Genomic DNA, 57671 nt, shown 5'->3' on the forward strand with positions numbered 1-57671 from the left:
TATTTAGTACTGCTAATTGAAATTACATATTCATTTTTAAGTGAATCGCCTACTTTATTAAATTAACGATATCTATTCTCATAGAATTTGTCCAATTAAGTGTAGACGATTTAGTTTAAATGAGCAACAAGAATTAATTGTGAGACATTTATATAATCAAGGCGAACTAAAGCATCTAAAATTGCTAATATTATTCAAAGGTCTGTTCCTACTGCTAGAAAAAGATTGAAAGAATTAGAAGAAATGAATATAATATCGACACATGGATCAAGTAAGAATGATCCAAAGAGAACATATTATTTACTCGGATTCGAGTAAAGAGACAAATTTTCGAGTAACTTAAAAGAAAAATACTAAAAAATCATGGGAAACCAATGATATCAAGGGTTTTGTGAGTTTTCGAGCAAAGAGACAAATTTTCGAGTAATATTATTTAATAAGGATTACAAGTTAAATAAAATACCTACTAATCAGAAGTTGACAGAGATTATAAGATTTCTATCATATGTGGTTAGAATTTAAAATAACTTTGTTGTAAGATTGTGGTATAGAATATCTATGAATCTATACGTCAATAATGGAGTGTACCGTCTATGAAGCATCAACAAAGATTTTACATCAATTTTTTGGCAGGTCCTACGTCTTTAAGTTTTTTAAACATCGCATGGATTAACTTTGCATTGTGTCTTATTTTCTACTGGATTATAGCGTCGTATTTTGATAATCCATTGCTAGTGAATATCTTTATAGTAGCGATAATATTCAGCATGGGTACAATGATTTATCACCGAATTAAAGCAATCAGTCATCGCTATCTAAAGTTGTCGATGATTATTGTATGTTTGCAAATCATACTCATGTTGTGCCTTATCGACTTTATGTCTTTATTAATGTTTCTTTCTAGTTATGGAAGAGAAACGGAGATAACTTTAAATAATAAACCATTAATCTATTTTATATTAATAATCGGTTCCATATGGGTTTTATCTATGATTTATTTCGTCCATCTTTATCGTATTGAACGTCAACCGTTTGTCTTGTTAAAGCGCTGTTTACCGAAGGCATCCAATCATATGACAAAGTATATTTGGTATTTGGTTTGTATTTTTATTTTTGTAAGTATGTTATTTCAGCAGACTATTTTCATCGCTGCGCTTGCCTTAGCAATGCTCTGTACTTTCATATTTTCAGCATTAATTATAGATGCTTTTTGTGCTTTTCTTAATATTTAAATCATGAGTATCTCTCAAATAGAGTTAAATTGCATATTAATTGATATACAATTCTATTAATACTATAATGTGGATGTACTAAAAATTGAATTTAAGGAGTGATATTTATGTCAGAAGGTAAATTCGAGCAATTAAAAGGTAACGTACAAGAAAGCGTTGGGAATGCAATTGGTGATGAAAAGTTAGAAGCTGAAGGTAAAGAAAACAAAGCGACAGGTAAAGTTAAAGAAACTGTAGAAAACGTTTCTGATAGTATTAAAGGCGCAATTGACGACTTAAAAAAATAAATAGTTAATGGAACATATGTCATTATAAGACATGCGTTTTGTATTAAACAGGAATATAAAATAAACTGTGTAAGTAGGGTACGAACGACTCTAATTCACAGTTTATTTTTTTGTTCTTTCATAGCACGCTAAAGTTTACTTTGTTCATAATATGAGTTGAATAAAAATACTTGTAACGTAAATTGTAAATGTTGGATTTGAAATGACGAAAGTAGAAAATTAAATTAAGATAATGGTGTAGATATATATTTCATAATGGAAATTTTAGTGAAATATATATGTATATCATTTTAATTTACATAAAAAGGTGAAGTATATGAAAACATTTCAAAAAGTATTGAGTATATTGGGGGTATCATTTTTAATGTTAAATTCAGGATGTTCAAATTTGCCATTCTCTAAAGATCAAAAGGTTGAAAATGCTTTTGAAAAACATTTATCGATATATCCAGTTAAACAATTAGGAGATTTCTATGACATGGAAGGGTATAGGGATAAGAATTTTGATAAAGATGATAAAGGAACTTGGGTGCTGAGTTCTTATTTTGCGGAACAAGATGGTAAAGACGAACCTTTGAAATCTAAAGGTATAGTATTGTTCATGAATCGTAATAATAAAAGTACGAAAGGGAATTACTACATAAGAAACATTTATGATGACATTGAGAAAAATAAAACAATAGAGTATCCAATTACGGTAAAAGGGAATAAAATCGTTCCAATAAAAGCAGTACCAAAAGAAGTGGAAGAAGAAATTGAAAATTATAGATTAATTGTTCAAGATGAATCATTTGGCGATTTAGGAAAACTAAAAAAGATTGAATCCAGACATAATGAAAATATGCCACTGTATTCAATAACTTACGAATTAGATAATCAAAATAAAATCAATGAATGGATACAGAAGCACTATCAAATAGAATCGCGAACATCTGAATTATATATTTAGAGAACAGGGAATTTAGAAGGTGGAAGCGTCGGAGATTTTAAATATGAAGTTAGATACAATACAGAGCGAAAAGATAAATATAAGTATTATTATGAGTCTGTAATCCATCAACCAACAAAGGAGGATTAACTGATGCTTGAAATTGATGATAAAATTAATAGTGAAAGTGAAGAGACCAGTGTAGTTTCCAGTGTGTCGTATGGCATTGAAAACGAATTGTATAGTGGGATTGAAAAAAAGAAAATAAATACAAATATTTATACTTTAAAACAAAAAGGAAAATTCCCCAAAAACCTCACATTTATCGATGCGCATTTGGATGAGGTAAATGGTATAAGTGCTAGTGTATTTTTGGATAAGAATACTGATAAGGTGATGGTTGGATTTGAAATGACGAAAGTAGAAAATTAAATTAAGATAATGGTGTAGATATATATTTCATAATGGAAATTTTAGTGAAATATATATGTATATCATTTTAATTTACATAAAAAGGTGAAGTATATGAAAACATTTCAAAAAGTATTGAGTATATTGGGGGTATCATTTTTAATGTTAAATTCAGGATGTTCAAATTTGCCATTCTCTAAAGATCAAAAGGTTGAAAATGCTTTTGAAAAACATTTATCGATATATCCAGTTAAACAATTAGGAGATTTCTATGACATGGAAGGGTATAGGGATAAAAATTTTGATAAAGATGATAAAGGAACGTGGGTGTTGAGTTCATATTTTGCGGAACAAGATGGCAAGAATGAGCCATTAAAATCTAAAGGTATAGTCTTGTTCTTAAACCGAAATAATAAAACTGCCAAAGGGAATTACTATATAGAAACCATTAATGATGATATAGAAAAAAATGAGACAATTGAATACCCTATTACAGTTAAAAACAATAAACTAGTCCCTAAAGAAGAAGTATCAAATGAAGTTAAAAAAGAAATAGAAAATTATAGACTGATAGTACAAGATGAGTCGTTTGGTGATCTCGGAAAATTGAAAAAACTTAATTCAAGTTATAGTGAACAAGTACCGTTGTATACAGTTGATTATGAGTTGCCAAAAGGAAATAAAATAAACAAATGGGTACGAAATAAATTTTCAATAAGTGATGAAAAAGCAAATTTATTTATAGAACTGACAGGAGATTTAAGAGGTAGTAGCTCAGGAGATTTTAAATTTAAAATTTTGTATGGTACAAAAGGAAAAAATCGTAAATATTATAGAGAGAAAGTAATTTTCCAACCGACAAAGGAGGAAGAATATGGTTCTTGATATAGATAGTAAGATTAATTTACATAGTGAAAAAACAAGTTCGATATCAAGTTTGTCATATAGCATTGAAAATGTTTTATATAAAGGAAGCGATAAATATGATATTAGCAATGAAATAGAAGCATTAAAAAAAGAAGGCAAATTCCCCAAAAACCTCACATTTATCGATGCGCATCTAGATGAGGTAAATGGTATAAGTGCTAGTGCATTTTTGGATAAGAATACTGGTAAGGTGATTGTTGGATTTGCTGGGACGAATTTAAGCACGTCTAAATTACATGCTGCCAAAGATGTTATAGCAGATTTAAAGATTGGATTTTCTGTCAGAACGGCAGAAGATTACTACTATCAATCAACACAACAATTTATTAATAAAATAAATAAAAAATATAAAATTAGTACTTTTACTGGTCACTCTAAAGGTGGACATGATGCTGTTATTTTAGGTCTCCATAATAATGCTGATAATATAGTTGTGTATAATTCAGCGCCAGTGTATCATAACCTCGCTCCTCAAGCAGCATTTATGATGGATACAGAGAGGCAATGGGATTTATTTTGGAAGAAAGGTATTTATTTGAACGATAAGGATGCTGGCGAATATTATATCGATTTATTCAAGGAAAACCCATTTATTAGTAGGAAATTAGAGAGTTATTATCTCATGAAATTAAAAAATCAAATAAAAAACTATAAAGGTAAAATTACTTGGTTTATATCTGATAATGACTTATTAAATAAAGTGAATAATTTTACTAAAAGTACAATTATCGGTGAAAAGATCATCATTGATAATGAGACGGGACATAGTATGGCGAATTTTTTAGATAGAGATGTTCAAGCTATTATTACAGAAAAATTAATGAATTTTGATGATATTTCTTTCGCTTATCCATCTACACACAAATACATAATGAACACGAAAAATAATTTGAAATCGTTGGATCAATTAGCGATAAAATATTCGCAAAGTGGAGGAGCTACTACTAATCAGAAAATAATGTTAGATAAAGTGGCATCTTCAATTTTAGTTGCAGGCTATCGACAGATTATTGATGAAAGAATTACAAAAATAAAATCAACATATAAAGAATGCATTGAAAAGTACAGTATAATCTGGCAAGGTACATATGAAAATGCACACTTAATTGGAGATTATATTAGTGATTATGAAATTTTAGAAGCACTTGAACGTGGAGGAGCTACGAAGGAAAGTATTGCAATGTTACCTAGTCGTAAGATTGAAGAAAAGATTTTGAAATTAAATAAATATAAAAAAGAATGTGAAGAAGTAATGGATAAAATAAACGAAAGTATTCAAGAAATGTTGAAAAAAGATGAGACTTTAGCTCAAGATTTTGGAGTGTTTTTATGAGTAATAAATATTATCGATTACAGATTCTTGAGGAAACCTATCATGATGAAATCAGGTCTTGTAATAGAGAAATAGATGAATTGTTTGAGTTAAAGCAGAATGCCATAAAGTTCAGAGAGCGTGTTTATGATAAATTACTGTATTTAAACTCGAAACATGATTTGTATGACGGTTTTCATCTTCGCATGGATGACATTTTGATGAGATTTTACGATGATATTAATAAATATATTAATGATGAAATAATGATTTTAGAAGATAAAAAATCTTCTTTAAAAAAATCATATAATAATTCTTATGATTTAATTTTGGAGGAAAAAGATGAATGATTTTATGTTGGATGAACATGTAATGAATATTAAATCTTTTGAAATAAAAGCTGAAAAAGAAATCATCACGTTAATTGTTGCACCATCAGGCACTAAAAAAAGAGATGAGTTAGATAGGTATGTAAAAAAATCTGAACAAGATATAAAAAATAGTTTTGAATCAGATGTGAGACAATTTATAAATGCATTTATGTTTGATAATAAAGGCCAATGGGTAGATAAAGCAATGAATGAAATGGAAAATAAAATTAAATTATTTGGAGATATATTCATTTAGCAACCTTACTTCCGAGTAACGTTGCTATTTTTAGCGCTTATTATCACTTTGTTGTATGATGAAATTAATCGTTGTCTATTTTTGAATCACTGTGTAAACAACGGAGTGCAGTTATATCGGTTATAATAAATTTTAAAGGAGACAAATGATGACACAAAAAATAGTGCCATGTTTATGGTTTGATACTGAGGCGAAAGAAGCGGCGGAATTATATACATCGTTATTTCCAAAATCTAAAATAATGTTAGATTCAAAGTTAGAAGGGACGCCTTCAGGAGAAGTAAGTCAACTTACATTTGAAATTATGGGGTTTAAATTTTATGCAATGAGCGCAGGTCCATACTTTAAGAAAAATCCATCAATTTCATTTATGGTTAGTTTCAAGTCTTCTGAAATAGATACATTAAAACATATATTTGATGTATTAAAGCAAGGTGGCAATGTCGTTATGGATCTTAAAGCATATCCTTTCAGCCCGTTATATGCTTGGGTAGAAGATAAGTATGGGGTAAGCTGGCAGTTAATTGTTAACGATAATGAAGATGCACAGCGCGTTAAACCTACGTTATTATTCAATAATGATAATACAGGCAAATGTGAAGCAGCAGTTGATTATTATTTGAGTGTCTTTAAAGATGCACAAAAGAACGCATTTCATTATTACCCGGAAAATATGACACCAAATTTACCAACACATGTGATGCATGGTGAGTTCGTATTAGAAGGTATCACATTCTGTACAATGGATAGTGCGTATGAATATGATTATCAATTTAACGAAGGTGTATCGTTAATTATATATGCTGATAATCAGGCAGAAATTGATTATTACTGGGAACAGTTAAGTCATGATTCGAAGGCAGAACAATGTGGTTGGTTGAAAGATAAATATGGCGTGAGCTGGCAAGTGACACCATCAATCATGGATGACATGATGAACGGAACAGAAGAACAAATTAAACGTGTGACAGAAGCATTTCTACAAATGAAGAAGTTTGATATCGCAGCATTAGAAGCGGCATACAAAGGAGAGAACTAAAATAAACCCTCAAGATTCACATCATGTGAATCTTGAGGGTTTATCTATTTATCTTCTACTTAACAATGCACTGACACCAAGTGCAGCTGCACCTGCAACAATACCGTAAAACTTAGCGTTTGATGGCTTATGGTGTTGCGTGAAGTATTGTTGCTTCGCTTCATCGCGTGCAACTTTGCTCGGTAATTCAACATGGTGTGCTTCATCTACGTTACCACTATTTGTGTGTACTGGGTCAACAACACCTTGTTCTTTCTTTAATTGGTCAAACGACGTACCGAATCCTTTAACAAATTTCGTTAATACGATAGACCCTTCAACGAAATCTTTGTTTGTTAATACATTCAGTAATCCAATCCATCCTAAAGGTTTGCTTTGATTATATTCCGTTGAAAGCTTTAACCCTTTATTGAACTTTAAGATCATCGGCTCGATATCACTGAAGTTGAATTTACCTAAACCTTGAACAAGTAACAATGCATTTCGAATCGCCTGGTCTGTTTCAGTTTCATTCACTGCCTTCAACACACGCGTTAATATAGGGTCACTTTGCGCTAATGCAGCATTCGCTGCATTTAACGCTTCGTGATGATCTAACTGCTCAAGTAGGCGGAATAATTTCAACAACGTATCTTTATGCTGAATTAACTGATCTTCTATTTCTCGTAATTCTTTCGCACGGACTGCTTCAACATCCACTTCCATCGGTTTAATTACTCTAGTAGGTTGCGCCATTATTTATCACCTCTTCTTGATTTCACGATATCTCCAGGGAATACATAATCTTTTCTATTCCATTTACCTTGAACGTTAACACCCATTTGTGGTGTACGATTACCAAATCGGAAGTTATTCTCCGGTAATGGTGATTTCGTACCTTTATCTAAGATGATAAGTTTCGCTTTTGTTTCTTTGTAAGCAGGTGTATGTGTATCTTTATCAGCAATTGAACTTGATAATAAGTTAATCGCAGCATCGCCATTGTCGTTCATTGGTAAGTAAACTTCTTTACCGAATACGCGATTTGTAATGAGCGCTCTTACTTCGACTTGACCATAAGGTGATTGTAAACGTAATAGATTACCTGTTTCAATACCACGTTCAGTAGCAAGTTCTTGTGAAATTTCTAAGAATGCTTCAGGTGTTTCAGCAGCAAGTCCTGCTACTTGATATGTCATATTACCTTCATGGAAATGTTCAAGTAATCGACCATTGTTCACATGAATATCGTATTGTGCTTCGTATTCTGTCGGCTCTGTCCAGTCTACTGGATAGAAGTTTGCTTTCTTATCTTCAAATGGGAAGCCATCTGTAAATAATAATGGTGAATCGGTACCATCTTCATGGACTGGCCATTGTAAGCTGTTGAATCCTTCTAATCGATCATATGATACACCAGAATAAATTGGTGTTAATGATGCGATTTCATCCATGATTTCGCTTGGGTGACTGTAATGCCAATCTGCTCCTAAATGCTGTGCGATTTCCTGAATAATTCTCCAGTCAGGTTTCGTACCTTCTAAAGGTTCCATGACTTGATATAAACGTTGAATACGACGTTCTGTATTTGAGAACGTTCCTTCTTTTTCAAAGCTTGGTGCTGCAGGTAAAATTACGTCTGCATATTCAGCTGTTTTAGAGAAGAAGATATCTTGAACAACGAAGAATTTTAACTTTTCAAATCCTTCACGTACATAGTTTATGTTTGAGTCAACGATACCCATATCTTCACCTTTTAAGTAAAGAACATCTAATTCGCCAGCGTGCATTGCATCAACCATTTGGTGGTTATTCTGGCCGACTTTAGGATTCATCTTCACGCCCCATGCTTTGCCGAATTTATCAAGTGCTGCCTGATCAGAAATCTTTTGATAACCTGGTAAGTGTGTTGGCATACTACCCATGTCAGAAGCACCTTGTACGTTGTTGTGTCCGCGTAATGGGTAAGAACCCGCACCTGGTTTCATGTAGTTACCAGTCACTAATAACATGTTAGAAATAGCTGTTGATGTATCACTACCACCACGTTGTTGTGTCACACCCATTGCCCACATGACAACAGTTGATTTTGCTTCATGAATCATTTCAGCAATCTTGATGATTTCTTCTTGAGACATTCCTGTATGTTCTGCTGCATATTCAATAGTGTATTTTTCTAGACTCTTAACAAGTGCATCATAGTTATTAACGTGTTTATCAATAAATTCCTGGTCTTGCCAGTTGTTATCGATGATATATTTTGTTACGGCATTTAACCATACTAAATCTGAACCTGGGTTAGGGCGAACGAACATATCAGCACGTTCCGCTAATTCATGTTTACGAATATCAACCACTAATAATTTTGCACCACGTAATTTTTGGGCACTTTTCACACGTGTTGCGATAACTGGATGTGCTTCGGCAGTGTTTGTTCCTAAACCGATGATTAATCCAGCTGAACCGATGTCTGTAATTGAACCAGAGTCACCACCGTATCCGACAGTTCTCCATAATCCCATCGTTGCAGGGGATTGACAGTAACGTGAACAGTTATCAACGTTATTTGTTCCTACAACTTGACGTGCTAACTTCTGCATTAAGTATGATTCTTCGTTTGTACATTTAGATGATGTGATGAATGCTAAGCGTTCTGGATCTTTCGTCATAGTTTCTTTAAATTTACTTGCAATTAAAGTCAATGCTTCTTCCCAAGTTGCTTCTCTAAAGCCATCTGCTTCACGGATTAACGGTTTCGTTAAGCGCTCACCAGAGTTAACGAAATCCCAGCCGAATTTACCTTTCACACACGTTGAAATTTGGTTCGCTGGACTTTCTGGAGATGGTTCAACCTTTAAGATTTCACGGTCTTTCGTCCAAACTTCAAATGAACAGCCGACACCACAATAAGTACATACTGTCTTTGTCTTCTTGATTCTATCTTTACGCATTTCAGCTTCAACGTCTGAAATCGCCATTAATGGTGTGTAACCTGTTTCTACTGCTTTAGTTACTTCTACTGCTGGACGGAATGCATCTCTTAACATACCTGTTAAGAAGCCAGCTTCACCGACCATACCAACTTCCATCATTGCATTACATGGACATACTGTTGAACAGTGTCCGCAGTTAACACATGAAGAATCATCGATATTCATATCTTTATTACCGTCCCAAATAACACGAGGACGTTCTAATTCCCAGTCAATCATTAATGTTTCATTAACTTGGACATTTTGACAAGCTTGAACACAACGTCCACAAAGGATACATTGATCTGGATCGTAGCGGTAGAATTTACCGACATTTTTCTCATAACCTTTTGGTGTTTGTGCTGTTGCTTGATGATCAATTTTTAAGTTTTTAACGGTGTTGTGAATTGTACAGTTCCCATTGTTGAAATCACATACCGTACAGTATAGCTCGTGATTAGCAAGTACTCTGTCCATAGCAATCATTTGTGCCTCAAATGCTTCGCTAGAACCTGTTCTTACAACGTCTCCATCTTTTAGTTCCGTGCTACACGCACGAACTAATTCCCCGTTAACTTCAACGATACAAGCATCACACGTTTCAATCGCACCTAAATCAGGATGGTAACATAACGCCGGAACATCGATTCCTTTGTATCTTAAGTAATCAAGAATACTCACTTGCGTTGGTACATCCATAGGTTTGCCATTCAATGTGATACTGACCATTTGCTTTGTTGCTTCTGTCATACAAAAACCCCATTTCTTATTTTGAATTAATAAAACAATATTTGTGCCCAATTTAATTATACGACTAATAAAAATATATTCAAAAGATTGTATAGAAAATCAATCATTAAAATAAAAAAAGCCTTCCGTCCTAAAAATAGGATGAAGGCATGATGATTATTGGATGAGTTGACGTACTTGTTCTTGTAATAATTTGCCGTCTGGATCTGCTTGTGTCTTCAGTTGAGTGAAAGTTTCAGCGAAATCAGATGTTCTTATACGAATCGGAGGTTCATTCATTTCAGAGACAGCAACAACGACCTCTGCTACTTCTGCAGGTGTTTGAGCTTTGTTAGTTTTAGAACGTTCCTGGAAGCCATTAATGTATGACTCTAATAAAGGTTTATATTCATCTTCAAGAATACCACCCGTCGAAGTGATTTGCGCAAATGCACTATTACTAAATTCAGAGCTAATACCTGCAGGTTCAATAGCAGTAAACTTTACATTAAAGTGCGGTTGTACATAGCTTGCCAATGCTTCAGTATAGCCTTCAACACCAAACTTTGTTGCGCAATAAATCTCGTTAAACGGTTGACCAACAAGTCCACCAACAGATGAAATATTGATGATGTGTCCACTACGTTGTTCGCGCATTGTCGGAAGAACAGCTTTAGTCATACGCATTACACCCATTAAATTTAAGTTAAGCTGCCACATCATTTCTTCTTCAGTCGCTTGTTCAGTTGAACGGACAAATCCTGCACCTGCATTATTAATTAATATATCGATTGTACCTGCTTCCAATAATATTTCATTGACTGTATGCGTCACACTATTAGAATCTGTTACATCAAGCTGTTTAATCTGCAAAGCTACTTTTGCAGATTTTGCAGCATTTAATAATATATTTTGTTTATCTAGATTTCTCATTGTGGCGTACACGTTATAGCCTTTTTTCGCCATTAAGATTGCAGTTTCTAAACCTAATCCAGTCGATGTACCTGTAATGAGTACTGTTTTGTTTGTCATTGTATAAAACCCCTTATATTTAATATATGTATTATACAACTTAATATTAATTAATGGTTAGTAATACGAGTAGTCAATGCTTATATTATTTAAAAGATAACGTGTGCAAAAAACGATAAACTTTGCACACGTCGAAATATACATCATAATAAATGTAGAGTTGTAATATGTAATAATGACTAGTATACTTTGATAAAAAAAAATCGCCCCTCAGTAGAGGTGAGCGATTATTATTATTGTTGTTCTCCGAAACCGAATTTTTCACTAGCGATTTCTTTACCTTTTTCGATATATTCATCTTTATGTTCTTCGATAAATGCTTTACCTTGTTCGATTACTTCGTCTTTGTGATCTGCGATAAGTTGTTCGCCTTGTGCTTTTAAGTCGTCAAAATTCATGATGATCTCTCCTTTGATATATAAATACAAACATAGTGTAACACGTTTGTGTAAAATAGGAAAATTTAATATACTACTTATATCAAAGTGGTAAAAATACAATAGGTCGCACGCGATATAAAAAGCTTGTATTAATTTGTATTGTCGCGTATACTTGAGTAATTAGAAAGACTTGTAAGTACAACTTATAAGTTTAAAGGAGAAAATTATGAAAAAAACAAACAGTAAATACGGGATTCAAAAATTCGCTTTAGGAACAGCTACATTATTCATGGGATTATCAATGGCGTTAAGCCATGATGCACAAGCTGAAACAGCACCTTCTTATGTTCCTAAAATTACAAATACAGCCACAAATACATTAGCTTACGGTTCAACATTTAATCCGTTAACTGGCATTACAGCAACAGACACTGAAGATGGTAACATCACTTCTAAAGTAGTTGTCGTATCAAATAATGTGAATACGAAAGTTGCTGGAACTTATACAGTTGTATATCAAGTAACCGATTCAAATAATAATACATTTAAATTAACAAGAACGATTGTTGTATCTGCACCAGTTGTAGCAAATACAGCACCAGTATTTAAATCTACTGCAACTAGTGCGTTAACAGTTGGTAATGCCTTTAACCCATTAACAGGCGTGACTGCAACAGATGCTGAAGATGGCGATTTAACATCTAAAATTGTTATCGTATCTAACAATGTGAATACACAAGTTGCAGGTGCTTACCAAGTTGTATATGAAGTAAAAGATAGCAAAGGCACTACTGCAAGATATATTCGCAACGTATCTGTATCAGCAGTGAATAACCCACCTAAAATTGTGAGCACCGGTTCAAATAACTTATTAGTAGGTGCAGCCTTTAATCCGTTAACAGGCGTAACTGCAACAGATACAGAAGATGGGGTAATTACACCAAAGATCGTTATCGTATCAAATAATGTGAACACACAAGTTGCAGGCACATACCAAGTTGTGTATTCAGTAACAGACTCTAAAGGAAATAAAGCAAACTTTACGCGTAACATCTTAGTGAGCGCTGTGAATACAGCACCTAAATTTGCAAGTTCAGCATCAAACAATTTAACAGTTGGTGCTACATTTAATCCATTAACAGGTGTAACAGCAACGGATGCAGAAGATGGTAATATCACTGCTAAAATTGTTGTTGTGTCAAATAACGTAAATACAAAAGTTGCAGGCACATATCAAGTTGTATATAAAGTGACGGATTCTAAAGGGGTTTCATCAACATTAACAAGAAACGTATTAGTAAGTGCACCAGTTGCAGCGAATAATGCGCCAAAAATCACGAATACTTCATCTAATACATTAGCGTTAAACAGTGTATTTAATCCATTAGCAGGTATTACAGCAGCAGATACAGAAGATGGAAACATTACTGCTAAAGTTGTTGTTGTATCTAATAATGTGAATACTAAAGTTGCAGGCACATATCAAGTTGTATATAAAGTAACGGATACTAAAGGTAGTTCTTATACTTTAAACAGATCAGTGACGGTAATTCCACAAACAACTTTAGCAAATACACCACCTAAAATTACAAACACAGCATCAAACAATTTAAAATTAGGTGCTACATTTAATCCATTAACAGGTGTAACAGCAACAGATGCAGAAGATGGCAATATCACTGCTAAAATCGTTGTTGTATCAAATACTGTAAATACAAAAATTGCAGGCACATACCAAGTAGTATATAAAGTAACAGATGCGATGGGTAATAGTTATACACTTACAAGAAACGTATTAGTAAGTGCATAATGATAATAGATAACATGAACCTTAACGTTTAGATTCTGTCTAAATGTTAAGGTTTTTTCTTATTTATATTATGACTAAATAGTTGTATATTAATGATAATAATAAAGAAAGAAGGATAAATATGAAGATAATATATATATGGGATGCTTATTGTGGATGGTGTTACGGCTTTAATAGTGTATTTAAACAATTTCATGACAGACATCCTGAGTTAAATATTGAAGTGATTTCAGGCGGTTTGTTTATTGGAGAGAATAGTAAGCCGATTGGGACTTATGGTTATTTTGAATCAGGAAATCAACAAATTGCTGCGATGTTTCCCGTAACATTTGGAGAGAAGAATTTGCAATTAATCCATGAAGGGACGACGGTTTTAGATTCAGACGGTCCTGCAAATGCATTTGCAGTAATGCGTGAACAAATTCCACAAGCGCAATGGTCTGAGTTAGCATTTGAAATTCAGCAGCAATATTTTGTAGAAGGTAAAAGTTTAAGTGAAGTGAGTACTTATACAGATTTAGCATCTAAATTTCAATTAGATGCAACACTGTTAGCACAGCAATTAACGAAAGCGTTAAAAGAAAATACATTATCTCAAACGGATTACAATCATGCGAGAACGATGGGTGTGACAAGTTATCCTACAGTGATTGCAGAAGTAAATGGTCAGTACTATGACTTTAGAGGACAAGCAACGACAGTTGAAGATTTAGAGCAGCATTATCAAATATTATTAAAAGAGGGATAACATGAAATCAGAACAATATCAAAGTATTATTGAGACAACATATCGTTTAGTAGGTGAAGGGAAGTTAGATGCTTTCTTTGAATATTTGGCAGATGATATCACTTGGACTGAGTGTGAAGGTTTTCCATATGGCGGTACGTATGTTGGAAAAGAAGACATCCTACAAAATGTTCATATGCGTTTAGGAACAGAATGGGATCAATATACTGCAAAAGATATTGATTATACGTTTAATGAAGAAAAAGTAATGGTATTCGGAAAATATAGCGGAACATATAAACAGACAAATAAATATTTCGAAGCAGATTTTGTTCATTATTATACTTTCAATGATGCAGGGAAAATCCAATCATTTAGACAAGTAACGGATAGCGTAAAAGTATTAGAGGCAATGACGGAATAAATTTAAGTATAAGTGCAGCTCAATGCTAGCGCTTATATTTTATACTCCAAATAAGTTTTTTGAAATGAGGTGTTGAATATTGAATCAAATTAAAGACTACGAAACTTTAACAAAAGCAATGCAACAAGATAAATTTGTGTTATATGTTATGTCAGAGGGGTGTTCGGTATGTCATGCAGATTTACCGAAAGTTGAGTCAATGCTTGAGAATTATGATTTACCGAGTGCACAGATATTAGTGAATGAAATACCAGAAGCGGCAGGTCAATTATCGCTATTCACATCACCGGTCATTATTCTATTTGCTGAAGGTAGAGAATTTCACCGACAAGCACGTATTATTGATTTTGAGGCACTTGATTATCGTATGGGACAGTTAAATGAATTTAGGGAAATATGATATGTATTAAAACGGCAACTTCGGTTGTCGTTTTTTATATATTTTTATAACGACGTATATACGTATTAATGTATATATGTATTTACGTTAATGTAATAATAGTGTATAATGTAAACAAATGAAAAGATTAATAAAATATTATGAGGTGATGAACATGTCAAAATTTGAATATGAACCGAAAAATAATGGACACAGCTTTATTAAAGAGCAAAAGTTATGGAAATCTGGAAACTCAGTTGTAATTACAGTTCCAAAAGAAGTACTGAATCATTTTAATGTAACGACAGGTGATGCATTAATGTTTGATGTAAATGAAGATCGTGTGGAGTTAGTGAAGAAAGCTTATGATGATTTGGATATACTTAAACTTGTAGACAGAACATTAGATAGACATGGAGAAATTATAGAGGGATTAATTGAACGATGATAAACTACTTAACTGAAAAACAAATTATTTCGATTAATTATAAACTTATTCTCGAAACTTCACCTGGTGAACAAATAGGTGTAAAGGAGCCGAGTGCTTTAAATATGACTGTTGAAAGCCCTAAACAAGAAGTATTCGCTGTAGAAGTATATCCTACTTTGTTGTTAAAAGCCGCTAATTTATATCGCAATGTTGTTATGAAGCATATTTTCTTTAATGCAAATAAACGTACAGCATTTACGTGTCTAGAAATATTTCTCTATATTAATGGTGTAGAAATTAGAGTACCTACTGAAGAGGGTATTGAATTCACTGTCAGAATAGCAACTGAGAAATTAGAGGAAGAAGAGATTGCTGAATGGATTGCATGTTTTATAGGGTGGTGTAAACTTTAGTTATAATAATTAATCTTGAAGGAGGTTAGTTGATATGACAGAGTTTACATCATCTTTTTTATATTCTGAAAAAATGAATAAACTAGATTATCACAATTATGTCATTTTAAGATTTCATAAATTTTCAAAACGTAAAATTTGCAAGATGTATAAAATTGCATATTTCTGTATATTGGATATTTGTGAAAAAGCTCGAAAAGATGATTATATTTTTACCTTCAAAGATTATTTATTTTTAAAAGAAATGGGAGTTAGTAATGATTTTATTTGTAAAATGTATCAGATCGAAAAACAAGATTTAGAATTTTTTGAGGTGATGAACAAGTAAAAGCATTAAAAAAATTTAATAGATCAGGAGAAGCATAGAAACTCCATTATCAAAAATGCAGTGGTTTGGATTGGCGACTATTCGTATTCAGACGACCAAATAAAGAAACTGGAGGATTTAGAGTGAAAGTATTGAATATTAAAATCATGCAAACTCTTGATAATCCCATAATATTTGAATGTGTTGGTTATTATGACATATCAAATAAAGTCACAGTTTTAGTAAATTATAATCCACAAACAGAGACTGCTTATGAAGTTGATAAGTCTTATAAAAAAATTAGTGGTTTATATCATAATTTTGATGTTTGTGTATCTTCAGTTATTGAAAAAAAATTAAAATTAAACAATCAAAAATTAAAGGAGAGAATAATATGAAACCAGTTTTAGACATTGAAAAAACATTAGGTGAGTTAAATTTTATGGGTGTAGATGAGAAATATAAGTATGAAAATGGTGAAAGAACTAATGAAGTTCAATATGCTTATAAATTATCAAGTCGTGAACAAGGTGAACAGATTACTGTAAAAACACCAAATAAAGTTGAATTAGATTATTTACAAAGATGTGAATTAGTAAATGCAGATTGTAATATTTATATTCAATCAAATGGTAATTTTAGTACAGTTGCTTATTCGTTTTCTGCTGAAGATATTAAGCCGATTGGGGCAAAAACAGAGCCTAAGCAACCTATGAAATAATTATGGTTTATTCGAGTATATTGCTGATTAGAATTGCTAATGAATTGAGGTTGAGATTATCTGATCAGATGATTGATTATATTGTTTCTCGTATCAATTATGGTCATGCAATATCTTTACTTGATTTATCATACGAAATATCAGAAAGAGACAGGTCTATTAAGTTTTATTCAACTGGCAGACCTTTTATCTATGCTGATATTTGTTTGTTATGTGATGAATTAGCTAAACGTAATCATGGTAGAATGCTCAAAAAAAGTGTTACAGACTGTATTTATATTGGTGATATTGATTAACAAAGGCACACCATTATAAATATGTCATGTAACTTTTAGGCTTTTGCACGCGCAAAAATGCAAGGGCGGAGCCCGTTAAGCATTTGGGCAGCGCTTGCGCGTGCAAAAGCCGTTAAGAAAGTGAAATGACATATTTATCAAATCGCTTGCGATTTGTAGGGAGGATAAATGTATGACAAATATAAATGAGCCCCCGACTAGTAACACGGGGGCTGAGCGTACAAATAAAAGTGAGTTGAGTGCTTGTGTAGACTGGGTTCAAGTCACTTTCCACCACCCCCCCATTTCAGCAATAATAAATGAGGTGTTAAAGTTGCCAATAACACACTTTAAAGATGAGCCTGGAGGCGCTTATGGATATAATCGTAAGATTAGATATTCAAAGTTAAAAATTTATTATTCTGACACTCGAAATGATATGGGTAAACATTTTGAATTAACTGGTTCTGCTTGTAGAGAGTTTGAACATCATTTACAAAATTTAAATATGACTTGGCAAGATTTTTTTAAACTTTGTTTAGAGTATGGTGGTAAATTCACAAGGATAGATATAGCGATTGATGATTATGTAACTTATCTCTCTATTCCTGCATTAATTAAAAAAATTGATTCTGGTGAATGTGTATCAAAGTTTAAACTTGCGAAGATCATTCAAGGTAAAAATATTGCGAATGGTGGTAATAGAGGTTCAACTTTGTATATTGGTTCTGAAAAAAGTAATTTATTTTGTAGATTTTATGAGAAGAATTATGAACAGTCATATAAAAGAAATATACCAGTTGAAGATATAGGACCCTGGAACAGATATGAATTACAAGTAAGAAATAAAAAAGCTGTAGTATTAGTTGATGTGTTGACGAAAGAAACAAATATTGCATATGTAATACGACAGATATTAAACGAGTCAGTTCGTTTTGTTAGTAAACCGGCATCAAATGATAGTAATAGAAAAAGATGGCCAGTATATCGCCCGTGGGCAATCTTTATTGGTAAAGCTTCTAAAATTAAATTGACAATGAAGCCGGAGATTAAATCAATTCAAGATAATATTAACTGGTTAATTAAACAAGTATCGACTACATTAGAAACGGTTTTGACTGCTGAGAAAGTTGCTGAAAATTTGGGGTTAACTAATGATACTGATTATTTATCATTAGTTTTAGAAAATGCGAATTTAAAAGAAGAACATGAGCAACGTATTACGAATTATATTTTAGATTTGGAACAAAAAAAATCAGATACTTTTGAGCAAGTATCTGAAAAGTAGAAAACAATTAACAAAAGGAGTTGATTCCCATTATTAATAATTTTCGCAATCACTTATTAAAACTAATCAACGTATATATTTTATCACGTTTCAATAAAAATGGAAAGACTTATAATGTGAATGAAGATGAGCGTAAGCCTATTCCTAAAGTTAATAAATTAGCTAAATACGTTGTTTATTTCTTTTGGCTCGCAGTGTTGTTATTAATATTGAGTGGTTTTTTTGCTTTTAGAAATTCTAATCTTGCAGTAAAGACATCGAAAACAAATGCTGATGAGTTTAAAGTATTTAAAAATGATTATATTGATAATGCGTCAGAACTTCAATATAGTCCTAAGTTACGTCTATATACTGATGAATTTGTAGATAAATATATAAATTTATCTAAGGATAATACAGAACGTGATAAACGATCTATTGCGTTATCTAAATTTTTTTTAGAAGGTTATAAAGAAAATTCCAATGATATGAAGTCTGAAAGAAAATTAAAATCTAAAGAATTTTATAATATTGTAAAATCAGACGGTCAAATTATTGTTCAGTATATAGTAAATTATGATGTTGTTACAACGGTTGAAAAAGAAGTGAAAGAAAAATCAGATAAGAAGAAAGAAGAAAAAACAGTTACTAAAGATGTTGAAGAAAATATTAATCAGAATATGATGTTAAATATTCCTTTAGTAGTAGATAAAGATAACTATGGTGTTAATGATTTACCCTACTTTACTTTGATCCCTAAAGATAAAAAAGTTAAGGGTAAAATGGTTGAAAATCAAATTGATGATAAATATCGTACTTCTTCAGATACTGAAATAAATGATTTTGTTAAAGAATTTTTTAAAAAGTATGTAACCTCTACAGCGAAAGATATGCGTTATTTAATGGATAAGCCGGAGGGCTTAGAAGATAAACGTGAGATTAAAGAAATAAAAAATATGACTGTTTATAAGAAAGATAAGAAAGTCATTGTTAAAGCTATTATTGATATGACAGATAAAAAGTCAAAATTAATTAATATGGAGCATTATACATTAAAATTAGAGAAAAAAGATGGTAAATATTCTGTTAAAGAACTAAAACATACTATTGGGGGTAATGAATAATGAATAATTTATTTTTATTAGGTGATATTAATATTGGTGGTCTTTCTAATAATATTAGTAGTCAGGCTGCTGACGCGATTGGAATTATTGTAATTGTATTAGTGTTAATTTTATTTGCTAAAAAACAGATTGGTGCGATGATTGGAACAATTATTATTGGTGGTTTCGTTTATATTGTTATTAAAGGTCCAGATCAAATTTTAAACGCTATCGGTAATTTCTTTAAACCTATTTTTGGATTATAAAAATGAGTACTAAAAAAGCGTATAATCTGAAAAAGGCATTTAATCAGCAAGTTGTAATATATGACTGGGGAAATGGGTTTAAAACGCCTTTTGGTGTAAATCTTGAATTTGGACTGACATTATTATTTGTAGAACTAATATTTTTTATGATGTATAAATTATTTTTACATGGCATTGTTAATAATATTAGTGGTTTATTGATTGTATATTTTACCTGGTTTCCATGGTTAGTAGCAAAAAAAATTGTAAAGTTAAAACAAGACGGTAAACCTTTATGGTTCTTTATCTATGAATATTTGATTTATGTTTATAATATACAGATTAAGAATATTGTTTATTCATATGATGAACCAGTGCGTTATAAAGATAAAGTTAATTTTAAGTAGCCCTACGGGGCTATTTTTTTATTGGAGGGATAGTATGGACTTAAAAACACCTTATCATAAAGTGAAAGGAAATTTATTATTAAATCGTTTTGGTGAAGTATGGGCGTATTATCGTATTAATAGTGAAGCAATATCAACGGCGAATTATGAAGCTAAAGAAGATGTAAAAAAGAAAATGCGTTACTTTATGGAAAGTTTACAACACTATGAAGATTTTCATCTTGAAATGTATGAACATGATTTAGATCTTCGAAATAAATTTAATGAAATTAGTAAAGATTTTGATGATGATTGTTTTGATGTTGCCCGTTATTACGCTGATGAAACGATAAATATTCTTGAACAAGATTTAAATATGATTACACATTATTCTTTTGTTATGGGTGTGAAATTAAGAGAATTAAGCCAGGAGTCAGTAACGTTTAAAGAAGTATTAAAAACGACATTTAATGATACTACTGAAAAAATTATTAGTTCTTTTGGTTATGATGTTGATATTGATTTTAAGTTATTAGAACGTTATCAGTTATTTGAAAAAGAATTAGCTGAAAAAATGTTAGTGATTAATGGTATACGTTTATCTGAAGAAGATTTACGTTATATTTGTCGAAAGCCTTATATCAGTAATGAAACACATGATGTTAAAGAACAATCGAGTAAAATGACTAGAAGTCAAATTAGTAATGTTATTATTGACCCTTCAAAACATGGAATATTAAAGATTGAAAATGAAGATGAAGCATTTTATTCATTGACTGTTGTAGTTGATGAATTTCCGGCAGATATGGAATACACACATATTTTTGAAAAGGCTCAAAATTTATCGTTTCCTGTTGAATGTCATATCAAAGGTAGATTTTTAGATAATGATAATCTTAATAAACGATTTAATCGAAAACGTACATTACAAAAATCGCAGTTTAAAGAGCGTTTATCAGTTGAAGATAATGTTACAGATGACGCTTTAGAAAATAAATTTGTTTTTGATGAAATTGAAAGCGAAATAAAAGGTAAAGGCGTATTTTTAGAATGGTCTTATTGTTTTGTAATTAAAGGTAGTTCATATAAAGATGTTAAGCGTAAGGCTAAACGACTAATTGAACGATTTGAACAAGTTGAAATATATTGTGTGTCTCCCCTAGCTGATCAATTACAATTATTCTATTTAAATTTGCATGGTAATAAGTTAAATATTAATCGTTACTGGATGCAAATATCTAATACTGTGGCATTTGGTGAAAATTTATTTGGTGTATCACAGAACTTAGGAACGAAAACAGGGTTTTATATCGGTCGAATTGATAAGTATATGCGTTCATTATCTTTAGAGGATTCAATAGCTTCATCAAGAGATATTGTATTATTTAGTTTGTTACTCGCGTCAAAAGGTATTTCGGGTGCTGCTTCGGATAGTCCTCATGTTATGATTTCGGGTGAAACTGGTAAAGGTAAATCATTCTTAGCTAAATTATTATGGATATATACATCATTTTTTAATGGTCAACAAATTTATTGGGACCCAAAAAGTGAATTCGCAGAATGGTTTAATAAAGTATCTGAAAATGAAGAAATTGCGAAAAAATATCCTCTGTTTGTTAAACATATCAAAACATTTAAATATGTAACTTTAGATTATCAAGATGAAACGAATTATGGTTGCCTGGATCCAATTGTTTTTTTAAATGGAGTTGAAGCAAAAGAGATGTTGAAGTCAGTATTTGATGAAATTAAATCATTTGAAAATTATCATCATATTGAAACGGCTTTATATCAAGCGATTACAGATGTTGTTGAAATGCGTGAAAATGGTGAAATTGTTGGTAGTTTAGATGTAATAAAGATATTACAACAAAGTGAAGATAAAGGAATAAAGGACGCCGGTGATTTGTTGTTTGAAAAGACACAAAATAATATTTTGCAGTTAGTATTTTCAGACGGTAAAAACGAAGCATTAAGCATTGAAACTAAATCAACTATATTACAGGTACGTGGTTTAGATTTACCTCGTTCTGATGACGCAGTAGAAAGTTATACAACAAGTGAAAGAAATGGTATTACATTAGTTTTACTGGTTGGTAAATTCTTAGAAAAGTTCGGTAGTCGTAATGATGTTACTACTACTACATTTGTTGATGAAGGTTGGGCTTTCGGTTCATCAAAGCAAGGTAAAAAAGTATTTAAAAATATGAAACGTACTGGGCGATCATTTAATAATTCATTAGTGTTTATCACTCAATCGGTTAATGATAAAGCTGATGATGATAATTCTAACTTTGGTTGTCATTTTGCTTTTGATGACCCCAGAGAACGATTAGAAATATTAGAAGCTTTAAGCTTAGAATATTCCGAAGAAAGTCCGGAAAACTTAGAAATGTTAAAGGATATGAAAAAAGGTCAATGTATGTTCCGCGATTTTTATGGACGAGTTGGAAAAATGGCAGTACATTGCCCGTTTGAAGAAATGACAATGGCATTTAAGACTACAGAAGATAATGCGAGTTCGATTGCTGAAAATAAATTTGCGATTTAATCATAGTATTATTTGTATATTTTGTAAAAAACATATAAGATAATATTAAAATAATGCTTAAGGAAGTGTTAATATGAAGTTACATTATACTGAATTATATTATTATAGTTTAGATGAGTCATATTATAATATAACGCTTGGTTTAGTTCCAGAACCTTTTAATAGTTTAGAGTGTGTAAAAATTTATAATGAAAATTGGGCTAAAGTAATTTCTAATTTGTTGAAAGATTTTAAAAGTGATTATTTTCAAAGAAGAAGTGTTTATGAAGGTTATGATAATAAAAGTTCATTGAATGAAGTTTTTACAATAAATAGGTTAGATGCAGATAGAAACATGATTTATGATTTTGGATTTGATATTGATAAAACATTGAAATATATTAAAAGTATAAATAAAGAGCCTATTAAATTTTCATTATCTCAATTTGGAGAGGCTAAAGATGATTTACCAATTATTTATCAACATTATGTAGATGATACGCCTTTAAAATTAGAACCTATTATTTTAGCTTCTGATTTTGTTACTGGTCGTTCATTTTTTTATGAAAGAAATGAAAATATGTTAGATTTACCTTTAGTAATAGATGGTAATAAAAGAGTAAGTTACACAAAATTGCATGGTTTTGATACTATATTAGGTTATTATATTAATTTGAAAGAAATTATAGAAAATAAATTGATGTTGTCTAGATTAGATGAAGCTATTTTATCACAGACTGATGATTCTATTAGAATTGCAAAACTTGTTAAAGGTAATATGAATGAAAATGAATTTGTTAAAGCATATGAAGAAATTCAACATGATTTATTTTTGAATTTATATTTCAATGATTTATTTTAAATATTAAGAAGATAATTTTATATTATCTTCTTTTTTTGAGGAGTGAAATTATGACGTTAAAGGAAATTCCTATTTTTAAAGGAACGAAGATACAACCTTATTATAAAAATTTAAATCAGTATATTTTATTATTCGTGTTGGGAATGACAAGTTTATTTTTATTATTTAAGATTTACCAGGAACAAAAACTAAATAAAAATGAATTTACGATTGTTACAGTGATAGATATTTTGAAAGAAAAATATTTATCACTTTTTATTATTTTAGGCGTTGTAACTATAGTGACATTAGTTATTTTGAAGTTATTTCGTCTAAGGGTGATTGATCTAGCTAATATGATTGAAAACCAGGGGTTTATTCAGCGAGTAACAACAACAAAGCAAACTGAATATTTAAAGATTGAAATGAAACATGATGATTATAGATATTACCCTACTTTTTATTATCGAAAAAAAGGTAAAGATATTGTTATTCACGTTAAAAAAGATGGCTCAAGGTATCAACAACATTATTTAGAACTTGAAACAATTATTGAACCGATGTTTAATTGTGAATTGCTTGAAAAACGTCATATAGGGCGATATGTGAAATATGTGTTCAGACCATTAAAGTATAAAAAACGTTTGGTTATGGATGCTAAAAATCAAAATAAACGTACTATTGATGATTTATATACAATTAAGTTATCTAATGATTTAATTTGGAACTTTGTAAAATCTCCACATGCTTTAGTAAGTGGTATTACAGGTGGTGGTAAAACATATTTTCTTTTTTATATGATTAGAGAATTATTGAAGCGTAAAGCTGATGTACGTTTATTGGACCCCAAAAATTCAGATTTAGCATTTATGGAAAAAGTACTAGGTTCTGATAAAGTAGCAGATACTAAAGGTAAAATATTAGGTCAGTTACGTAAAGCTGAAGAAGAAATGGAAAGACGTTATGAATTAATGAAATCGAGTGAAAAATATAAAATTGGTACTGATTTTAGAAATTTTGATTTAGTGCCCTATTTTGTTATTTTTGATGAAATAACTGCATTTACAAGTATTTTAGACAAAAAAGAATTTCAAGAAATGAATGATAGATTGACTAATATTATTATGAAAGGTCGTCAATCGGGTGTGTTTATGTTTTTAACTGCTCAAAGACCAGACGCAGATGTAATAAAAGGTTCTGTACGTGATCAATTAGGTTTAAGGGTATCACTTGGTAATTTATCTAGTGAGGGTTATAGAATGGTTTACGGACAAACTGATAAAGAATTTCAGCCTATTTCTAAAAATGATATTGGTCGAGGTTATATTTTAATTCAAGGGCAACATTTTGACCCTGTTTTATTTGAAGCGCCTTTAATGGAACAATATGATTTCGAAAAAGATGTTGAACAGATATTAATTCAAAATAAATTAGAAGATCCAGAGTGTAGAACCATAATTATATAGTTAGGAGTGATGAAATGAAGCGTAAATATTATTTAATATTATGCTTTTTTCTTTTGTTTCTTTTTGTTAATTGTCATGTGGCTAATGCAAATAATGGTTTAAATAGTAATTCTAATGGTGCTTATGAAATTCAGACAATGAAGGACGCTTTAAATAGTACTAACCCTTTAGTTCCTAATGTTGAAATAGTTGAAGCTAAAATAGAAAGCAAAGATAAACCATTAGATAATTATCGTCCAAATTTTAAAAAAGATGAAGATTGGAACCCGTGGGGAAATGATGAAATTGCTGGAACTATGAACGCATTTACTACATTTATATTTGATATTAATAAAATTATTGTGCAAGTAACAGATTATAGTTTAGAACATTTATATAGTTTAGATGTTATAGATGACTTTGCTGCAAAAATATCAGATATGGTAAATATTTTGTATATGTCACTAAGTCAAAATATTTTAGCAATATTTTTTGTGATTGCTATGGTAAATATTTATTTTCTAATGGCAGTAAAAGGCGATATTGGTGAGTTTTTTAAACGATTTGCATTATTGTGTTTAGTGATTGGTATTGGTTCTGGAGTGCTTTCTAATGTGGAGCCGATTGTAAAAGGTATTAATTCTTTTGGTAAAAGTGTGAATACAGTACTTTTAAATGGGACGCAGTTTTCACAGACTGGCTCAATTTTTAGTGAAGATAATGGTATTAATAATGTGCGTAACCGTTATTTTGATACGACTGTACTACGTCCCTATTTATTGATGAATTATAATTCTGTTGATGAAAAAGCTTTAAAAAAAGAAGGTAAAGATCGTGTAGATAATTTATTAGAGTTAAAAAATACTGAAAAAAATTCAAAAAAAATTGAGAAAATATTAGATGTTGAGGAGACTGATTATAAAAATACTGCAATATTACAATCAAATGTGATGAAACAGTTAGGTATTGCGATAATAACGTTAATTACGACAATAATATTTTCATTAATATTTTTAGGTGTGAGTTTATTAAAATTAATATTAAGTGCTTTTAGTTTGTTACTTGTGATTTTCTGTGTATTTAGTTTTGTGATTAGTTTCTTGCCTAAGATGGAATATAGCATGTTTAAGGCGTTTAAAACAACGTTTGGATATATTATATTGTCGACATGTGTAACGTTCGTATTTGTTTTATTTACGCTTGTACAACAGATTATTGATATGTTTATACCGCCTAATACAATGTCTGGTTATTTATTGAATGTGATAAGTGTATTTATTACGTTGTATGTGTTATTTATTAAACGTAATGAAATTTTAAGTTTTGTGACAAATGGTAATGTTACTTTTAGTCCTAAACGTATTGGTGATAATGCTTCAGCACTTGCATTTAATAATTATAAACAAAGACGTGAATTAAATAAGATACTTCAAGAAAGAAAACGTATAAAACAAGAGCCTAAGCCGATAAAAAGTGGTGAAAAACAAAATGTTATACGATCAAATCAAAGAAAGAAAGATGATGTACAAGCCGTTAAACAATCTCCTGGTAATTCTTCTGTAAGAACGCAACAGAGTGATGTTAATAGTAAGAATATGAATGATATTAAGAAAAATCAAGAAGATAATCAATCATATGCAGTATATGATAATAATCAAATTGAAAGACAAGAACAAAATCAAGGTAATTATTCTAGTACTGGTCAAACAGATTTTAAAGAAAATGAACGTCAAGTTAGTCGTCAATCTATTGAACGTTCTGAACAAATTGTAGAAAATAATGAACCTAAAAAGTCAGATGTAAGTAATGAAAATTATAATCAGAATGAAAAAAGAGTGATTACAAGAACTGAACAAACTTCTGATATGAATTATTCTAATCAAGATGTATCGAATAATCTTGATAAAAAAGACGAAGTAAAAAGTAGAAATTATCAAGATGTAAAGTATAGTAATAATTTTTCTCAAAAATCTATTGATAATGGTGATTATTCAAGAACAAAAGTTAATGATGAAATAAAATCAACGGGCAATAATGATAATAGTCAAAGAAATGAAATGAATGATACGGGACGATTAAATAAAGTTAATCGAATGAATGAAGAACAAAAAGAGAGAAACAAGTCATATGAATAAAAAAATTAAATTTGCGATCTTTCTAAAATTATTACCGTTGATACTTCCATTATCAATTTTATTTTTATTTATACTGATTGTATTAGGTGTGTCGATGTCTTCACTTCAACAAAAAGAAAATATGAATGAAAATGATTGTACTGGTGGTGATATTTCTAAAAATAAAATGGAAGACATATTTGAAAAGAATGCGAAAGGTGGCGCACTTGAGGGTAAAGGAAAATTTATTGTTGATACTTCTAAGAAATTTAAAGTACCACCTAAAATAGCGATTGCTATTGTGGCTATGGAGTCCGGTTGGGGGCATGGTGCGAATGCTACTAATCAGAATAACCCTTATAGTGTTATGGGTAATAAATCTATTCATGATAGTAAATTTCCTACAATAGAAAATGGGATTGAAGTTGGTATAAAAAATCTGTATGAACTATATATTTCTGAGGGTTTAAATACTCCGGAAAAAATTGGACCGAAATACGCACCGGTTGGTGCTTCTAATGATCCAACTAATTTAAATGCAAACTGGATACCGGCAGTAAAAGAAACTGTAGAACAATTAAGTTCTAAAGGGGATAAAGATATAAAATGTACTGCGAGTGGATCTATAAAGAATATAGGCTCTCCTGTAGCTAAAGAATTGTTATCTAGGGTTACATGTAAGATTGGTGATTATCCAGGTCATCCAGGTATTGATTTGGCGTTGTCAGAGGGTACGCCTATATATTCTATCGGTAATGGTAAGGTTACAGAAACGATTGATGTTTTTACCTCTGGTGGTGCTTCGCCTTTTTATATGGGCAAAGATAATCATATTACAATTATGAGTGATGAAAATAATTCTATTTATATGACATATCGACATTTAAAATTTAATGGTATTAAAGTTAAAAAAGGCGATAAAGTAAAAGCCGGTGAATTGATTGGTTATAGTGGGAATACTGGTTTTACGACTGGTGCACATTTGCATTTAGAAGTTCTTAGAGATAATAAATATAGTGTATCTAATGCGATTGACTGGTATAGTCCATTAGTTAAAAAATTTAAGGTGAAATCTGACGGGTTGGGATGTGGTTTGTAGTGAAAAATAAAAATGTAATTTATTTAGCACTAATATTTATTGTATTAGGCGGTATATTTTATTTTGTGAGTGAAAATAAAAGTCATGTAATGAAAGAAAAGTATGAAAAAATTATATCTAACCTGGTAAATGAGAATAAAAAAATGGTTGATGAAATTCATGAGTTGAAATCTAAAGAAAGTGATAAATTTGTTGTAAATATGTCTGATGATGAAAAAGAAATACGAGAGAAGTCTAATAAATTTATTAAAGTAATGTTTGAAATGGAGAAAAACGAGTCATTTAATAGTAAAAAAGATAAAGTATCAGATTATATTACTGATGAATTGTCTGAAAAACTATTCTCTGGTAAAGATAAGTTTAATATTGCGACTGAAATGACAATTGATAATGTACATATTTATTTTGACCAGTATAAAAAAGGTCAAAGTAAATATAATGTACTCGTGAGATTTGATCAGCATTACAATGATAAAGCTTTTAAAGATAAAAAAGATGTTACAAGTGAATTAGAGTTAGTAAATAATAATGGTAAATGGTTAATTAGTTCTTTTGATTTAATTGAATGACACAAGTTGTTGAAGTGTGTCATTTAATTTTATATACTTAAAGAAAAAAAGGGGGTAATATTTTGAAACGTTTAAGTATATTGTTGATGATGTCACTAGTTATAGTATTAACGGCTTGTGGTAATAAGTATGAAGATGATATTAATCAAGTTTTAGATATGGAAAAGAAAGAATCGGAAAGTATGAAAAATGTTGGTAGTGATTGGATTACTTTAGATAAAAATAAAACAAATAATTATGTTTACGAAGATGGTAAAGTTATTTTAATTGAATATGTAAGTAATAAAAGTAATTTAATCACACGTGCAATGTATGTAAAGAATGCTACTTCTGGTAAGTTTGAGGCAGTTAATGAAAAAGAAAAAGAATATATGAAGACTCATGAGCCAGTATATAAAGAAATGAATTTAAAGAAAAAATAAAAAAAAGTATCCCCCTACTCTTCAAAAGTTACAAAGGGGGATACGTTAATTTAACACTCATTTATATTTTAAAATGGAACATTGAAAATGTAAAGGAGTGTTATTATTGCGAAAGAATTATCGTTTAACGTTTGATGATCGATGTGCGATTGCTAATTATTTAGATATGGGTAAAAATTATAGTGAAATTGCCAGGTTGTTAAATTTAAAAAATACGACTGTTAGAAATGAAATTGTTAATAGGTCTGAAAATGGTGTATATAATGCCGTTCAAGCACAAAAGCATTATGATGAAAGTATGCAATTTAATAGAGGGAAATTTTTAAAAGTTGATGAAGATATGATAGATTATATTGAAAAGAAATTAGCTTTAAAATGGTCTCCTCGTCAGATTGCTGCAAAAATGCCAGATGATATTGGAAAATATTTGTCATTTGCGACTATTTATCGTTTGATTAGAGAAAATAAGGTTGAATATAAAAAGACTGATTTAAGATTTAAGGGTAGTAATTATAATAAGTCATCTGAAACTAGAGGTAAAATTCAAGTTGGTGAAAGAGCGATAATGTATAGACCCATTAATAATAAATAATCGTTCTGAATTTGGGCATTATGAAATTGATACGATATGGAGTAAACGTCCTTCAAAATTCTGTTTATTAACGATTATAGAACGTAAAACAAGGTATTTATATGCTCGTAAATTGCCTACAAGGAAGTCTAAAGATGTTTGTAATGAAATTATAGATGTTTTGAGAGATTTAAAGCCTAAATCGATTACTATTGATAGAGGGAAAGAATTTGCTTTGTATGAGTTGTTAGAAAAAGAATTAGAATGTAATGTTTATTTTAGTGATCCTGGCAAGCCTTATCAAAGAGGAAGTATAGAGAACGTTAATGGTTTATTACGTCAATATTTTCCGAAAAAAACTGATTTTAAGAATGTTACAAAGAAATCTATTAATAAAGCCGTTTATGATATAAATACACGGCCACGTAAAATATTTGAGTACTTGACTGCTGAAGAGATGTTATTACTAGAACAGTTAAAATAAAGAGTGCAAACTTTTGAGGTTTGTACTCTTTTTAGTTTGGAATATAGACTAATAATTTACAATTAATTTCGCAGAAATTTTTGTAAATTATTAGTGGGACAAGTGAGCGATCCACAGCGAACGCGTTCAGAAAAAGAAAAGAAAAATTGTATAAATATGCGTATAAATTTTGGAGAACTAAAAATAAATTTGAAGTTAAATTTTTGTGATATGAGAAAAAATGATATTATTAGTAGAAAATTTATATCTTCTATTGTTATTTTTGAACATCAAAAATTTTTTTCTTTTTTTTATTATTTTGACTTGACACAGTGCCTAGAAAATTAATATAGAGCATGTGAGTGTTAAATCTATTGATATACATATAACAGACAGATGAAAGAGAGATTAATAGGCGAAAAAATCGAGAAGTCTATCAAAAGTATGGAACAAGGAAAACCACTTTACGATGCAAGAAGTTATGTTGCGGAATTGAAGAGAAAATACGGTGAAGTTGTATCAGGTAAAGATTCAATAAATTAATATTCAGTTAATGTTTAATAATACTCCATTAACCCCCTCCTTATATACTGAAGAAAAAGGAGGGGTTTGTTATGAAGAAAATAATTGCATGGGTGCTCGTGCTAATTATTTCGTTGACGCTTGTTCCGAATGTACACGCTACAGGTTTCAAAGTAGAGGATAAAGATTTATCAGAAAGTATTCATCAATACATTGAAAAAAGAAAAGAAGCAACAGCCTCTGTAGCGATTGGTGTGTTTAAGTCAGGTAAAGTCGTATATGAAGGTTATTATGGTTACATTGATGTTGAAAATAAATTAAGAGCTAGCAAGGATAGTATTTATGAATGGGGTTCTGTCTCTAAAGTATTAACTTGAGTATCAGTAATGCACCTGTTTTAGAAGGATTTACATCAGATTATGAACAATTTAAAATGATTGAACTAGTTAGTGCAATCATTTTGCTATTCAGTATGCTAGTAACATTGGTGTGCGTAGTTATCAGTATTATTATGAATATCATTCGATGTATTAGAAGAAAGCATAGAACAATATTTGCACGATGGAATAACATCGCGTTATTTGCTTCAACATTCAATGCAATTGGATTTTTCTATATATGGATGGGGATGAATACATACAATCCGACTGCGGTCATGTTCATATCAATCATGTTTATCGTACTATCTTTAGGTATCATTGCAAATGCAATTTTTCAATTTTATAATAAAATTAAACATAATAATACATGGGCAAATGTATGTTGTGCGTTGTGCTTATGTTTATCAGTTGTGGTTGTCATATTCTTTGAACTTTATAAATTTTGGATTTAGGTGATGATATGCGTAAGAAAAACATATTAATTTGTGATGATGAACAAGCAATTATTGATGTGTTGAAACTTTATTTTGATACGACGCTTTACAATATTTATGAAGCAAATGACGGTGAGGCTGCATTAAGACTGCTAAAAAGTGAGCCGATAGATCTCGCGCTCATTGATATTATGATGCCAAAGATCAATGGATTACAGCTGATACAACTCGTAAAGCATGAGCTTTCTATTCCTTTATTAATTATTTCAGCACGCTATACATTAGAAGATAAATTAAAAGGCTATGAAATTGGTGCAGACGATTATATTACAAAACCCTTTGAGCCGCTTGAAGTGCTGGCTAAAGTGAAAAATAGATTAAATGTACAAACGCGAGCGCCACAAGCAATCATTGTGGATGATTTAAAACTTGATTTGTATGAATGTAAATTAACGGTTGGTCAAACTGTATTTGAATTGACGAAAGTAGAGTTTCAAGTATTGAAATTACTGATGGAAAGTCCAAATCGCGTATTTACTAAAGCGCAGATTTATACTGCTGGATGGGATGATTATTACGAAGAAGATGATAACTCAATACGTGTCATTATGAATCGTCTAAGAGAAAAAATCGGAAAAGATCGCATTCAAACAATACGTGGATTAGGATATAGGTTAAGTCTATGAAGACATTACAAAAGAAAATTATTATTAATTTCATTATTTCACTGGTCGTACTGTATATCATTACAGCAATCACAGATGGTATTTTTGAGATTTTTCTAAGAAAGTATTCGGATTATTCACTACCATTTAATATTATTGGTGCGCTCAATATATTATTAAGTATATTGTATATTGTCATCGTGACATATTATTTCGTGAAAGTATTGAAACGAGATATTCAAGCAACAATAAAAGAACAAGTTGAAGCAATCAATTTAATCTATGCCTCCATTGCACACGATTTAAAGACACCGATGACTTCTATTAAAGGAAATGCACTTGCATTAAAAGATAATAAAGTACCCGCTGAAAGTGTGCATCAAAAATATGAAATGATTAATATGAAAGTAAATGAGATGGAATATTTACTGAATAATATTCTGTCGTATGCGAAATTATCAGGGGGCATGAAGCAATCCAAAGTACATACAGATGTTACTGAAATGCTTAGAAGTATTGTAATTGAACACTTAGATGCAATTGAAAATAAAAATTTACAGTATGCAGTCGATATTCCTAATCAACAGATTGAAATTCTTGCTGCTCCAATGGAATTGAAACGTGCTTTGAGTAATATCGTCATAAATGCGATTCAGCATAATGCACAAGGAACGAAGATTGCGATAGGTTTGATAGAAGAAAACGAACAAATCAAAATATATGTCGCTGATGATGGATCATTTATTGATGAAGATATCAAAGCAGATATCTTTAAACCTTTTATGAAGCAAAATTCACATAGACCATCAGGAACTGGTAGTGGATTAGGGTTATCCATCGTCAAAGAAATTATTTCATCAATGGACGGCACAGTCAACTTAGAACAACCCTTTAAAGATTATCAAAAGGCATTTGTCGTTACACTTCATAAATAATCGGTACCCGGGAGAAATCTTGGGTACCGTTTTTTTAGGTAAGATAGTGTGATTGGCCTAATTACTAATTCAGAAAGTGCTTTTTTGGATGAGGATACCGGTAAAGTGATTATTGGATTTGCGGGGACGAATTTAGGTACTTCTAATTTGCATGCTAGAAAAGATGTACTTGCAGACTTGAAAATTGGCTGTTAAAAATCTTAGCATGCATTTTATTAATATATTTTAATAAAATCAGTATACCTATTTTATTCAACGTGTGGTATAGTTGTATTTGTATCAGATACAACAACAAATTAAAGTGAGTTGAATAAAATGGATATAAAATTTTCAGTCGCACTGCATATAATGGTAATGATTTCAGAATCAACTGAAGTTCAGAACTCAGATACATTAGCGCATAGCGTCAATACGAATCCAAGTTATATACGTAAGATTACAGCATTATTAAAGAAAGCAGATTTAATCGAAAGTACACAAGGTAAGAGTGGGATGTCTCTTCTAAGGAATAAAAGTGATATTAATTTATTAGAAATTTATCAAGCGGTACATCCAACAGAAGTAAAGTTGTTAAATGTGCACTCAGATGTTAATCCGGATTGTCCTGTCGGTCAAAATATTGAAGCGGTGTTAAATCCGATATTTACAGATGCTGAACAGCAATTATTTCTATCATTAAAAGCACGAACGTTAAAAGATGTTATTAAACAAATGAGGGAGAATTATAATGAAAGCTATTCAAATCAAGCAATATAGTAAAGACATAAAAGTTGAAACAAACGAAATCCCAGTCCCGAAAATTGGAGATAATGAGGTTTTAGTTAAAGTGGTAACGGCTGCTGTAAATCCTTTAGAGAAACTAATCATGACTGGCGAAGTTAAACTCATTCAAGGATACGAGTTCCCACTTACTTTAGGCAATGAACTTGCAGGAATTGTTGAACAGGTTGGAAGTAACGTGACACGTGTTCAAAAAGGTCAACGTGTTTATAGTAGATTACCCGTAGAGAAGATTGGTGCATTTGCTGAATTTGTAGCTGTTAACGAGAATGCTGTCTCTATCATTCCGGATTATTTAGACTTTAAAGAAGCGGTTGCGATACCTTTAACTGGACTCACAGCATACCAGGCATTAAATGATATTTTAAACGTTGAATCAGGCAAGACATTATTTATTCCTGGTGGATCTGGTGGATTTGGCCAAATTGCAGTACCCCTTGCTAAAGCGAAAGGCTTAAATGTGATTGTTTCAGGAAACCCTAAAGCAAAAGCGCACATTATGTCTTTAGGCGCTGATCAGTTTATTGATTATAAAACAGAAAATTACTGGGAAGTTTTAACGGATGTTGACTATGTGATTGATACATTAGGAGCGAAGGAATTTGAGAATGAATTATCAATCATTAAACCAGGTGGACAATTACTCAGTCTTAAAACTGCACCAAACAAAGCATTCGCAAAAGCAAAAGGTTTATCGAAAGTAAAACAAATCTTATTTGGTTTAGTCGGTTCGAAATATGATAAAAAAGCGAAAAAACAAAACGTAACATATCATTTTATGTTTGTAGATGCAGATGGGGAGCAGCTAGATGTGGTAAGTAACATATTAGCAGAGAAACAAGTGAAGCCACAAATTGATGAAAAAGCTTTTACGTTAGATGAAACAGAAGCAGCATTAGAATATACATTTAATGGTCATCCAAATGGGAAGGTAATTATTAAGGTAAATCAATAAAGGAGGATTTAAATGTCCGAGGAAATAATTTATATCGCTGGTGGATGTCTATGGGGAGTGCAGGCATTCATGAAGACAGTGCCAGGTGTCGTGTTAACTGAAGCAGGAAGAGCAAATGGTACAACAAACACCTTAGACGGTGATTATGATGGTTATGCGGAGTGTGTTAAAGTAACGTTTGATTCAAATAAGACATCGGTATCAAAACTCATGGAAGATTTTTTTCTCATCATTGACCCATACAGCTTAAATCAACAAGGCATAGATGTTGGAGAAAAGTATCGAACAGGTGTATATAGCAAGAATCCTAAACACTTGGAACAGGCCGAGGTATTTATTAACAAGAGAACTGATAAAGACAAAATAATGGTTGAAGTCAAACCACTTATTAACTATGTAAGAAGTGCAGACGAGCATCAGGATTATTTAGATAGACATCCTGATGATTATTGCCATATTCCACATGACCTAATGAGAAAATATAAATAACAAAACTTGTATGAAGCGCTATAATGCATGATGAAATGAATCAGACATTATAGTGCTTTTATTGAATGGTTTTTCAAAGGCTATAGTAAAATGAATATAAAAGGAGTGAACGTGATGAGTTTATTAGAACGTATTCAAAATATTGAAATATTGAAAGATGATCCGATTTATGATGAAATCCATGAACATAAAGGTAACAACGAACGGTTATCATTTGAAATGAATAATGGCTTTAAAACAAACTCAGAAGTACTAAATATACTAGGCGAAATGACAGGTCAGTCAATCGATGAAAGTGTCGTTGTCTCATTACCATTCTATACTGATTACGGCCGTCATATTAAGTTTGGTAAAGATGTATTCATCAATAAGAATGTAACATTTGTTGATTTAGGCGGCATTGAAATTGAGGATAATGTGCTCATTGGACCGTCAGCAAGAATTATTTCTGTCAATCATATCGTAGATCCTACGAAGCGTCGTGGTTTAGTAGTAAATAAGGTTTTGATTAAGAAAAATGCGTGGTTAGGTGCGAATGTAACAGTATTACCAGGTGTGACAGTTGGGGAGAATTCAATCGTTGCAGCTGATTCAACAGTAACAAAAGATGTACCGCCAAATACCATTGTTGCAGGGTCACCTGCGAAAGTGATTAAAAAAATCTAATCATTTCACGCTTGAAAACGTTACTGAGGGTATGTTACTTGCTGATATTAAAACGTTCTGTGTATTAGGGCACGCTGGTGATGCAACAATACCTGAACTCCTGGATTTTTTATTAGAACATCGTAAATCAGTTATTCAAAATATTGAAAAGTTACAATCAGGATTAGATTTCTTAGATTACAAAATAAATTTATATCAGGGTAACATTGATCAGTGTTTCCCGGGAAATGAGGATGAATTATGACAAACGAAAGATTATTTAATACATTAACTTTAAAGAGTGGCAATGTATTAGAAAATAGAATTGCGATGGCTCCTATGACAACGTGGTCGAGTAATGATGATTATACAATTTCAGATGAGGAAGTAGCTTATTATGAAAAACGTGTAAATGACGTTGGTTTAGTCATAACAGGTTGTACGCATGTTCAGGAAAATGGTATTGGATTTACGAACGAATATGCAGCCTATGATGATAAATTTATTCCAAGTTTAAAGAAATTAGCGACTGCAGCAAAAAGTGGCGGACATCCTGCTTATATGCAAATCTTCCATGCTGGAAACAAGGCGTTGGCGCATCTCATTCCAAATGGTGATGTTGTAAGTAGCAGTGCAGTTGTTTGTGAAGCGAGTGGTTTCGCGCCTGAGACACATCCGAGAGCTCTGTCTATAGAGGAAGTTCATGAAGTAATTAAGGCATTTGGAGAAACAGCACGTCGTGCGATTGAAGCGGGATTTGATGGTGTTGAGTTACATGGTGCGCATGGGTTCTTAATTCAAAACTTTTTATCGCCACATTTCAATAAACGTGAGGATGAATTTGGTGGTAGTTTAGAGAATCGTCTACGCTTTGCATTAGCAATTGTTGACGAAATCAAAACAGTGATTGCAAAACATGCGAATCGACCATTTGGTATCGGATTTAGAATTTCTCCTGATGAACATTATGAAGATGGCTTAACGATTGAAGACACATTAGCATTAACTGATGCATTAATTGAAAAAGAGATTGATTATATTCATATCAGTTTATCTCATGCCGTTAGTGCAAAAGCAAAGAATGAAGCAAATGACTACACGTTAGTTAAACGCTTTGCACAACATATAAACGGAAAAATTCCTTTAATGGCAGCAGGTATGATTATGACTCCTGAAGAAATGAATAAACTAATGGACCAAGGATTAGATATTACAGCAGTAGGTCATGGTTTAGTGATTAATCCTAACTTTGTTGAGCTTGTTCAAAACAATCAATCTGAGCAATTAACGGATACAATTGATTTAAGCAACAAAGCAGACTATGTTATTCCGGAAAAATTATGGGGTATCATTGAAAACTCTGGTGGATGGTTTAAAGTGAAATAGATAATGCCTAGTTCGAGTTCAAACTGTGAAAAAGCATATGATGACGCCCGGTTCAATTTTGAACCGGGCGTCGTCGTAAATTATTATAGTAATTACTTTTCTATTTGCTCTTTCAGGTAACCATCTTCCATGACATAAACTTTATCGAAGTATTCTAACAAGCGATTATCATGTGTAACAATAATAGCTGCTTTATTCGTATCTTTTACAATGCGTTGAATCATTTGAATGACTTCAAATGCACGTTCACTATCCAGACTCGCTGTTGGTTCGTCTGCTAATATTAATGATGGATTCGTATACATTGCTTTAAGTATCGCAACACGTTGGCGCTGACCTCCTGAGAGTTCTGATGGAAATTGATTCATGACAGATGTTAAGCCTAGCGTTTCAACTTGGGTGTTAAACTCATCTTTTGAAATATTAGTTTGGTTCACTTTATCAAGCAAATTAAACTGGTCTTTTACTTTTAAGAACGGAACTAAATTTGAAGATTGAAGAATAAATCCGATTTGTTTGAGTCGTATTTTCGCGCGTTGCTTCTCTGTTAACTTGCTGACATCTTGATTGTTGATAATGACTTCACCATTCGTCGGTTGCTGAAGCAGCCCTGCAATTGTTAAGAATGTACTCTTGCCGGAACCCGACGGTCCAATAACTGCCACCATTTCGCCGGCATTGATTTGGAAATCAACAGGTTTTAATGCTTCTATATACGTTTGATCCTTGCCGAAAGATTTATTTACTGATTGTAATGTTAATATCATATGACTCACCTTACCCTATCGTTTTTAATGGATCGACTTTTTGAATTGAGCGGATCGAGAAAAGTCCGCCAAGTACAGCAGTCAGAATGATAACACCAGCATATATACCAATCGTAGACCATACAAATTTGATTGGTACAACATCTGGTATCACATTCGCAGTAATGATGGTTAGAATGAGCGCGATAATCACTGCTATAACAGACAAGATTAATGTCTGGATAATCAGTGAACGTGCTAAAAATCCATTACTAATCCCTTGTGCTTTAAGTAAACCAAATACAGGCGCTTTTTGAATCGTTAAGATATATAAAAAGATACCGATAATAAACGTCGCAATTGTAAACAAGAAATAGCTCATAACATCCAGTGTAAGCTTTTGCTCAGTATAGCCTGGAAGCTTTGTGATGAATGTTTCTTTATCGATCGCTTCGAAGTCACTATCAATCGATTTTGATTTGTAATCATTATCTTTAATCAAGAACGCATTCGCTTTATCTTTTAATCGATTCATTGATAATTTGTCAGCAGTGCTATAGCTGCTATAAAGCACATTGGCTGCATTATACTTTGCGTTATTCGTAAATCCAACAATCTTTAAATCCTGGTCGTTTCCGGCAATATCAATCGTATCACCGAGTTTAAATCCTTTCTGCTTTAAACCATCATTTGCTACAACTTCAAAGTCCTTCTTAAATGTTTTTCCTTCAGTGATATTAGGATTAATAAATGTCTCTTTATTGATGCCGAATAACAATGTATTTTGTTTCTTATCACCTTTTGCAATGATGATAGCCATATTTTTAATGGGTGCTACTTTGTCGAATTGATTATCTACTGCATCGATATTCATGACTGATTGTGCAAGATTGCGATTGGATTCTTTTGTTACTATAATTGCATCTGGATTCCACTTATCTATCGCTTCTCGATTCATCCCCATCAGTCCATTTGACAATCCTGATATTAAAAATAATAAATATGAAATTAATACAAGTACACCGATGATCAGTGAGAACTTGAGTTTGTTGTGCATGATTTCTTTCCAGGCTAAGAACATGATATCTCCTCTTTTTCTATGATTTGCATTTATACATGTAATAGGTACTTATGTTTCATTATATATTATTTTCGAATTACAAACGAAATTAATCACTCAGTCGAAATGTTGTGGTATAAATATTATGTAGAATAAGAATAGATATTGAAATCAAGGAGGCCAAAGATGAAAACATTAGTTATTATTGCACATCCGAATATGCAACAATCGAACGTGAATCGTATGTGGAAAGAGGCACTACAAGAATCACATATTGATATTTGTGATTTGTATGAACTGTACCCAGATTCCAAAATAAATGTAGAGGCAGAACAAACACGATTATTACAGTATGATCATATCGTCTTTCAGTTTCCATTCTACTGGTATAGCAGTCCGCCATTACTGAAACAGTATATCGATGAAGTCTTCTTATATGGTTATGCATATGGCCCTGGAGGAGACAAACTTAAAGATAAGCAGTTTGCTTTAGCAGTGACGGTAGGCAGCCCGGAAACAGCCTATGCACACAATGGATCGAATCGCTTCACGTTAGATGAGTTGCTGAAGCCTTATGAAGCAACCTTTAATTATATCGAAGCAAAGTATTTAGGATATTATGCACAATACGGTACAGTGAATCATGCGACTGAACAAGAATTAATAGATGGAACGAAACGATATATCGATTATATTCAACAATTTTAAGTATGCTATTTTTAGCATACTTTTTATTTTGGATAATATTTTTTAAGGTTAATAATGTTAAAGATATTTTATGTTATAAAGTTAACAAAATGTTAATTTTATAATATAATTGCCGGACAATTGTCACAAATTAACCTAAAATATTAGATAGTTGAACATTTGAGTATTTTCAATAGATTTTAAGGTTTATCAATATATTACGGTATACCGTAATTGTATATTTATTACGAAATAATAAGTTGTGTAATATATAATTTATAGATAAAAATGTTTTAATTTTAAATGTTAAAAAAGTGTTTACAACGTAAATAGTGCTCAATATAATAAAAGGGTAATTTGCAAATTATAAAAAATTAAATTTCAAGGAGAACTGACATGAAGAAATTTTCGAAAACATTAAGTAGTGCATTAATCGTTTCTACAATTTTAAGTTCAACGGTTGTTCCAGCTCAATTTGCACAAGCAACAACAGTTCAAAAAAGTGTTGCTACTGATTATCGTAGTTTGACAGAAGGTGGCAGTTTAATTGTACGTGACGTACTCTATGAACGTCATAATGTTACATATAAAGGTGCACAAGTAGAAGGTAATCAAGTGAAGATTACATTTGATTATCAATCAAAATCTATCATTAAAGAAGGTAGCTTTAATGCACGTTTACTTGTCAATGAAGGTACTTTAAAAGAATTAAGTAAATTTACTGATAACGTAAAATATCAAAATTCAACAACGCTTGAGTATAAAGTAGATGTAGATGCGTTAAAAGACAATGATGGCTATATTTATATTGATTTAAGTGCTGCGAATAAAGCAGATGTATTCTCGCAAAATACACAACGTGTAAAAGTGACGGTTCCTGATTTATCAAGTTCTCCTGAAGAACCAACGACTGAGGAGCCAACAACAGAGGAGCCAACTACAGAAAACCCAACAACAGAAGAACCAACTTCTGAAACACCTGATAAACCTCAAACAGGTTCGGGTACTGTGATAGTTAATAACGAGCTTGTATCAGAAAGCTATGCCGATGCACAACCGACAGGGTTCAATCAACTAGAATCAATCGTGCAACGCGACTTAAAGTTAATCGCACCTAAAAAGCCGTATATGATCGACCGTCCATTCGAGATTTCAGATCGCGCATCAAGTGCATCGAAAATTTCGAAAAGCCAAAGCCCATTACGTTATATTACAAACTATAACTTAGGGGACAAAAAGACATTTACGACAATTAACATGAGCGGTGGTAGAGAAGTTCAAGAGAAAACAACAGGTTCTTTAGAGTATAAAGGTTCTAAGGCATATGTATGGGTTGCAGATCCTAAAGTATCTAGAGCAGATGCTGAAAAGGTAGGAAAAGAATTTGATAATAGAATTGCACCGTTAATTCATAACAATTTTGGTGAAGAATCTGATTTAGATGGTAACGGTAAAGTTAACATTTTATTATTTGATATTAAAGATGGCTTCGGCGTTTCATCTTATGGCTACATCGGTGGCTACTTCGATGGTACAGATTTATTAAATGAGCCTGGATCTAACAAAGGTGAGATCTTCTATATGGATACTTATCCTTCAATGGGCTATGACCCAAGCTTAGAGGAAAATACACCACGTAATGTAGAGCGTATTTATTCTACGTTAGCACATGAATTCCAGCATATGGTTAACTTTAATTCACAATATTTAAAACAAAATCGTATGATGGAAACATACTTAAACGAAGCGTTCTCTATGGCAGCAGAGCACATTTACTCAGGTCCTATTGAAGATAGAATTGATTACTATAACAATTCAAGCTACATTCAAAATGGTCATTCATTAACAATTTGGTCACGTAGTGGCGATACATTATCAAACTACTCATTATCATATTTATTTGGACAATATTTAAATGAACAAGCACGTAATCATGATGGTGTATATAAAGAAATCTTAAATTACCAAGGTACTCCGTATGATGCATTACAAAATGCAATTCATAAATACGTTGATCCAACGAAATCAGTTGGACAATTCATGACGGATTTCCGTGTGGCGTTACTTAAACATGATAAGTCAGGTAAATATAGTTTAGGTAGTGAATCAGAATTCCAAAACTTAAAAACATTATATGCAGATCGTGTACCAGCTCAATTACGTCCTCAAGGTGCCGTTGCAATACGTGTGAATGATTTAAGTCAATTCAAAGTGCCTACGAATAAAGGTAAAAATATTACGTATACGAAAGTATCAGATAAATAATATATATATGCAGCCTCACTTTGTGAGGTTGTTTTTATGCGTTGACACATACCTCTACTAGGTATAATATATAAGCGTGAATATACCTGAAGGGGGTATCAAAATGGATGATATGCACCAGCAAATAGTAACACCGAGAACAGATAAAGAAAAGATGTTAAAGCGATTAAAGCGCATCGAAGGACAAGTTCGTGGCATTCAGAAAATGATAGAAGAGGATCGATATTGTGTCGATATATTAATTCAAATGAGTGCAATAGAATCTGCGCTAAAACAAGTGAGTTTCTCAGTAACTGAACGCCATATGAATCATTGTGTTACGGATGCAATAAAAAAGGGTGAAGGCGAAGCGTCCATTGAAGAGTTAATGAAAGTTCTTCGTCAATTTGGGAAGTAGGTGTCAGTTATGAAAGATGTGACATTACCGATTGAAGGGATGACGTGTGCAGCGTGCTCGAGTCGAATCGAGAAAGTATTAAATAAAATGGACGGTGTGGAAGCGCAAGTTAATTTAACGACTGAAAAAGCAAATGTTCAATTTGATGAATCTAAACTGTCTGTAGAGGATATTACGGCGAAAGTTGATAAGTTAGGTTATTCAGTACGAACTGAACATGTTGAATTCGATATTACCGGCATGACATGTGCAGCGTGTTCGAGTCGAATTGAGAAAGTATTAAATAAGCAAACATATATTCAGAATGCATCGGTAAATTTAACAACTGAAACAGCGACAGTGGATTATTATCCGGGAAATATTGATACGGCAGATATTATGAAACGTATCCAAAAGCTAGGCTATGGTGCGACATTGAAATCTAATGAAGCGCATAACCGAAGAAAAGATACGTTAAAGGCTAAAAAAGTCAAGTTAATCATCTCTGCATTGTTATCATTACCATTATTAATGACAATGCTCACGCACTTATTCGGCATTCATTTACCCCATATATTTATGAATCCGTGGTTTCAATTTGCCTTTGCTTTTCCGGTCCAATTTATAATTGGATGGCAATTTTATGTTGGTGCATATAAAAATTTACGTAGCGGTGGCGCTAATATGGACGTACTTGTGGCGCTTGGGACAAGTGCAGCATTTTTCTATAGTGTATATGAGGGGATAAAGACAATAAATCATCCAGAGTATATGCCGCATCTTTATTTTGAAACGAGTGCAGTACTTATTACGTTAATATTATTTGGTAAGTATTTAGAAGCATGTGCGAAATCACAAACGACAAATGCTTTATCAACATTACTCAATCTTCAAGCAAAAGAAGCGCGAGTACTGCGAGATAATCAAGAAATGATGCTTCCCGTTGAGGCTGTAAAAGTAGGAGATGTACTTATCATTAAACCTGGAGAGAAAGTACCGGTAGATGGCGTGATTATGAAAGGTCACACTTCAATTGATGAATCAATGTTAACCGGAGAATCGATCCCTGTTGAAAAGAATGTGAATGATAAAGTAATCGGTGCAACGATGAATAAGAATGGTACCATTCAAATGAGCGCTACTAAAGTTGGACGTGATACTGCTTTACAGTCCATTGTTAAGATTGTAGAAGAAGCTCAAGGATCTAAAGCACCGATTCAAAGGATGGCGGATATTATTGCAGGATATTTCGTTCCTGTTGTGATTGCAATTGCAATGCTTACTTTTGTAGTATGGATAACCTTTATAACGCCAGGTCACTTTGAACCTTCGCTTGTCGCGGCCATTGCTGTGCTTGTTATTGCTTGTCCATGTGCATTAGGTCTTGCTACACCAACTTCAATTATGGTCGGTACTGGGCGTGCAGCAGAAGCGGGGATTCTCTTTAAAGGTGGAGAACATTTAGAAAGAACGCATGAAATTGATACGATTGTACTGGATAAGACAGGAACCATTACGAAAGGTCAGCCTGAAGTGACTGATTTCACCGGTGATCAAATAGCATTGCAATATTTAGCGAGTAGTGAGCAAGCATCTGAACACCCGTTAGCTACGGCAATTGTAAACTATGCAAAAGAAAAAAGTATTGATTTACTTGAAACAACACGATTTAAAGCAATACCTGGCCATGGTATTGAAACTGAAATTGAGCAACATCAAATATTAATCGGGAACAGAAAGTTGATGCAAGATTACAATGTTGATATCGAAAACATGTTAGAAGAAATGAAACGATTTGAAACAGAGGGCAAGACTGCCATGGTGATTGCAATTGATGACATCTGTCGCGGTATTGTTGCAGTACAAGATACAGTGAAACCTACAGCAAAGCAAGCTATTCAGCAAATGCAAGACATGGGAATAAACGTGATAATGTTGACGGGAGACAATCAACTGACAGCTAATGCCATCGGTCAATCCGTTGGTATATCTGAAGTCATCGCTGAAGTATTGCCGGAAGATAAAGCGAGTCAGATTAAAGCATTACAAGCATTAGGTAGAAAAGTAGCAATGGTAGGTGATGGGGTGAATGATGCACCGGCCCTTGCGCTAGCGGATATTGGTATTGCAATAGGTACTGGAACGGAAGTAGCAATTGAAGCGGCAGATGTAACAATTTTAGGTGGCGAATTAACATTAATACCTGTAGCGATTCAGATAAGTCATGCAACTATGCAAAATATTAAGCAGAATTTAATGTTTGCTTTTGGATACAATGTGCTGGGTATACCGATTGCTGCGTTAGGCTTACTTGCACCGTGGATTGCTGGTGCGGCTATGGCGTTATCATCTGTAAGCGTTGTGAGTAACGCCTTAAGACTCAAAACTGTTAAAATAAAATAAATTGAATCATTGAACACATAAAATAAAAAGTGAGAGAATAAATATGGAAACAATATTAAAAGTTGAAGGTATGACGTGTGGACATTGCAAAAAATCAGTAGAAGGTGCAGTGAGTGAACTGGAAGGCGTAAAATCAGCGGCAGTTGATTTAGAAGCGGCAAACGTCACTATAGTACATGAAGAGAATGTTTCAGTAGACACAATGAAAGCAGCGATTGAAGATCAAGGGTACGATGTTGTTTCGTAATTAATTTGGCAAAGTGTAGAAGTGGGGAAGCGAAATATGATTGAATTTAGAAACGTCACGATGCATTTTAAGGATATTACTGCAGTGGATCACTTAAATTTAACGATTAATGATGGAGAATTAGTAAGTATACTGGGGCCATCAGGTTGTGGGAAGAGTACGACGCTTATGATGCTTGCAGGACTCCTAGAACCACAGCAAGGTCAAATATTTATCAATGGTAAAGATGTGACGCGTGTTAAACAAGAGGACCGTAATGTTGGGATGGTATTTCAGGATTACGCGTTATATCCGCATATGACGATATTTGATAATATTGCATTCCCACTTAAAATGAAAAAATTATCGAAAAGTAGTATAAAAGAAAAAGTAATGAATGCTGCAAAACTTGTTGAAATAGATACGTTACTTCATCGTTTACCTAAAGCTTTATCCGGTGGACAACAACAACGCGTGGCCATTGCACGTGCAATTGTTAAAGAACCAGAAGTGTTATTAATGGATGAACCGTTATCTAATTTAGATGCGCGATTGAGACTTACGATGCGAGAAGAAATACGTGAGCTACAACAACGTTTGAATATGACGACATTGTTCGTGACGCATGATCAAGAAGAGGCAATGAGTATTAGTGATAAGATTGTTCTGTTGCAAGAGGGCGCGTTAATGCAATATGGCACGCCGTCAGAAATGTATGAACACCCAAACAATAAATTTGTTGCTGAATTTATTGGTAATCCACCGATTAATTTCTTGAATGTTAATGAAACTACAAAGTTGTTGAATGCGAACGTTACTTTGCAGTCGAATCAATTGATTGGTGTGCGACCAGAAGATTTCGTGATTCAAGACAAGGGTTACCCTGTCGTTATTAAGGTTGTTGAGAAGATAGGGAAGGATGTATTACTTACAACTGAAGATCGATATCAGCAACGCATCAAGTTATTTGTACATAAACATCATGCACATCAAATTGGCGAAACGATTTATTTAACGATAGACGATAAAGATATTAAAATTTTTGATGTGGTAGATGCGTAATAACAGAATTAATAAACAGGGAAACATACAGCTGTAGTTTGAAAATACGATCGCATACTCGATACAAAAGTAAGACCACCTTAAAAGACATTAAGGTGGTCTTACTTATATTATTTATGCAATGTAACATGCTTAGTTGATGCTTTATGTGTACTTAGCTCAGCAACTTTCGCAACAAGTGTTGAGATTGCGAATGCGCTGATGAACCAAGTAAATAATCCGATTACAATACTTAATGGCCAGTTACCAGTTGAGTTTAGCATACCCCAAGTTGCGAGAATACAACATAGACAACCTGTCATGCCGAATATTGCACCACGACAAACGTGACTTGCTAATTCGTCGCCATATTCAACGCCCGCGATAACCATTGATAATAAGAATACAGCTGGAAAAGTAGCAAATATACCACCGAAATCTTTCCATGGGATAATGCATGAAACGATGTAGCTGAAAGCAACAGTTGAACCACCAATTAAGAATTTTAATAATAATATTTTGGGTTTCATAAATGAGGACTTCTTTCTATAAGTTTTTTAATACGAATAATGTGCATGAAATGACGAACCAACAACCTACTGAGAATGCTGCACCTTTCTTGAAGCCGTGCTTTGTAACGTAAATTGACGTAAGTGCGACAGTGAAGATACAACTTGTTATCCCCATAATTGCACCACTACTTAAGTTCATTGAAGCTGTGACTAAATCACTACCTTTATGGTCTACGGATAGAGATAGTATGGCTGCTAAAAATACAGCAGGCATTGTTGCGATTATGCCGCCTAGTTTACCTCCTACTTTTCCTGCCATGATTGAAGCCGCAGTAACTGCGATGCCTCCAATAATGAAGCGGAGAATTAAACCAGCGATTGATATGCCGAACATGAGAATCATCTTCTTTTCTTTTAGTTTTTGTTAAAGTGAATTCTTTCACATATTAAGATACGCCCATTCTGTACTATTGTAAAGAGGGTATCTGTATCTATCATAGATTTGTCACAATTAGAGAAAGACCTCCACTTATAGAATATGGAGGTCTTTCTCTAGTAGCTCAGTTTTTTGATGAATCCTGACGATTTTATTGTATAGCCATTATTTTTGTAAAACTGATGAGCAATATCTCTTTCTTGCCTATTACCACTATTAAATGTCACAATTGGCGCATTAAGTTCTATAGCAATATCTTCTGTAGCTTTCAGTAATTTAGAACCTAATTTTTTACCACGATGATCAGAATCTATAACAAATGCAAGGATTCTAATGTATGATTGATCAGATTCAAACATATACATCTTTGCAAAACCACAAAATCCTACAATCATATTATTCAGTTCGAGTACGATTGCATGGTAATCGTTATGAGATAAGATTGTGTTTAATCTTTGTTTTATTGTGTTTAAATCACTTGGATATCCTAATTCATCGTATAATTTTATAAGTTGAATAGTATCTTTATTTTCATATTGGCGGATATTAATCATATCTTTATTACTCCTATCAATAATTTTTGATTTTAAGTATTCAACTGTTTTAATTTTGCAAGTTGTTGCTTAGCATCGTGATAAATATACTCCGGATAATTGTGAATTCTCATGAGTTCAATGGCATTTGATGTCGTCGTAATACCTTTTCTAATCGTGTAATCAAATTCAATCTCATTATCTTCTGTAAGGTGTTCTCTAAAGTAATAGAAGTCAAAGGTATCTTTCAATATCTCAGTTAATTCAATGTCATGTGTTGCAGCAAATAATGTTGTGTTTTTATTGTTATTGATATGGTTCAATATAGCAGTCGCAGATGATATTCTTTCTTTCGTGTTTGTTCCTCGAAGAATTTCATCAATAAATATATACGTCACAGGATAGTGTTCGATTGCATGTATAATACGTTTAATCGATTTAATTTCTGCAATGAAGTAACTGTCTCCTTTTGCTAAACTATCCTCTAAATTCATTGACGTTAACACACTACCCGGTTGATAACGAAATACTTCGCTAGTTGTCGTGTTAATCGCTTGTGCAAGGACGATGTTTAGCGCAATCGTCTTCATAAACGTGGATTTACCAGATGCATTTGATCCGGTAAGTAATACGCTTTTGTGATGCGTATAGTCGTTTGCAACCGGTTGTGTGAGTAGAGGATGATAAATTTCTTCAGTATGTAGTGACCCTGTTTCTGGCAACGCATAATAAGGCAATGTTTGTCGATACATCGCAATACTATAACTTAAATCATATTGACCAACCACCTGGTAATATTCAGAGAATGAACCTTGATTCTTTCTAAGTATGCGCAATGCATAATGATAAATATGATAGTCTGTCATGAACAACATTTTAATCGCATTAATGAGTTGAAGCGCTATATTCATTTCGTTATTATCATCGCTAAGCATTAAGTAGCTTAGGAATTTGATTGACCGTATTTTAGGCAGATTAACAGCTTCATGGCTTTGTTTGAGTTTTAATAATTGATTAGCTGTATCGATTATTTTGACCGCATAAAATAAATCACTATAAAGCAATTCTGCCTTTGATTTGAAGCTCATTGCGAGTGACATGACAACACCGATTGCAAAAATAACAGTGAATATACCTATACTTGGCCCGAAAGCAAAAGAAAAGATACTTAAGAATGGTAGCAGACTAACCAGTATCATCAAAGGATTATATTGTTCGTAAGATTTGTTCTTAAAAGCAAAGCGGCTGGCATTATTGTTCGTGCTTCTGCCTAAATCGGCTAAGATAAATGATATTTTTTCGCGTAAAGATTTGTGGTTTGAAATGGTTTGCATTAAAGATTCATTAGCAAAGTGATTATTAATGTTACGCAGGGCAGCGTACATGTATTCTTCACCAACGGATGTGAAATTGTAATTCATCCTATGAAATACACGATCCAGATCTAAATCGTTCCATGTAACGTCATCAATATGATGAGCTGAATCTTCTTTGAAATAGTCATAATACTGATTGTATCGAATATGATTACCTTTTGGACGATTGAGAATGGATTGATGAGCCCATAGATTTTTAATCTTTTTATTCCTTCTATACTTATCGTTTAAAGCAAGTGCAATTCCAAGTATTAAAGTACCTAAAGCTATCATTGAATACGTCATCCACAATGGCATGTGACTCCAACTTTCTGTAAAATATAATTTAACCATATCGTACCAAATATTTGGATAATGGGGTAGTTATAACCTTACTAAAATGAGTGAAAGGGATATACCCTCATTATTTATCGAAGGCACAAGTCGTACGTAAGAAAATATTCATACAAGAAGATGCACCGTTAATTTAGGAACTCGTTGAAAAAATCATTGAGAATTATGTAGAGAAAGGATTGTTGAGGGATGAGTAGCACGATAAATAATTACATCAAATTCGGTATCGATAAACCGGCACCTTATTTCCAGGTAAGTGATGAATATAGAATTCGATTTGGCTATGAAAGGATGAAAGGGAGTTTAATAAAGCAAATTATTACGGAAACATGTTCTAATGATAGGTTTAATATGGAGTTTTTATTGAGGGTGATCGATGGTCATTATATTCAAACCGAAAAAACGAATTTAGGACGTTATTTTAAGATTACAAACTGGAAAGAAGTGTTTCATAAAGGTGAGGAAGAGGTTGATTACGTCAATGTAATCGTAAAAGGCATAGATCTTAATTCATTGATAAAGTATGTAACGAATGTCGTTTGTGGTAACGAAAGAGAGTCATTTATAATATTTTATTCTTCGGATAAAATAATTTATGTAAGTAATGATGTAATTGATATTGTAAGTCGCGATACGGAGTTTATTCAAAAAATGAAAGTTAAATATGAAGGTATTTTTGATACATATTGGGTAGGAAAAACGTACGATATATAAAATACCGGCAATGAATCGAGAAAAACCCAGAAATCCCAAAAATGATTGCCGGTATTTTCGATTTACCGGCAATGAGCCGAGAAAAAACCAGAAATCTCAAAAATGATTGCCGGTATTTTCGATTTACCGGCAATGAGCCGAGAAAAAACCAGAAATCTCAAAAATGATTGCCGGTATTTTCGATTTACCGGCAATGAATCGAGAAAAACTAGAAATCCCAAAAATGATTGCCGGTATTTTCGATTTACCGGCAATGAGCATCAAATCAATAATATATTATACGTCAACTTCGGTTGGCGTTTTTTATATTGACGAAACTGTAAATTTAATCTAATCTAATAAAAAATCGAAAAATTTAGAAAATTGGAAAAGGGGAACAAAAATGAACAGACTATCGATTAAAGTGGATGAGCGTATTGAATTAGTACAGGCGGAATATTTTCATGCTGAAGAGTTGTATCATTTAATAGATAATAATCGCGAACACTTAAGAGAATACTTAGCGTTCATTGATCTTATTACTGAGCCTGCTATTGAAACTGCTTTTATTAAAAAGATGCTAAACGAATTTGCACAAGGAACGGGTAGATTATTTTTAATTTTCGTGAATGGAGAACTCTCTGGTGCGCTTGATTTACATGCTATTGATCAAATTCATAAGAAAGCAGAGATTGGTTACTGGTTAAGAAAAGATTTCACGGGTCAAGGGATTACAACGAGATCGGTAAGAACGCTTTGTGATTTTGCATTCTATCAGCTGGGATTAAATAAGCTTACGATAAAAGTGGATATCGATAACGTAGCAAGTAATAGAGTAGCGAAGAAAGTTGGATTTGAGTTTGTTGGTGTTGATAAACAAGAGGTCATTTTATATGATGAGTTTCGTGATATGAATCGTTACAGTTTACTTAAGAAAGACTTTGTGTGGTAAGGTGAGACGATTTTGTGAAGGTTTAAACTTTAGACACATCTGTAGATGAATAAGGTGTATATTAAATGTATCTTATAAATAGAGGTGTCCTATGCTAAATTTTGAGCATTCAAATCATATTAAAACGCTATTAACAGCTATTCAAAATAAAGAACAATTTGATTTATCATATTTCGAAGACGTATCATTAGTAGACTTTCTGCAAGCAATCATCCAGGTACATTATACAGAAGGTCAGTTTGATATCGAATCAATTCATGAGCTTATAGCATCATATAATCAGCATATGAATGAAGAGATTCAGAATGTTTATATCTCATTAGACGATAATCATCCGCTAAATATATTACAACGCGAGAATAAGTTATTTAAAAATACGTTAGATCAGATAAATAATAAGTTAGTAACACTTGAGCAGGATAAAGATGCTTCGATTGTGGCAGATGGTTTAGCAGTAATCGGGAAGCTATATAGTCATTATAACCGCAAAGAAAAACTAATATTTCCGATACTCGAACGTAAACAAGTGTATACATTAAATCGAAAAGTATGGGCGATGGATGATGATATTCGTGCGACGTACCATCAACTTAAAAATCGTTTGAAACGAATCGATGAGATTGAATTTAAGCATATTAGAAAGTCATTTGACGCCCTTTATCATGATATGAAACAAATGATGTTACATGAAGAAGATATACTAATTCCATTAATCCAGGAAATCTTTGAACCACATGATTTTGAAGCAATTGCACGCGAGAGTGAAGCGTTTGGTTATGCGGTCAGTGTACCTGAAGTTTGGACAGATCAAGATAGAGTATATGAAGGCAATAAACAATCAGCAGACAACAATCAAAATATTAAAATCGGTGGTGGCTATTTAACATTAAAAGAAGCGGAACTGATTCTGAATCATCTGCCTTTAGAAATTACGTTTGTTGATAAACATGGTTTGTTTAAATACTTTAACGAAATTACTGAATCGCAGGACATGATGTTTATTCGAACACCGATTTCAATTGGAAGAAGTGTTGCGAATTGTCATCCTCCGAAAAGTTTGAAGAAGATGAGGCAAGTAATGCGTAAACTTAAGAATAAAGAACAGGAAACCGTAACGATGTGGTTTAAAAAAGGCGACGAATATATTTATGTGACATATAAAGGTGTTTTTGATGAAGCGGGAGAATATCAAGGTATATTAGAATACGTACAAGATATACAACCGTTTATGGAATTGCCAAGTGTTGTAAAAAGGGATATATAGTTTCACGTGAAAAATTTAGTCAGTACTCGAGTATAACTCGGGTACTATTTTTGTAGTAAGAGTATAATAATAGAGAAATCTATAGTTTGATAATCAAGATTCCGCTAAAACGAGCAAGTAATAGCAAAATTTAAAGTTAGCACCAACAAACACCGCGAAAAGGGGAGAAAAATGATGATTCGATTTGATAATGATTATTCTACAGGGGGACATCCATTAATATTGGAACGTTTAATTGCAACGAATGATGAGCAGCATCCAGGGTATGGAGTGGATGAGCATTGTAAGAGAGCTGCTGAGTTAATTAAAGAAGAATGTGTGGGTGATGTGGATGTTCATTTCTTAGTCGGAGGTACACAAACGAATAAGACCGTGATTGCATCAATGTTAAGACCCCATCAAGCAGTTATTACCGCGGATTCTGGTCATATCGCTGTTCACGAAACAGGAGCAATTGAGGCAACGGGTCATAAAGTCATTACGATTCCAGGTATGGATGGGAAATTACGCTTAGAAGATGTAGCGAAATATGTTGAAGATTACTGGAACGATGTCACATTCGAACATATTCCACAACCAAAGATGGTTTATATTTCTCAGCCGACGGAATTCGGTACATTGTATTCGAAACAAGAATTAAAGGATTTATATCAATTCTGCCAGGATAACAATATGTACTTAATGGTAGATGGTGCGCGTTTAGGTTACGCATTAGCAGCTAGAGATAACGACGTGACGATTAAAGATTTATCTGAATATAGTGATGTATTCTATATCGGTGGAACAAAAGTTGGCGCATTATTCGGTGAAGCGGTAGTGTTTACTAATGATGCTTTAAAGCCGGACTTCCGATATATTATTAAACAAAATGGTGGCATGCTCGCAAAAGGAAGATTATTAGGCATTCAATATGAAGTGTTATTCGAGAATAATCTATACGAAGAGATCTCGAAACATGCAGTTGAACTGGCTGATAATCTGACTGAGGCTTTTGAGGCAAAAGGCATTCAAATGAAATACCCATCACCAACGAATCAACGATTCCCGGTCTTAACGAAGGAACAGATTGAAGTGTTAAGAGTAAAGTATACCTTTGCAGATTGGGAGAAAGTTGACGACAATCTCTTTGCGGTAAGGTTCTGTACAAGCTGGTCAACTAGGCGAGAAGATGTAGAGGCATTAATTCAGGATATTCGATCACTTTAGTGAGGAGGCATTTTATGAATCACTGGGATGAGAAATTTCAGGATGAGAATTATCTATATGGTGAAGAGGCGAATCAATTTATAAAAGAGCAATTTTGTGAAGAAGATAGCGGGACAATAGCTTGTTTTGCTGAAGGTGAAGGTCGTAATGCTGTATATTTAGCAAGACTTGGATATGACGTGACGACCTACGATTACTCTAATGAAGGATTGAAGAAAACGAAGAGACTCGCTGAAAAATATAATGTTACAGTGAATACTCATCTTCAAGATTTAACCGTTCAGCATGCTGTAGATAAAGCGCAATTTGATAAAGTAATAATGATCTTCGGTCATGTGAAAGAAGAAAGTCAGCAAATCTTGTTTAATAACTTAATCCAATCAGTGAAACCTGGCGGTAAGATTTACTTTGAAGTTTATGCTAAAGCACAGCTTGACTACGGGACAGGTGGGCCGAAAGATATCGAGATGTTGTATGATTTAGAAGAGATTAGAAAGTACTGTGAATTAAATGAAGTCACAATCATTGATCTTGAAGAAAAAGAAGTTGTGCGACATGAAGGTGATAAACATAATGGGAAATGTCGTGTGATTCAAGGAATACTTGAAAAAATCTAGCTAATAAAACTAGTTTAATTGTAAAATTCTTATCGCAATTGATAATAAATATGTATTATAACTCCTATAACTTACTTGATAAGATTAAGGTACAAAAATCAGGAGGGATGAGACATGAATAATTACTTAGGTTTAGATCATGTACAAGTTTCAGGTCCAAGAGGCAACGATGAGCTCGCAATAGAATTTTATGAAGGTTTACTTGGTTTTAGACAAATAGAAAAACCAGAAAGTTTAAAATCAAGAGGTGGAGCTTGGTTTGAAATAGGGAATAATCAGCAACTCCATTTTGGTGTAGAAGATGATTTTCATCCAGCTGAAAAAGCACATCCTGCATTTAGAGTTCAAAGTCTGGAAAGATTAAAGAGATTATTAAAAGAAAAAAATTATGACTATGCAGTTGATAATCTATTACCACATGCTAATAGAATATTTGTAAATGACCCTTTCGGAAATAGATTAGAATTTATGGAATTGAAATAAGCGTCTCAATTGTAGAGATGCTTTTTTAGTTGAGTTAATTGTTAAACTTATTATAATAATTAATAAATAGAAGAGGAGGGATATTATGAATAATACAGTTAAAATTAACCCGAAAGTTTTAAGACAGTATATCTTGAATTCTAATATCCCTCTCGAAAATTTAAGAGATGAGATTAAAAGTATTGATCTGATTTTATCAGGAGAGAAATCCCCTTCTTTCAATCAATTATCTCGTATTGCTAAGAAATTAAATATACCTACAGGTCTATTAGTATTACCGGAAATTGTGGATACACCAATTAACAATTTAGATTTTCGAACAGTTGATTCAACTTCTATTGAGGAAATGTCTTCAGAACTAAAAGACACAATTATAGAATTAAAGACAAAGCAAGAATTTTTAGAAGGTGAGATCGAAAATAAACTTAATTTTGTTGGTATGTTTAATACAAAACAGATATAAAAATTATTGTTAGTAAAGCAAGAGAGTTACTAGAAATAGATGAAAAATATTATAAAGATAAATCTAAAAAAGATATTAATTTTTTTAGAAAGCAAATTAATCAATTAGGTATATATATCTTTTTCAACGGAAAGGTTAAAGATAATACACACCGTTTACTACAAGTGAACGAGTTTAGAGGAATAGCACTGTCTAATAACAAAGCACCTATTATTTTTATTAATCAAAAAGATTCTAAAAATGGTCAGTTATTTACTTTGATACATGAGTTTACTCATATTTTATTAGGTCATAATGAAATTTTTAATGATAGATATGTTGTTTCAAATAGCGAGATGATAGCGAACAAAGTGGCAGCAGAAATTCTAGTTCCTGAAACAGAATTGTTAATTCAAAAAGATAAATCTTTAGAGAATTTGTATAATATATTTCCGGTGAGTAAACTTGTAATAGCAAGAAGATTATTTGATTTAAATATTTTACAGAAACACCAATACGAAGATATCGTAGATGAGATTGAATACGAGTTAAATCAAATTAAAAACCGCAATAAGTCAACAGGTGGCAATTATAATAATAATCTTAAGTTTAGAATCGATAAGCAATTCTTAAATTATGTAAATAATGCAGTGAATGAAAATAGAATTACAATGACTGAAGGTATGAATTTAATTGGGGTAGGTTATAAGGGTTACAAGATATTAACTCAATAGCATCCAATTATCTATTTAGTTTAGAGTAGTGAGTTACGATAAGTCCAAATTGTGTTGTGTAATACTTAAATGTGTTATAGTTACTTTATCAAACAACGAGGTGACGTTATGGAAAACAGAATGAATTACAATTTAATCGCGAAAGACAACGTAAAAGTAATGATGGATATGGAAGGATTATTAGCGAAATCAAGTATTGAACAAAAATTACGTGAATTAATTAAAATCCGAGTATCACAAATCAATGGTTGTGCGTTCTGTATCGCAATGCACACAGCTGAAGCGAGAAAAATTGGCGTTACTGAAGAAGAAATTTATATGTTAAACGCTTGGGATGATACAAACATTTATCCTAAAGGTTATAAAGTAGCTTTTGAATTAGCAGAATATATTACAACAATTTCAATGAATGGTGTACCTGAAGAAATTTACGAAGCAGTTCGTGAAATTTACTCTGAGCAGGAATATGCTGATTTAGTGTTCTCAATCATTCAAATCAATTCATGGAATAGATTATCTATTTCAATGGGGAATCAACACAATAAATAAAGACAAATGCCAAGTATAGTGAAAGCTATGCTTGGCATTTATTATTTGTATATATTTTTTCTGCGCCCTATATCGACAATCAGTATCATGATTTCCGTGTCACGAATCTCAGCTAATACTCTGTAATTACCGATACGATAGCGCCAATAATCTTGTAAATTATAACGGAGTGGTCTTCCGAACTGACGAGGATTGTCACAGCTTTGAAGATTTTTTAATATCCATGCTAGAATTAAGTTTGCCTGGTGTTTATCCATCTTCTTTAAGGACTTTCTAGCTTCCATTTCAAATAGCACTTGATACATATTATTCACCAGAATTAACTTCTGCAATCATTTGATCTAAGGTAATTGTGTTAGGATTTTTTCTGTGTTGTTCTATTAAATTATTAAATGTTTTTAAATCATACTCATCTTCAATTTTTTTCAATTACTGTTTCTCTTATCAAACTAGACATATTTTTATCCTGACTCTCCGCATAACTACGTATATTCGCTTCGTCCTCATCAGATAATCTTAACGAAATTGTTCCCATATTATCAACTCTCTTTTGTAATACAATGTAATACAAAAAAGTATAAAAATACAACAATATGGATGTTCTTATAGTTTCCTTACTTGAAACTAAATCCTGATAAGTCAATGAAGAGGAAATTTTTTTATACTACCATTGATATTATAATGAAGGCAAGGAGGTATGATATATGATTCAAATAAATCGTAATATTCTTCAATACAGAAAACAAATGGGTTACACGCAAGATGATTTAGCGAAATTCTTAAATTTAACAAAAGCAACTATTTCTAAATGGGAGAATGAATTATCCTATCCGGATATTAAATACTTACCAGAACTTGCTAATTTATTTGATATATCAGTAGACGAACTTATTGGCTTTTCCCCGTATCTTGAAAAAGAGCAGATTAAAAAATTTCACAATAATCTAGTTCAAAAAATAAATAAAGATAATTTTGAAGAAGTCATGACAGAAATTAATCAGTTATATAAAACATATATGAATGACTTTAATACGGTTCTCATGTTAGCTAAAGTTCTAATTAATCACGCTTTTTTATCACAGGATAGAATGAATAAAGTATTTGAAACAGCTATCAATTATTTGGATAGAGTAATACTAAAATGCAAAGA

The 57671-nt window shown here is 32.2% G+C and carries 69 protein-coding genes and 1 pseudogene (1 of these 70 running past the window's edge); 57 read left to right on the forward strand and 13 right to left on the reverse strand.

Features of this window, described 5'->3' with window-relative positions:
* Window positions 1–112: 112 nt before the first annotated feature.
* The 9 genes and pseudogenes from OCL94_RS07680 to OCL94_RS07720 all read left to right on the forward strand — a co-directional run.
* Window positions 113–318: pseudogene (locus OCL94_RS07680) on the forward strand (MarR family transcriptional regulator); the annotation flags it as partial.
* 1021 nt (window positions 319–1339) lie between these two features.
* The gene (locus OCL94_RS07685; protein WP_262996193.1) at window positions 1340–1519 is read left to right on the forward strand and encodes a CsbD family protein; all 180 of its coding nucleotides are present in this window, start codon (window positions 1340–1342) and stop codon (window positions 1517–1519) included.
* Between the two features lie 316 nt (window positions 1520–1835).
* Window positions 1836–2468 carry a tandem-type lipoprotein gene (locus OCL94_RS07690; RefSeq protein WP_262996195.1) on the forward strand — a complete coding sequence of 211 codons (633 nt, stop codon included), beginning with the start codon at window positions 1836–1838 and terminating at the stop codon, window positions 2466–2468.
* Window positions 2469–2600: 132 nt separating this feature from the next.
* On the forward strand, window positions 2601–2879 hold the full coding sequence (locus OCL94_RS07695; RefSeq protein ID WP_262996197.1) for a hypothetical protein: 279 nt from the start codon (window positions 2601–2603) through the stop codon (window positions 2877–2879).
* A 93-nt stretch (window positions 2880–2972) separates the two neighbouring features.
* Window positions 2973–3743 carry a tandem-type lipoprotein gene (locus OCL94_RS07700; protein ID WP_262996199.1) on the forward strand — a complete coding sequence of 257 codons (771 nt, stop codon included), beginning with the start codon at window positions 2973–2975 and terminating at the stop codon, window positions 3741–3743.
* Window positions 3733–5118, forward strand: coding sequence for a hypothetical protein (locus OCL94_RS07705; RefSeq protein WP_262996201.1), 1386 nt, complete (start codon window positions 3733–3735; stop codon window positions 5116–5118). Before OCL94_RS07700 ends, OCL94_RS07705 begins: the two co-directional genes overlap by 11 nt.
* Window positions 5115–5447 carry a hypothetical protein gene (locus OCL94_RS07710; protein ID WP_262996203.1) on the forward strand — a complete coding sequence of 111 codons (333 nt, stop codon included), beginning with the start codon at window positions 5115–5117 and terminating at the stop codon, window positions 5445–5447. Before OCL94_RS07705 ends, OCL94_RS07710 begins: the two co-directional genes overlap by 4 nt.
* Window positions 5440–5724, forward strand: coding sequence for a hypothetical protein (locus OCL94_RS07715; RefSeq protein ID WP_262996206.1), 285 nt, complete (start codon window positions 5440–5442; stop codon window positions 5722–5724). The genes OCL94_RS07710 and OCL94_RS07715 overlap by 8 nt, the downstream gene beginning before the upstream one ends.
* Window positions 5725–5872: 148 nt before the next feature.
* Window positions 5873–6763, forward strand: a complete 891-nt coding sequence (locus OCL94_RS07720) for a VOC family protein (RefSeq protein ID WP_317618551.1) — start codon at window positions 5873–5875, stop codon at window positions 6761–6763.
* 48 nt (window positions 6764–6811) lie between these two features.
* Here the strand turns inward: OCL94_RS07720 and OCL94_RS07725 are convergent, their stop codons facing one another.
* The 4 genes from OCL94_RS07725 to OCL94_RS07740 all read right to left on the reverse strand — a co-directional run bounded on the left by OCL94_RS07725 (window position 6812) and on the right by OCL94_RS07740 (window position 11873).
* Window positions 6812–7498: a helical membrane plugin domain-containing protein gene (locus tag OCL94_RS07725; protein ID WP_262996210.1), complete on the reverse strand. Its 687-nt coding sequence runs from the start codon at window positions 7496–7498 to the stop codon at window positions 6812–6814.
* Window positions 7498–10464 carry a formate dehydrogenase subunit alpha gene (gene fdhF, locus OCL94_RS07730; RefSeq protein WP_262996212.1) on the reverse strand — a complete coding sequence of 989 codons (2967 nt, stop codon included), beginning with the start codon at window positions 10462–10464 and terminating at the stop codon, window positions 7498–7500. Before fdhF ends, OCL94_RS07725 begins: the two co-directional genes overlap by 1 nt.
* Before the next feature lie 156 nt (window positions 10465–10620).
* Window positions 10621–11475: an SDR family oxidoreductase gene (locus tag OCL94_RS07735; RefSeq protein WP_262996214.1), complete on the reverse strand. Its 855-nt coding sequence runs from the start codon at window positions 11473–11475 to the stop codon at window positions 10621–10623.
* Window positions 11476–11708: 233 nt separating this feature from the next.
* Window positions 11709–11873 carry a hypothetical protein gene (locus OCL94_RS07740; protein WP_262996216.1) on the reverse strand — a complete coding sequence of 55 codons (165 nt, stop codon included), beginning with the start codon at window positions 11871–11873 and terminating at the stop codon, window positions 11709–11711.
* Between the two features lie 208 nt (window positions 11874–12081).
* Here OCL94_RS07740 and OCL94_RS07745 point away from each other — a divergent pair, with 208 nt between their 5' ends.
* From OCL94_RS07745 to OCL94_RS07905, 32 genes are all read left to right on the forward strand, one after another.
* Window positions 12082–13665 (forward strand): DUF5011 domain-containing protein, encoded by a 1584-nt coding sequence (locus tag OCL94_RS07745; RefSeq protein WP_262996218.1) that lies wholly within the window; start codon window positions 12082–12084, stop codon window positions 13663–13665.
* A 121-nt stretch (window positions 13666–13786) separates the two neighbouring features.
* Entirely contained in the window at window positions 13787–14413 is a 627-nt protein-coding gene (locus tag OCL94_RS07750) for a DsbA family protein (RefSeq protein WP_262996220.1), read from the forward strand.
* A 1-nt stretch (window position 14414) separates the two neighbouring features.
* A complete protein-coding gene (locus OCL94_RS07755; RefSeq protein ID WP_262996222.1) occupies window positions 14415–14816 on the forward strand; it encodes a nuclear transport factor 2 family protein in 402 nt (133 codons plus the stop codon).
* Between the two features lie 79 nt (window positions 14817–14895).
* A complete protein-coding gene (locus OCL94_RS07760) occupies window positions 14896–15216 on the forward strand; it encodes a thioredoxin family protein (RefSeq protein ID WP_262996224.1) in 321 nt (106 codons plus the stop codon).
* A gap of 154 nt (window positions 15217–15370) precedes the next feature.
* The gene (locus OCL94_RS07765) at window positions 15371–15643 is read left to right on the forward strand and encodes an AbrB/MazE/SpoVT family DNA-binding domain-containing protein (protein ID WP_262996226.1); all 273 of its coding nucleotides are present in this window, start codon (window positions 15371–15373) and stop codon (window positions 15641–15643) included.
* Entirely contained in the window at window positions 15640–16038 is a 399-nt protein-coding gene (locus OCL94_RS07770; protein WP_262996228.1) for a type II toxin-antitoxin system death-on-curing family toxin, read from the forward strand. Before OCL94_RS07765 ends, OCL94_RS07770 begins: the two co-directional genes overlap by 4 nt.
* Before the next feature lie 34 nt (window positions 16039–16072).
* Complete coding sequence (locus tag OCL94_RS07775; RefSeq protein WP_262996230.1) at window positions 16073–16366, forward strand: hypothetical protein; 294 nt, start codon at window positions 16073–16075, stop codon at window positions 16364–16366.
* Window positions 16367–16488: 122 nt separating this feature from the next.
* Window positions 16489–16743: a hypothetical protein gene (locus OCL94_RS07780; RefSeq protein WP_262996232.1), complete on the forward strand. Its 255-nt coding sequence runs from the start codon at window positions 16489–16491 to the stop codon at window positions 16741–16743.
* Window positions 16740–17066: a YdcP family protein gene (locus tag OCL94_RS07785; protein ID WP_262996234.1), complete on the forward strand. Its 327-nt coding sequence runs from the start codon at window positions 16740–16742 to the stop codon at window positions 17064–17066. Before OCL94_RS07780 ends, OCL94_RS07785 begins: the two co-directional genes overlap by 4 nt.
* A 468-nt stretch (window positions 17067–17534) precedes the next feature.
* Window positions 17535–18629, forward strand: a complete 1095-nt coding sequence (locus OCL94_RS07795) for a replication initiation factor domain-containing protein (protein ID WP_262996239.1) — start codon at window positions 17535–17537, stop codon at window positions 18627–18629.
* A 116-nt stretch (window positions 18630–18745) separates the two neighbouring features.
* A complete protein-coding gene (locus tag OCL94_RS07800) occupies window positions 18746–19732 on the forward strand; it encodes a conjugal transfer protein (RefSeq protein WP_262996242.1) in 987 nt (328 codons plus the stop codon).
* Entirely contained in the window at window positions 19732–19977 is a 246-nt protein-coding gene (locus tag OCL94_RS07805) for a TcpD family membrane protein (RefSeq protein WP_262996245.1), read from the forward strand. The genes OCL94_RS07800 and OCL94_RS07805 overlap by 1 nt, the downstream gene beginning before the upstream one ends.
* Window positions 19978–19979: 2 nt before the next feature.
* The gene (locus tag OCL94_RS07810; protein WP_262996247.1) at window positions 19980–20363 is read left to right on the forward strand and encodes a conjugal transfer protein; all 384 of its coding nucleotides are present in this window, start codon (window positions 19980–19982) and stop codon (window positions 20361–20363) included.
* 34 nt (window positions 20364–20397) lie between these two features.
* Window positions 20398–22893: an ATP-binding protein gene (locus OCL94_RS07815; protein ID WP_262996248.1), complete on the forward strand. Its 2496-nt coding sequence runs from the start codon at window positions 20398–20400 to the stop codon at window positions 22891–22893.
* Window positions 22894–22966: 73 nt separating this feature from the next.
* Window positions 22967–23734: a hypothetical protein gene (locus tag OCL94_RS07820; RefSeq protein WP_262996249.1), complete on the forward strand. Its 768-nt coding sequence runs from the start codon at window positions 22967–22969 to the stop codon at window positions 23732–23734.
* Between the two features lie 50 nt (window positions 23735–23784).
* Window positions 23785–25179: an FtsK/SpoIIIE domain-containing protein gene (locus OCL94_RS07825; RefSeq protein WP_262996250.1), complete on the forward strand. Its 1395-nt coding sequence runs from the start codon at window positions 23785–23787 to the stop codon at window positions 25177–25179.
* A 14-nt stretch (window positions 25180–25193) separates the two neighbouring features.
* A complete protein-coding gene (locus OCL94_RS07830; protein WP_262996251.1) occupies window positions 25194–27293 on the forward strand; it encodes a CD3337/EF1877 family mobilome membrane protein in 2100 nt (699 codons plus the stop codon).
* Window positions 27286–28371 carry a peptidoglycan DD-metalloendopeptidase family protein gene (locus OCL94_RS07835; protein ID WP_262996253.1) on the forward strand — a complete coding sequence of 362 codons (1086 nt, stop codon included), beginning with the start codon at window positions 27286–27288 and terminating at the stop codon, window positions 28369–28371. Before OCL94_RS07830 ends, OCL94_RS07835 begins: the two co-directional genes overlap by 8 nt.
* Complete coding sequence (locus tag OCL94_RS07840; protein WP_262996255.1) at window positions 28371–28940, forward strand: hypothetical protein; 570 nt, start codon at window positions 28371–28373, stop codon at window positions 28938–28940. The genes OCL94_RS07835 and OCL94_RS07840 overlap by 1 nt, the downstream gene beginning before the upstream one ends.
* Window positions 28941–29002: 62 nt before the next feature.
* Window positions 29003–29362: a DUF4467 domain-containing protein gene (locus OCL94_RS07845; protein WP_262996257.1), complete on the forward strand. Its 360-nt coding sequence runs from the start codon at window positions 29003–29005 to the stop codon at window positions 29360–29362.
* Window positions 29363–29468: 106 nt separating this feature from the next.
* Window positions 29469–29954: a helix-turn-helix domain-containing protein gene (locus tag OCL94_RS07850; RefSeq protein WP_262996259.1), complete on the forward strand. Its 486-nt coding sequence runs from the start codon at window positions 29469–29471 to the stop codon at window positions 29952–29954.
* 34 nt (window positions 29955–29988) lie between these two features.
* Window positions 29989–30417, forward strand: coding sequence for an IS30 family transposase (locus OCL94_RS07855; protein WP_262996467.1), 429 nt, complete (start codon window positions 29989–29991; stop codon window positions 30415–30417).
* A gap of 593 nt (window positions 30418–31010) precedes the next feature.
* On the forward strand, window positions 31011–31295 hold the full coding sequence (locus OCL94_RS07860) for a serine hydrolase (protein ID WP_262996261.1): 285 nt from the start codon (window positions 31011–31013) through the stop codon (window positions 31293–31295).
* Complete coding sequence (locus OCL94_RS07865) at window positions 31292–31750, forward strand: hypothetical protein (protein WP_262996263.1); 459 nt, start codon at window positions 31292–31294, stop codon at window positions 31748–31750. The genes OCL94_RS07860 and OCL94_RS07865 overlap by 4 nt, the downstream gene beginning before the upstream one ends.
* 8 nt (window positions 31751–31758) lie before the next feature.
* Complete coding sequence (locus OCL94_RS07870; RefSeq protein WP_262996265.1) at window positions 31759–32418, forward strand: response regulator transcription factor; 660 nt, start codon at window positions 31759–31761, stop codon at window positions 32416–32418.
* Entirely contained in the window at window positions 32415–33332 is a 918-nt protein-coding gene (locus OCL94_RS07875) for a sensor histidine kinase (RefSeq protein WP_262996267.1), read from the forward strand. The genes OCL94_RS07870 and OCL94_RS07875 overlap by 4 nt, the downstream gene beginning before the upstream one ends.
* A gap of 315 nt (window positions 33333–33647) precedes the next feature.
* Window positions 33648–34088 carry an Rrf2 family transcriptional regulator gene (locus tag OCL94_RS07880; protein WP_262996269.1) on the forward strand — a complete coding sequence of 147 codons (441 nt, stop codon included), beginning with the start codon at window positions 33648–33650 and terminating at the stop codon, window positions 34086–34088.
* Window positions 34060–35067 (forward strand): NADP-dependent oxidoreductase, encoded by a 1008-nt coding sequence (locus OCL94_RS07885; RefSeq protein ID WP_262996271.1) that lies wholly within the window; start codon window positions 34060–34062, stop codon window positions 35065–35067. Before OCL94_RS07880 ends, OCL94_RS07885 begins: the two co-directional genes overlap by 29 nt.
* A gap of 12 nt (window positions 35068–35079) precedes the next feature.
* Entirely contained in the window at window positions 35080–35556 is a 477-nt protein-coding gene (locus tag OCL94_RS07890; protein WP_262996273.1) for a peptide-methionine (S)-S-oxide reductase, read from the forward strand.
* Window positions 35557–35670: 114 nt separating this feature from the next.
* The gene (locus OCL94_RS07895) at window positions 35671–36222 is read left to right on the forward strand and encodes a DapH/DapD/GlmU-related protein (RefSeq protein ID WP_262996275.1); all 552 of its coding nucleotides are present in this window, start codon (window positions 35671–35673) and stop codon (window positions 36220–36222) included.
* A 31-nt stretch (window positions 36223–36253) separates the two neighbouring features.
* Window positions 36254–36466 (forward strand): MerR family transcriptional regulator, encoded by a 213-nt coding sequence (locus OCL94_RS07900; RefSeq protein ID WP_262996277.1) that lies wholly within the window; start codon window positions 36254–36256, stop codon window positions 36464–36466.
* Window positions 36463–37587 carry an NADH-dependent flavin oxidoreductase gene (locus OCL94_RS07905; RefSeq protein WP_262996279.1) on the forward strand — a complete coding sequence of 375 codons (1125 nt, stop codon included), beginning with the start codon at window positions 36463–36465 and terminating at the stop codon, window positions 37585–37587. The genes OCL94_RS07900 and OCL94_RS07905 overlap by 4 nt, the downstream gene beginning before the upstream one ends.
* A 92-nt stretch (window positions 37588–37679) precedes the next feature.
* On the opposite strand, the gene OCL94_RS07910 is transcribed toward OCL94_RS07905, so the two are convergent.
* Together OCL94_RS07910 and OCL94_RS07915 are read right to left on the reverse strand one after the other, a co-directional pair.
* The gene (locus tag OCL94_RS07910) at window positions 37680–38354 is read right to left on the reverse strand and encodes an ABC transporter ATP-binding protein (protein WP_262996281.1); all 675 of its coding nucleotides are present in this window, start codon (window positions 38352–38354) and stop codon (window positions 37680–37682) included.
* A 10-nt stretch (window positions 38355–38364) separates the two neighbouring features.
* Entirely contained in the window at window positions 38365–39414 is a 1050-nt protein-coding gene (locus OCL94_RS07915) for an ABC transporter permease (RefSeq protein ID WP_262996283.1), read from the reverse strand.
* 165 nt (window positions 39415–39579) lie between these two features.
* On the opposite strand from OCL94_RS07915, the gene OCL94_RS07920 reads away from it, so the two are divergent.
* The 6 genes from OCL94_RS07920 to OCL94_RS07945 all read left to right on the forward strand — a co-directional run bounded on the left by OCL94_RS07920 (window position 39580) and on the right by OCL94_RS07945 (window position 46412).
* Window positions 39580–40101, forward strand: a complete 522-nt coding sequence (locus tag OCL94_RS07920) for an NAD(P)H-dependent oxidoreductase (RefSeq protein ID WP_262996285.1) — start codon at window positions 39580–39582, stop codon at window positions 40099–40101.
* Between the two features lie 375 nt (window positions 40102–40476).
* Window positions 40477–42345, forward strand: coding sequence for a M30 family metallopeptidase (locus OCL94_RS07925; RefSeq protein ID WP_262996287.1), 1869 nt, complete (start codon window positions 40477–40479; stop codon window positions 42343–42345).
* Window positions 42346–42448: 103 nt separating this feature from the next.
* Window positions 42449–42742, forward strand: coding sequence for a metal-sensing transcriptional repressor (locus OCL94_RS07930; protein WP_262996289.1), 294 nt, complete (start codon window positions 42449–42451; stop codon window positions 42740–42742).
* A gap of 9 nt (window positions 42743–42751) precedes the next feature.
* Entirely contained in the window at window positions 42752–45124 is a 2373-nt protein-coding gene (locus tag OCL94_RS07935; protein ID WP_262996291.1) for a heavy metal translocating P-type ATPase, read from the forward strand.
* A 43-nt stretch (window positions 45125–45167) separates the two neighbouring features.
* Window positions 45168–45371: a copper chaperone CopZ gene (copZ, locus tag OCL94_RS07940; RefSeq protein ID WP_262996293.1), complete on the forward strand. Its 204-nt coding sequence runs from the start codon at window positions 45168–45170 to the stop codon at window positions 45369–45371.
* A gap of 36 nt (window positions 45372–45407) precedes the next feature.
* On the forward strand, window positions 45408–46412 hold the full coding sequence (locus tag OCL94_RS07945; protein WP_262996295.1) for an ABC transporter ATP-binding protein: 1005 nt from the start codon (window positions 45408–45410) through the stop codon (window positions 46410–46412).
* A gap of 110 nt (window positions 46413–46522) precedes the next feature.
* Here the strand turns inward: OCL94_RS07945 and OCL94_RS07950 are convergent, their stop codons facing one another.
* The 4 genes from OCL94_RS07950 to OCL94_RS07965 form a co-directional block, all read right to left on the reverse strand.
* Window positions 46523–46921, reverse strand: a complete 399-nt coding sequence (locus OCL94_RS07950; RefSeq protein ID WP_262996297.1) for a DUF3147 family protein — start codon at window positions 46919–46921, stop codon at window positions 46523–46525.
* A gap of 16 nt (window positions 46922–46937) precedes the next feature.
* Window positions 46938–47297 (reverse strand): DUF3147 family protein, encoded by a 360-nt coding sequence (locus OCL94_RS07955; protein WP_262996299.1) that lies wholly within the window; start codon window positions 47295–47297, stop codon window positions 46938–46940.
* Window positions 47298–47455: 158 nt separating this feature from the next.
* Window positions 47456–47893: a GNAT family N-acetyltransferase gene (locus OCL94_RS07960; protein ID WP_262996301.1), complete on the reverse strand. Its 438-nt coding sequence runs from the start codon at window positions 47891–47893 to the stop codon at window positions 47456–47458.
* A 32-nt stretch (window positions 47894–47925) separates the two neighbouring features.
* Entirely contained in the window at window positions 47926–49521 is a 1596-nt protein-coding gene (locus OCL94_RS07965; protein WP_262996303.1) for a MutS-related protein, read from the reverse strand.
* Between the two features lie 249 nt (window positions 49522–49770).
* Between OCL94_RS07965 and OCL94_RS07970 the strand changes: the two genes are divergently transcribed.
* From OCL94_RS07970 to OCL94_RS08010, 9 genes are all read left to right on the forward strand, one after another.
* Entirely contained in the window at window positions 49771–50295 is a 525-nt protein-coding gene (locus tag OCL94_RS07970; RefSeq protein WP_262996305.1) for a hypothetical protein, read from the forward strand.
* A 382-nt stretch (window positions 50296–50677) separates the two neighbouring features.
* On the forward strand, window positions 50678–51226 hold the full coding sequence (locus OCL94_RS07975; protein ID WP_262996307.1) for a GNAT family N-acetyltransferase: 549 nt from the start codon (window positions 50678–50680) through the stop codon (window positions 51224–51226).
* Window positions 51227–51317: 91 nt separating this feature from the next.
* The gene (locus OCL94_RS07980; protein WP_262996309.1) at window positions 51318–52490 is read left to right on the forward strand and encodes a PAS domain-containing protein; all 1173 of its coding nucleotides are present in this window, start codon (window positions 51318–51320) and stop codon (window positions 52488–52490) included.
* Between the two features lie 174 nt (window positions 52491–52664).
* A complete protein-coding gene (locus tag OCL94_RS07985; protein WP_262996312.1) occupies window positions 52665–53696 on the forward strand; it encodes a threonine aldolase family protein in 1032 nt (343 codons plus the stop codon).
* Between the two features lie 14 nt (window positions 53697–53710).
* A complete protein-coding gene (locus OCL94_RS07990; RefSeq protein ID WP_262996314.1) occupies window positions 53711–54313 on the forward strand; it encodes a class I SAM-dependent methyltransferase in 603 nt (200 codons plus the stop codon).
* A 114-nt stretch (window positions 54314–54427) separates the two neighbouring features.
* Window positions 54428–54796, forward strand: coding sequence for a VOC family protein (locus OCL94_RS07995; RefSeq protein WP_262996317.1), 369 nt, complete (start codon window positions 54428–54430; stop codon window positions 54794–54796).
* Between the two features lie 85 nt (window positions 54797–54881).
* Complete coding sequence (locus OCL94_RS08000) at window positions 54882–55259, forward strand: hypothetical protein (protein ID WP_262996320.1); 378 nt, start codon at window positions 54882–54884, stop codon at window positions 55257–55259.
* Between the two features lie 116 nt (window positions 55260–55375).
* A complete protein-coding gene (locus OCL94_RS08005) occupies window positions 55376–55972 on the forward strand; it encodes an ImmA/IrrE family metallo-endopeptidase (RefSeq protein ID WP_262996468.1) in 597 nt (198 codons plus the stop codon).
* A 108-nt stretch (window positions 55973–56080) separates the two neighbouring features.
* The gene (locus OCL94_RS08010; RefSeq protein ID WP_262996322.1) at window positions 56081–56521 is read left to right on the forward strand and encodes a carboxymuconolactone decarboxylase family protein; all 441 of its coding nucleotides are present in this window, start codon (window positions 56081–56083) and stop codon (window positions 56519–56521) included.
* Window positions 56522–56562: 41 nt separating this feature from the next.
* Here OCL94_RS08010 and OCL94_RS08015 read toward each other — a convergent pair whose 3' ends face one another.
* From OCL94_RS08015 to OCL94_RS08025, 3 genes are read right to left on the reverse strand one after another with little or no spacing between them, the layout of a single operon-like run.
* Window positions 56563–56826: a type II toxin-antitoxin system RelE family toxin gene (locus tag OCL94_RS08015; protein WP_262996324.1), complete on the reverse strand. Its 264-nt coding sequence runs from the start codon at window positions 56824–56826 to the stop codon at window positions 56563–56565.
* Window position 56827: 1 nt separating this feature from the next.
* The gene (locus OCL94_RS08020; RefSeq protein WP_262996326.1) at window positions 56828–56950 is read right to left on the reverse strand and encodes a DUF6290 family protein; all 123 of its coding nucleotides are present in this window, start codon (window positions 56948–56950) and stop codon (window positions 56828–56830) included.
* Complete coding sequence (locus OCL94_RS08025) at window positions 56937–57056, reverse strand: DUF6290 family protein (RefSeq protein WP_262996328.1); 120 nt, start codon at window positions 57054–57056, stop codon at window positions 56937–56939. The genes OCL94_RS08020 and OCL94_RS08025 overlap by 14 nt, the downstream gene beginning before the upstream one ends.
* A gap of 169 nt (window positions 57057–57225) precedes the next feature.
* Between OCL94_RS08025 and OCL94_RS08030 the strand changes: the two genes are divergently transcribed.
* Window positions 57226–57671 carry the 5' end (the start) of a helix-turn-helix domain-containing protein gene (locus OCL94_RS08030; RefSeq protein WP_262996330.1) on the forward strand. It continues 652 nt past the right edge of the window, so only the first 446 of its 1098 coding nucleotides appear in the window; the start codon lies at window positions 57226–57228; its stop codon lies off the right edge, out of view.

Origin of the sequence: Macrococcus capreoli (genome assembly GCF_025628935.1) — a bacterium.
In the GTDB taxonomy this organism is placed as follows: Bacteria; Bacillota; Bacilli; order Staphylococcales; family Staphylococcaceae; genus Macrococcoides; species Macrococcoides capreoli.

Excerpts from the sequence above, each read along its gene's own strand:
- OCL94_RS07685 (WP_262996193.1), top strand. The coding sequence starts at position 1,340 with ATGTCAGAAGGTAAATTCGAGCAATTAAAAGGTAACGTACAAGAAAGC.
- OCL94_RS07690 (WP_262996195.1), top strand. The coding sequence starts at position 1,836 with ATGAAAACATTTCAAAAAGTATTGAGTATATTGGGGGTATCATTTTTA.
- OCL94_RS07695 (WP_262996197.1), top strand. The coding sequence starts at position 2,601 with ATGCTTGAAATTGATGATAAAATTAATAGTGAAAGTGAAGAGACCAGT.
- OCL94_RS07700 (WP_262996199.1), top strand. The coding sequence starts at position 2,973 with ATGAAAACATTTCAAAAAGTATTGAGTATATTGGGGGTATCATTTTTA.
- OCL94_RS07705 (WP_262996201.1), top strand. The coding sequence starts at position 3,733 with ATGGTTCTTGATATAGATAGTAAGATTAATTTACATAGTGAAAAAACA.
- OCL94_RS07710 (WP_262996203.1), top strand. The coding sequence starts at position 5,115 with ATGAGTAATAAATATTATCGATTACAGATTCTTGAGGAAACCTATCAT.
- OCL94_RS07715 (WP_262996206.1), top strand. The coding sequence starts at position 5,440 with ATGAATGATTTTATGTTGGATGAACATGTAATGAATATTAAATCTTTT.
- OCL94_RS07720 (WP_317618551.1), top strand. The coding sequence starts at position 5,873 with ATGACACAAAAAATAGTGCCATGTTTATGGTTTGATACTGAGGCGAAA.
- OCL94_RS07725 (WP_262996210.1), bottom strand. The coding sequence starts at position 7,498 with ATGGCGCAACCTACTAGAGTAATTAAACCGATGGAAGTGGATGTTGAA.
- fdhF (WP_262996212.1), bottom strand. The coding sequence starts at position 10,464 with ATGACAGAAGCAACAAAGCAAATGGTCAGTATCACATTGAATGGCAAA.
- OCL94_RS07735 (WP_262996214.1), bottom strand. The coding sequence starts at position 11,475 with ATGACAAACAAAACAGTACTCATTACAGGTACATCGACTGGATTAGGT.
- OCL94_RS07740 (WP_262996216.1), bottom strand. The coding sequence starts at position 11,873 with ATGAATTTTGACGACTTAAAAGCACAAGGCGAACAACTTATCGCAGAT.
- OCL94_RS07745 (WP_262996218.1), top strand. The coding sequence starts at position 12,082 with ATGAAAAAAACAAACAGTAAATACGGGATTCAAAAATTCGCTTTAGGA.
- OCL94_RS07750 (WP_262996220.1), top strand. The coding sequence starts at position 13,787 with ATGAAGATAATATATATATGGGATGCTTATTGTGGATGGTGTTACGGC.
- OCL94_RS07755 (WP_262996222.1), top strand. The coding sequence starts at position 14,415 with ATGAAATCAGAACAATATCAAAGTATTATTGAGACAACATATCGTTTA.
- OCL94_RS07765 (WP_262996226.1), top strand. The coding sequence starts at position 15,371 with ATGTCAAAATTTGAATATGAACCGAAAAATAATGGACACAGCTTTATT.
- OCL94_RS07770 (WP_262996228.1), top strand. The coding sequence starts at position 15,640 with ATGATAAACTACTTAACTGAAAAACAAATTATTTCGATTAATTATAAA.
- OCL94_RS07775 (WP_262996230.1), top strand. The coding sequence starts at position 16,073 with ATGACAGAGTTTACATCATCTTTTTTATATTCTGAAAAAATGAATAAA.
- OCL94_RS07785 (WP_262996234.1), top strand. The coding sequence starts at position 16,740 with ATGAAACCAGTTTTAGACATTGAAAAAACATTAGGTGAGTTAAATTTT.
- OCL94_RS07795 (WP_262996239.1), top strand. The coding sequence starts at position 17,535 with ATGACAAATATAAATGAGCCCCCGACTAGTAACACGGGGGCTGAGCGT.
- OCL94_RS07805 (WP_262996245.1), top strand. The coding sequence starts at position 19,732 with ATGAATAATTTATTTTTATTAGGTGATATTAATATTGGTGGTCTTTCT.
- OCL94_RS07810 (WP_262996247.1), top strand. The coding sequence starts at position 19,980 with ATGAGTACTAAAAAAGCGTATAATCTGAAAAAGGCATTTAATCAGCAA.
- OCL94_RS07815 (WP_262996248.1), top strand. The coding sequence starts at position 20,398 with ATGGACTTAAAAACACCTTATCATAAAGTGAAAGGAAATTTATTATTA.
- OCL94_RS07820 (WP_262996249.1), top strand. The coding sequence starts at position 22,967 with ATGAAGTTACATTATACTGAATTATATTATTATAGTTTAGATGAGTCA.
- OCL94_RS07825 (WP_262996250.1), top strand. The coding sequence starts at position 23,785 with ATGACGTTAAAGGAAATTCCTATTTTTAAAGGAACGAAGATACAACCT.
- OCL94_RS07830 (WP_262996251.1), top strand. The coding sequence starts at position 25,194 with ATGAAGCGTAAATATTATTTAATATTATGCTTTTTTCTTTTGTTTCTT.
- OCL94_RS07835 (WP_262996253.1), top strand. The coding sequence starts at position 27,286 with ATGAATAAAAAAATTAAATTTGCGATCTTTCTAAAATTATTACCGTTG.
- OCL94_RS07860 (WP_262996261.1), top strand. The coding sequence starts at position 31,011 with ATGAAGAAAATAATTGCATGGGTGCTCGTGCTAATTATTTCGTTGACG.
- OCL94_RS07870 (WP_262996265.1), top strand. The coding sequence starts at position 31,759 with ATGCGTAAGAAAAACATATTAATTTGTGATGATGAACAAGCAATTATT.
- OCL94_RS07875 (WP_262996267.1), top strand. The coding sequence starts at position 32,415 with ATGAAGACATTACAAAAGAAAATTATTATTAATTTCATTATTTCACTG.
- OCL94_RS07880 (WP_262996269.1), top strand. The coding sequence starts at position 33,648 with ATGGATATAAAATTTTCAGTCGCACTGCATATAATGGTAATGATTTCA.
- OCL94_RS07885 (WP_262996271.1), top strand. The coding sequence starts at position 34,060 with ATGAAAGCTATTCAAATCAAGCAATATAGTAAAGACATAAAAGTTGAA.
- OCL94_RS07890 (WP_262996273.1), top strand. The coding sequence starts at position 35,080 with ATGTCCGAGGAAATAATTTATATCGCTGGTGGATGTCTATGGGGAGTG.
- OCL94_RS07895 (WP_262996275.1), top strand. The coding sequence starts at position 35,671 with ATGAGTTTATTAGAACGTATTCAAAATATTGAAATATTGAAAGATGAT.
- OCL94_RS07900 (WP_262996277.1), top strand. The coding sequence starts at position 36,254 with ATGTTACTTGCTGATATTAAAACGTTCTGTGTATTAGGGCACGCTGGT.
- OCL94_RS07905 (WP_262996279.1), top strand. The coding sequence starts at position 36,463 with ATGACAAACGAAAGATTATTTAATACATTAACTTTAAAGAGTGGCAAT.
- OCL94_RS07910 (WP_262996281.1), bottom strand. The coding sequence starts at position 38,354 with ATGATATTAACATTACAATCAGTAAATAAATCTTTCGGCAAGGATCAA.
- OCL94_RS07915 (WP_262996283.1), bottom strand. The coding sequence starts at position 39,414 with ATGTTCTTAGCCTGGAAAGAAATCATGCACAACAAACTCAAGTTCTCA.
- OCL94_RS07920 (WP_262996285.1), top strand. The coding sequence starts at position 39,580 with ATGAAAACATTAGTTATTATTGCACATCCGAATATGCAACAATCGAAC.
- OCL94_RS07925 (WP_262996287.1), top strand. The coding sequence starts at position 40,477 with ATGAAGAAATTTTCGAAAACATTAAGTAGTGCATTAATCGTTTCTACA.
- OCL94_RS07930 (WP_262996289.1), top strand. The coding sequence starts at position 42,449 with ATGGATGATATGCACCAGCAAATAGTAACACCGAGAACAGATAAAGAA.
- OCL94_RS07935 (WP_262996291.1), top strand. The coding sequence starts at position 42,752 with ATGAAAGATGTGACATTACCGATTGAAGGGATGACGTGTGCAGCGTGC.
- copZ (WP_262996293.1), top strand. The coding sequence starts at position 45,168 with ATGGAAACAATATTAAAAGTTGAAGGTATGACGTGTGGACATTGCAAA.
- OCL94_RS07945 (WP_262996295.1), top strand. The coding sequence starts at position 45,408 with ATGATTGAATTTAGAAACGTCACGATGCATTTTAAGGATATTACTGCA.
- OCL94_RS07950 (WP_262996297.1), bottom strand. The coding sequence starts at position 46,921 with ATGAAACCCAAAATATTATTATTAAAATTCTTAATTGGTGGTTCAACT.
- OCL94_RS07955 (WP_262996299.1), bottom strand. The coding sequence starts at position 47,297 with ATGTTCGGCATATCAATCGCTGGTTTAATTCTCCGCTTCATTATTGGA.
- OCL94_RS07960 (WP_262996301.1), bottom strand. The coding sequence starts at position 47,893 with ATGATTAATATCCGCCAATATGAAAATAAAGATACTATTCAACTTATA.
- OCL94_RS07965 (WP_262996303.1), bottom strand. The coding sequence starts at position 49,521 with ATGATAGCTTTAGGTACTTTAATACTTGGAATTGCACTTGCTTTAAAC.
- OCL94_RS07970 (WP_262996305.1), top strand. The coding sequence starts at position 49,771 with ATGAGTAGCACGATAAATAATTACATCAAATTCGGTATCGATAAACCG.
- OCL94_RS07975 (WP_262996307.1), top strand. The coding sequence starts at position 50,678 with ATGAACAGACTATCGATTAAAGTGGATGAGCGTATTGAATTAGTACAG.
- OCL94_RS07980 (WP_262996309.1), top strand. The coding sequence starts at position 51,318 with ATGCTAAATTTTGAGCATTCAAATCATATTAAAACGCTATTAACAGCT.
- OCL94_RS07985 (WP_262996312.1), top strand. The coding sequence starts at position 52,665 with ATGATTCGATTTGATAATGATTATTCTACAGGGGGACATCCATTAATA.
- OCL94_RS07990 (WP_262996314.1), top strand. The coding sequence starts at position 53,711 with ATGAATCACTGGGATGAGAAATTTCAGGATGAGAATTATCTATATGGT.
- OCL94_RS07995 (WP_262996317.1), top strand. The coding sequence starts at position 54,428 with ATGAATAATTACTTAGGTTTAGATCATGTACAAGTTTCAGGTCCAAGA.
- OCL94_RS08000 (WP_262996320.1), top strand. The coding sequence starts at position 54,882 with ATGAATAATACAGTTAAAATTAACCCGAAAGTTTTAAGACAGTATATC.
- OCL94_RS08010 (WP_262996322.1), top strand. The coding sequence starts at position 56,081 with ATGGAAAACAGAATGAATTACAATTTAATCGCGAAAGACAACGTAAAA.
- OCL94_RS08015 (WP_262996324.1), bottom strand. The coding sequence starts at position 56,826 with ATGTATCAAGTGCTATTTGAAATGGAAGCTAGAAAGTCCTTAAAGAAG.
- OCL94_RS08025 (WP_262996328.1), bottom strand. The coding sequence starts at position 57,056 with ATGGGAACAATTTCGTTAAGATTATCTGATGAGGACGAAGCGAATATA.